Source organism: Aerosakkonema sp. BLCC-F183 (assembly GCF_041929145.1).
Lineage (GTDB): Bacteria > Cyanobacteriota > Cyanobacteriia > Cyanobacteriales > Aerosakkonemataceae > Aerosakkonema.
Genome location: NZ_JBHFNU010000041.1, coordinates 57,672 through 114,698, shown reverse-complemented (window position 1 = coordinate 114,698; position 57,027 = coordinate 57,672). Strand labels below are relative to the sequence as shown.

Annotated in this window: 59 protein-coding genes (2 of these 59 running past the window's edge); 36 read left to right on the top strand and 23 right to left on the bottom strand. The window is 45.6% G+C overall.

All coding sequences use genetic code 11. The features are described from left to right. Positions 1–386, bottom strand: the 5' portion of a protein-coding gene (locus tag ACE1CD_RS11025) for a DUF3177 family protein (RefSeq protein WP_374799556.1). It extends 217 nt beyond the left edge of the window; 386 of the gene's 603 nt are visible here — the first part of the coding sequence; its start codon is at positions 384–386; its stop codon lies off the left edge, out of view. 160 nt (positions 387–546) lie between these two features. Next, on the bottom strand, positions 547–768 hold the full coding sequence (locus ACE1CD_RS11020; protein ID WP_374799554.1) for a Calvin cycle protein CP12: 222 nt from the start codon (positions 766–768) through the stop codon (positions 547–549). 535 nt (positions 769–1,303) lie between these two features. On the opposite strand from ACE1CD_RS11020, the gene ACE1CD_RS11015 reads away from it, so the two are divergent. Then, complete coding sequence (locus tag ACE1CD_RS11015; RefSeq protein WP_374823920.1) at positions 1,304–2,548, top strand: FIST N-terminal domain-containing protein; 1,245 nt, start codon at positions 1,304–1,306, stop codon at positions 2,546–2,548. Between the two features lie 172 nt (positions 2,549–2,720). Beyond that, complete coding sequence (locus tag ACE1CD_RS11010) at positions 2,721–3,098, top strand: hypothetical protein (protein WP_374823917.1); 378 nt, start codon at positions 2,721–2,723, stop codon at positions 3,096–3,098. Between the two features lie 3 nt (positions 3,099–3,101). Here ACE1CD_RS11010 and ACE1CD_RS11005 read toward each other — a convergent pair whose 3' ends face one another. Continuing rightward, on the bottom strand, positions 3,102–4,208 hold the full coding sequence (locus ACE1CD_RS11005) for a metallophosphoesterase family protein (RefSeq protein WP_374799548.1): 1,107 nt from the start codon (positions 4,206–4,208) through the stop codon (positions 3,102–3,104). Positions 4,209–4,305: 97 nt separating this feature from the next. On the opposite strand from ACE1CD_RS11005, the gene trmB reads away from it, so the two are divergent. Continuing rightward, positions 4,306–4,938 (top strand): tRNA (guanosine(46)-N7)-methyltransferase TrmB, encoded by a 633-nt coding sequence (gene trmB, locus ACE1CD_RS11000; protein WP_374799546.1) that lies wholly within the window; start codon positions 4,306–4,308, stop codon positions 4,936–4,938. 177 nt (positions 4,939–5,115) lie between these two features. Here trmB and ACE1CD_RS10995 read toward each other — a convergent pair whose 3' ends face one another. The 3 genes from ACE1CD_RS10995 to ACE1CD_RS10985 form a co-directional block, all read right to left on the bottom strand. Then, positions 5,116–7,092 carry an ArnT family glycosyltransferase gene (locus ACE1CD_RS10995; RefSeq protein ID WP_374823915.1) on the bottom strand — a complete coding sequence of 659 codons (1,977 nt, stop codon included), beginning with the start codon at positions 7,090–7,092 and terminating at the stop codon, positions 5,116–5,118. A 27-nt stretch (positions 7,093–7,119) separates the two neighbouring features. Next, positions 7,120–7,791 (bottom strand): phosphatase PAP2 family protein, encoded by a 672-nt coding sequence (locus ACE1CD_RS10990; RefSeq protein ID WP_374799542.1) that lies wholly within the window; start codon positions 7,789–7,791, stop codon positions 7,120–7,122. A 305-nt stretch (positions 7,792–8,096) separates the two neighbouring features. Further along, complete coding sequence (locus ACE1CD_RS10985; protein ID WP_374799540.1) at positions 8,097–8,693, bottom strand: hypothetical protein; 597 nt, start codon at positions 8,691–8,693, stop codon at positions 8,097–8,099. Positions 8,694–8,950: 257 nt separating this feature from the next. Between ACE1CD_RS10985 and ACE1CD_RS10980 the strand changes: the two genes are divergently transcribed. The 4 genes from ACE1CD_RS10980 to ACE1CD_RS10965 are packed head-to-tail and all read left to right on the top strand — an operon-like array spanning position 8,951 to position 11,129. Then, positions 8,951–9,286, top strand: coding sequence for a DUF565 domain-containing protein (locus ACE1CD_RS10980; RefSeq protein WP_374799538.1), 336 nt, complete (start codon positions 8,951–8,953; stop codon positions 9,284–9,286). Positions 9,287–9,290: 4 nt separating this feature from the next. Beyond that, positions 9,291–10,367 (top strand): glycerate kinase, encoded by a 1,077-nt coding sequence (locus ACE1CD_RS10975; RefSeq protein ID WP_374799536.1) that lies wholly within the window; start codon positions 9,291–9,293, stop codon positions 10,365–10,367. A 55-nt stretch (positions 10,368–10,422) separates the two neighbouring features. Continuing rightward, entirely contained in the window at positions 10,423–10,965 is a 543-nt protein-coding gene (locus ACE1CD_RS10970; RefSeq protein ID WP_374799534.1) for a DUF2062 domain-containing protein, read from the top strand. Between the two features lie 29 nt (positions 10,966–10,994). Further along, a complete protein-coding gene (locus ACE1CD_RS10965) occupies positions 10,995–11,129 on the top strand; it encodes a tetratricopeptide repeat protein (RefSeq protein ID WP_374823913.1) in 135 nt (44 codons plus the stop codon). An 11-nt stretch (positions 11,130–11,140) separates the two neighbouring features. Here ACE1CD_RS10965 and ACE1CD_RS10960 read toward each other — a convergent pair whose 3' ends face one another. From ACE1CD_RS10960 to ACE1CD_RS10950, 3 genes are all read right to left on the bottom strand, one after another. Further along, positions 11,141–11,659, bottom strand: a complete 519-nt coding sequence (locus ACE1CD_RS10960) for a DUF29 family protein (RefSeq protein WP_374823911.1) — start codon at positions 11,657–11,659, stop codon at positions 11,141–11,143. Positions 11,660–11,851: 192 nt separating this feature from the next. Beyond that, a complete protein-coding gene (locus tag ACE1CD_RS10955) occupies positions 11,852–13,309 on the bottom strand; it encodes a YdiU family protein (protein WP_374823908.1) in 1,458 nt (485 codons plus the stop codon). A gap of 123 nt (positions 13,310–13,432) precedes the next feature. Next, entirely contained in the window at positions 13,433–13,894 is a 462-nt protein-coding gene (locus tag ACE1CD_RS10950; protein WP_374823905.1) for a Spy/CpxP family protein refolding chaperone, read from the bottom strand. Between the two features lie 81 nt (positions 13,895–13,975). On the opposite strand from ACE1CD_RS10950, the gene ACE1CD_RS10945 reads away from it, so the two are divergent. Continuing rightward, positions 13,976–14,122 (top strand): hypothetical protein, encoded by a 147-nt coding sequence (locus ACE1CD_RS10945; protein WP_374823902.1) that lies wholly within the window; start codon positions 13,976–13,978, stop codon positions 14,120–14,122. Positions 14,123–14,182: 60 nt separating this feature from the next. Here ACE1CD_RS10945 and ACE1CD_RS10940 read toward each other — a convergent pair whose 3' ends face one another. Further along, positions 14,183–16,492, bottom strand: a complete 2,310-nt coding sequence (locus ACE1CD_RS10940; protein ID WP_374823899.1) for a RelA/SpoT family protein — start codon at positions 16,490–16,492, stop codon at positions 14,183–14,185. Between the two features lie 485 nt (positions 16,493–16,977). On the opposite strand from ACE1CD_RS10940, the gene patD reads away from it, so the two are divergent. Beyond that, positions 16,978–17,373, top strand: coding sequence for a heterocyst frequency control protein PatD (gene patD, locus ACE1CD_RS10935; RefSeq protein WP_374799524.1), 396 nt, complete (start codon positions 16,978–16,980; stop codon positions 17,371–17,373). Positions 17,374–17,443: 70 nt separating this feature from the next. After that, entirely contained in the window at positions 17,444–18,004 is a 561-nt protein-coding gene (locus ACE1CD_RS10930) for a zf-TFIIB domain-containing protein (protein ID WP_374799522.1), read from the top strand. 66 nt (positions 18,005–18,070) lie between these two features. Here ACE1CD_RS10930 and ACE1CD_RS10925 read toward each other — a convergent pair whose 3' ends face one another. Beyond that, the gene (locus tag ACE1CD_RS10925) at positions 18,071–19,483 is read right to left on the bottom strand and encodes an RNA-guided endonuclease InsQ/TnpB family protein (RefSeq protein WP_374823896.1); all 1,413 of its coding nucleotides are present in this window, start codon (positions 19,481–19,483) and stop codon (positions 18,071–18,073) included. Positions 19,484–19,542: 59 nt separating this feature from the next. On the opposite strand from ACE1CD_RS10925, the gene ACE1CD_RS10920 reads away from it, so the two are divergent. Continuing rightward, complete coding sequence (locus ACE1CD_RS10920) at positions 19,543–21,252, top strand: dipeptide ABC transporter ATP-binding protein (RefSeq protein WP_374799694.1); 1,710 nt, start codon at positions 19,543–19,545, stop codon at positions 21,250–21,252. 66 nt (positions 21,253–21,318) lie between these two features. Here the strand turns inward: ACE1CD_RS10920 and ACE1CD_RS10915 are convergent, their stop codons facing one another. Beyond that, on the bottom strand, positions 21,319–22,332 hold the full coding sequence (locus tag ACE1CD_RS10915) for a type I glyceraldehyde-3-phosphate dehydrogenase (protein WP_374799518.1): 1,014 nt from the start codon (positions 22,330–22,332) through the stop codon (positions 21,319–21,321). Positions 22,333–22,481: 149 nt separating this feature from the next. Then, positions 22,482–23,129: a nicotinate (nicotinamide) nucleotide adenylyltransferase gene (gene nadD / locus ACE1CD_RS10910; protein WP_374799516.1), complete on the bottom strand. Its 648-nt coding sequence runs from the start codon at positions 23,127–23,129 to the stop codon at positions 22,482–22,484. A 363-nt stretch (positions 23,130–23,492) separates the two neighbouring features. Between nadD and murC the strand changes: the two genes are divergently transcribed. The 3 genes from murC (at position 23,493) to ACE1CD_RS10895 (ending at position 26,542) form a co-directional block, all read left to right on the top strand. Next, entirely contained in the window at positions 23,493–25,052 is a 1,560-nt protein-coding gene (gene murC / locus ACE1CD_RS10905; RefSeq protein WP_374799512.1) for a UDP-N-acetylmuramate--L-alanine ligase, read from the top strand. A gap of 54 nt (positions 25,053–25,106) precedes the next feature. Further along, positions 25,107–26,099 carry a UDP-N-acetylmuramate dehydrogenase gene (gene murB / locus ACE1CD_RS10900; RefSeq protein ID WP_374799510.1) on the top strand — a complete coding sequence of 331 codons (993 nt, stop codon included), beginning with the start codon at positions 25,107–25,109 and terminating at the stop codon, positions 26,097–26,099. Positions 26,100–26,197: 98 nt separating this feature from the next. Beyond that, complete coding sequence (locus tag ACE1CD_RS10895; protein WP_374799508.1) at positions 26,198–26,542, top strand: YbaB/EbfC family nucleoid-associated protein; 345 nt, start codon at positions 26,198–26,200, stop codon at positions 26,540–26,542. A 77-nt stretch (positions 26,543–26,619) separates the two neighbouring features. Here the strand turns inward: ACE1CD_RS10895 and ACE1CD_RS10890 are convergent, their stop codons facing one another. After that, on the bottom strand, positions 26,620–27,150 hold the full coding sequence (locus tag ACE1CD_RS10890; RefSeq protein WP_374823893.1) for an orange carotenoid protein N-terminal domain-containing protein: 531 nt from the start codon (positions 27,148–27,150) through the stop codon (positions 26,620–26,622). Between the two features lie 263 nt (positions 27,151–27,413). On the opposite strand from ACE1CD_RS10890, the gene ACE1CD_RS10885 reads away from it, so the two are divergent. Together ACE1CD_RS10885 and ACE1CD_RS10880 are read left to right on the top strand one after the other, a co-directional pair. Further along, a complete protein-coding gene (locus ACE1CD_RS10885) occupies positions 27,414–27,785 on the top strand; it encodes a hypothetical protein (protein WP_374799504.1) in 372 nt (123 codons plus the stop codon). A gap of 257 nt (positions 27,786–28,042) precedes the next feature. Beyond that, positions 28,043–28,723 carry a glutathione S-transferase family protein gene (locus ACE1CD_RS10880; protein WP_374799502.1) on the top strand — a complete coding sequence of 227 codons (681 nt, stop codon included), beginning with the start codon at positions 28,043–28,045 and terminating at the stop codon, positions 28,721–28,723. 161 nt (positions 28,724–28,884) lie between these two features. On the opposite strand, the gene crtB is transcribed toward ACE1CD_RS10880, so the two are convergent. From crtB to ACE1CD_RS10855, 5 genes are all read right to left on the bottom strand, one after another. After that, a complete protein-coding gene (gene crtB / locus ACE1CD_RS10875; protein ID WP_374799500.1) occupies positions 28,885–29,814 on the bottom strand; it encodes a 15-cis-phytoene synthase CrtB in 930 nt (309 codons plus the stop codon). Next, positions 29,798–31,240, bottom strand: a complete 1,443-nt coding sequence (gene pds, locus ACE1CD_RS10870) for a 15-cis-phytoene desaturase (RefSeq protein WP_374823890.1) — start codon at positions 31,238–31,240, stop codon at positions 29,798–29,800. The genes crtB and pds overlap by 17 nt, the downstream gene beginning before the upstream one ends. Before the next feature lie 298 nt (positions 31,241–31,538). Then, positions 31,539–31,979: a DUF29 family protein gene (locus ACE1CD_RS10865; protein WP_374823887.1), complete on the bottom strand. Its 441-nt coding sequence runs from the start codon at positions 31,977–31,979 to the stop codon at positions 31,539–31,541. Between the two features lie 93 nt (positions 31,980–32,072). Continuing rightward, positions 32,073–32,228, bottom strand: a complete 156-nt coding sequence (locus ACE1CD_RS10860) for a hypothetical protein (RefSeq protein WP_374823884.1) — start codon at positions 32,226–32,228, stop codon at positions 32,073–32,075. A gap of 185 nt (positions 32,229–32,413) precedes the next feature. Further along, entirely contained in the window at positions 32,414–33,346 is a 933-nt protein-coding gene (locus ACE1CD_RS10855) for an Rpn family recombination-promoting nuclease/putative transposase (protein WP_374823881.1), read from the bottom strand. 172 nt (positions 33,347–33,518) lie between these two features. Between ACE1CD_RS10855 and dnaK the strand changes: the two genes are divergently transcribed. The 5 genes from dnaK to ACE1CD_RS10830 all read left to right on the top strand — a co-directional run bounded on the left by dnaK (position 33,519) and on the right by ACE1CD_RS10830 (position 38,492). Beyond that, positions 33,519–35,618: a molecular chaperone DnaK gene (gene dnaK / locus ACE1CD_RS10850; RefSeq protein ID WP_374823878.1), complete on the top strand. Its 2,100-nt coding sequence runs from the start codon at positions 33,519–33,521 to the stop codon at positions 35,616–35,618. 148 nt (positions 35,619–35,766) lie between these two features. Then, positions 35,767–36,774, top strand: coding sequence for a DnaJ C-terminal domain-containing protein (locus tag ACE1CD_RS10845; protein ID WP_374823875.1), 1,008 nt, complete (start codon positions 35,767–35,769; stop codon positions 36,772–36,774). Positions 36,775–36,841: 67 nt separating this feature from the next. Next, positions 36,842–37,030 (top strand): hypothetical protein, encoded by a 189-nt coding sequence (locus tag ACE1CD_RS10840; protein ID WP_374823872.1) that lies wholly within the window; start codon positions 36,842–36,844, stop codon positions 37,028–37,030. Positions 37,031–37,097: 67 nt separating this feature from the next. After that, the gene (locus ACE1CD_RS10835) at positions 37,098–37,586 is read left to right on the top strand and encodes a DUF29 domain-containing protein (protein ID WP_374823869.1); all 489 of its coding nucleotides are present in this window, start codon (positions 37,098–37,100) and stop codon (positions 37,584–37,586) included. A gap of 216 nt (positions 37,587–37,802) precedes the next feature. Then, the gene (locus ACE1CD_RS10830) at positions 37,803–38,492 is read left to right on the top strand and encodes a hypothetical protein (RefSeq protein ID WP_374823866.1); all 690 of its coding nucleotides are present in this window, start codon (positions 37,803–37,805) and stop codon (positions 38,490–38,492) included. Here the strand turns inward: ACE1CD_RS10830 and ACE1CD_RS10825 are convergent. Beyond that, positions 38,464–39,855, bottom strand: coding sequence for an NB-ARC domain-containing protein (locus tag ACE1CD_RS10825; protein ID WP_374823863.1), 1,392 nt, complete (start codon positions 39,853–39,855; stop codon positions 38,464–38,466). The genes ACE1CD_RS10830 and ACE1CD_RS10825 overlap by 29 nt on opposite strands. A 188-nt stretch (positions 39,856–40,043) precedes the next feature. Here ACE1CD_RS10825 and ACE1CD_RS10820 point away from each other — a divergent pair, with 188 nt between their 5' ends. After that, a complete protein-coding gene (locus ACE1CD_RS10820) occupies positions 40,044–40,679 on the top strand; it encodes a hypothetical protein (protein WP_374823860.1) in 636 nt (211 codons plus the stop codon). A 260-nt stretch (positions 40,680–40,939) separates the two neighbouring features. Here ACE1CD_RS10820 and ACE1CD_RS10815 read toward each other — a convergent pair whose 3' ends face one another. Continuing rightward, positions 40,940–41,305, bottom strand: coding sequence for a XisI protein (locus tag ACE1CD_RS10815; RefSeq protein WP_374823857.1), 366 nt, complete (start codon positions 41,303–41,305; stop codon positions 40,940–40,942). After that, complete coding sequence (locus ACE1CD_RS10810; protein WP_374823854.1) at positions 41,293–41,712, bottom strand: element excision factor XisH family protein; 420 nt, start codon at positions 41,710–41,712, stop codon at positions 41,293–41,295. Before ACE1CD_RS10810 ends, ACE1CD_RS10815 begins: the two co-directional genes overlap by 13 nt. 105 nt (positions 41,713–41,817) lie before the next feature. Between ACE1CD_RS10810 and ACE1CD_RS10805 the strand changes: the two genes are divergently transcribed. The 14 genes from ACE1CD_RS10805 (at position 41,818) to ACE1CD_RS10740 (ending at position 56,881) form a co-directional block, all read left to right on the top strand. Then, positions 41,818–42,018, top strand: a complete 201-nt coding sequence (locus ACE1CD_RS10805; protein WP_374823851.1) for a hypothetical protein — start codon at positions 41,818–41,820, stop codon at positions 42,016–42,018. Positions 42,019–42,175: 157 nt separating this feature from the next. After that, the gene (locus tag ACE1CD_RS10800) at positions 42,176–42,499 is read left to right on the top strand and encodes a hypothetical protein (protein WP_374823848.1); all 324 of its coding nucleotides are present in this window, start codon (positions 42,176–42,178) and stop codon (positions 42,497–42,499) included. A gap of 143 nt (positions 42,500–42,642) precedes the next feature. Next, positions 42,643–43,119, top strand: coding sequence for a Fe-S cluster assembly sulfur transfer protein SufU (gene sufU / locus ACE1CD_RS10795; protein ID WP_374823845.1), 477 nt, complete (start codon positions 42,643–42,645; stop codon positions 43,117–43,119). Between the two features lie 12 nt (positions 43,120–43,131). Next, positions 43,132–43,662 (top strand): Ycf51 family protein, encoded by a 531-nt coding sequence (locus tag ACE1CD_RS10790; RefSeq protein WP_374823842.1) that lies wholly within the window; start codon positions 43,132–43,134, stop codon positions 43,660–43,662. A 110-nt stretch (positions 43,663–43,772) separates the two neighbouring features. Continuing rightward, on the top strand, positions 43,773–44,726 hold the full coding sequence (locus ACE1CD_RS10785; protein ID WP_374823840.1) for a branched-chain amino acid transaminase: 954 nt from the start codon (positions 43,773–43,775) through the stop codon (positions 44,724–44,726). A 66-nt stretch (positions 44,727–44,792) separates the two neighbouring features. Beyond that, entirely contained in the window at positions 44,793–45,911 is a 1,119-nt protein-coding gene (locus ACE1CD_RS10780; protein WP_374823837.1) for an iron-containing alcohol dehydrogenase family protein, read from the top strand. 85 nt (positions 45,912–45,996) lie between these two features. Next, complete coding sequence (locus tag ACE1CD_RS10775; RefSeq protein WP_374823835.1) at positions 45,997–47,178, top strand: aspartate aminotransferase; 1,182 nt, start codon at positions 45,997–45,999, stop codon at positions 47,176–47,178. 26 nt (positions 47,179–47,204) lie between these two features. Continuing rightward, positions 47,205–48,509 (top strand): serpin family protein, encoded by a 1,305-nt coding sequence (locus tag ACE1CD_RS10770; protein ID WP_374823832.1) that lies wholly within the window; start codon positions 47,205–47,207, stop codon positions 48,507–48,509. A 270-nt stretch (positions 48,510–48,779) separates the two neighbouring features. After that, a complete protein-coding gene (locus ACE1CD_RS10765; RefSeq protein WP_374823829.1) occupies positions 48,780–49,082 on the top strand; it encodes a ferredoxin in 303 nt (100 codons plus the stop codon). 320 nt (positions 49,083–49,402) lie between these two features. Then, positions 49,403–53,350, top strand: coding sequence for a PAS domain S-box protein (locus ACE1CD_RS10760; RefSeq protein WP_374823826.1), 3,948 nt, complete (start codon positions 49,403–49,405; stop codon positions 53,348–53,350). A gap of 153 nt (positions 53,351–53,503) precedes the next feature. Then, the gene (locus tag ACE1CD_RS10755; protein WP_374823823.1) at positions 53,504–54,514 is read left to right on the top strand and encodes a 1-acyl-sn-glycerol-3-phosphate acyltransferase; all 1,011 of its coding nucleotides are present in this window, start codon (positions 53,504–53,506) and stop codon (positions 54,512–54,514) included. Between the two features lie 68 nt (positions 54,515–54,582). Then, entirely contained in the window at positions 54,583–55,782 is a 1,200-nt protein-coding gene (locus ACE1CD_RS10750; RefSeq protein ID WP_374823820.1) for a WD40 repeat domain-containing protein, read from the top strand. A gap of 150 nt (positions 55,783–55,932) precedes the next feature. Then, positions 55,933–56,232, top strand: coding sequence for a hypothetical protein (locus ACE1CD_RS10745; protein ID WP_374823818.1), 300 nt, complete (start codon positions 55,933–55,935; stop codon positions 56,230–56,232). A gap of 10 nt (positions 56,233–56,242) precedes the next feature. After that, entirely contained in the window at positions 56,243–56,881 is a 639-nt protein-coding gene (locus tag ACE1CD_RS10740) for a Shedu immune nuclease family protein (RefSeq protein ID WP_374823815.1), read from the top strand. 59 nt (positions 56,882–56,940) lie between these two features. Here the strand turns inward: ACE1CD_RS10740 and ACE1CD_RS10735 are convergent, their stop codons facing one another. Further along, positions 56,941–57,027 carry the end of an alpha/beta hydrolase gene (locus ACE1CD_RS10735; RefSeq protein ID WP_374799439.1) on the bottom strand. Its footprint extends 1,074 nt past the window's final position, so only the last 87 of its 1,161 coding nucleotides appear in the window; its start codon lies off the right edge, out of view; the stop codon is at positions 56,941–56,943.

Here is a 57,027-nt window from a genome sequence, read left to right as displayed (position 1 = left end):
GTGAGGAAAGGACTTCCGAGAATTGCTCCCAGCAGACTGTAAACTGTTATCCCCCAACGCCATGATGTAATAGCTAACTTTAATTCTCGTTGGGGTAAGTCGTTAATTTCTTCATTGATATCCGCCCAAAACCACAATGATACGGGAATGAGCAGACGCGCTACGATACCAGTTACAAAGCTAATCGGTATGGCGTTAATCATTAGGTAAACTGTGATTGCGAGAAGGCTAGCAACTCGCCAGTAAATAATTAAAAGCCTTTGAATAGCTTCGTTTTTTTGGACAAAAGCCCAAATTAGCAGAATCAAAGGCACAATAACAGTAAATAATACCGCCAGTCGGTAGTCCATCCAGACTAGCGGTGCAAACCAAGGGTTATTTTGCATAGTTTTTCTATTGCTGGGATCATACAGAAGTTCTTTTCCAAACATGAAAAAATAAGCAATCCGAACTTCTACTTGGAAGTTCGGTTGCTCAAAATTGCGAGCGTTTCTGTGAAAAACTTAGGGTTCTCACAGCCAGAATCATCTCTACGACTAAGGGATTTTAGTCTTCGTACAAACGACACTCAGCCGCATCGGGATTGTCATCGCAATATCGCTCAAGGGAATTCTTCTTTTTGCTTTGGCGCTGATGAGAAGCTTCTGCTTGCAGTTCTTCTACAGCATCCCAAGCAGCAGCACACTCTTTAGAGTTGCTACCGCTGACATCGCAGACTTGACGAGCTTGGTCGCGCTCTTGGTCGATTTTTTCTTGGATGTTGCTCATACGCTGTTATTTTCTGAGATCGTTTTTGTCAATCAGGACTGTCAATCTTTCAGATTGAGCCTTCTGATAAATCTTACCTGGGAGGACGGTTCTTAGCAGAGGCTTTATTCCATTCATACCTTCAACCGGTTGATGAAATTGGTATTGCGGTTTTTTTCTTAAGATTTAACCGTTGATTGCTCCCCAGGCGGGCTTTACACGCAATTGCTTGTTGTTGTTATAGCTTAACACTTCTTAACGAGCGATCGCCAGGTATGGCTAAGTAATTTTGCTGTGGCTGGGGGAAAAAAGGGAAGACAGAGGACTAAACCGAAGTAGCTTTACCCATGTGAAAAGCTCTCCAGAAACACACTAGGGACGATTTTAGGCTCAAAATTAGTTTGTGGGAATTCTGGGAGCGCTAATATGGCGATATACCAGGGTTAAGCTGCAATTTATAGATAAGCGTAAACCTTATCGCTCCAAAAAGTAAAAGCTTAAGCCGAAAGTCCCTAGACTAAAAACAACATTAAACTTTAGGACGATGGTAAAACCCATGACCAACCAGATAAAGTGGGCAAACGCTCTGTCAACCCGTCCTTCTTTGGAAGCGGCTGTAGAGGAAGTTGCAGAACGTGCCAATCAATTGTTGCAGGCGTCAGCAGATCTGGCTGTGGTGTTTATTTCGTCTGCTTTTGCCAGCGAGTATACCAGGCTGATGCCCTTATTCCGTGAGGTGCTATCGGTGCCGGCCATAATTGGTTGCGGTGGCGGTGGTGTGATCGGAGTTAATCGACAAGGAGAGGTGCAGGAAATAGAAGGAGAACCAGGCTTGAGTCTGAGTTTAATGTCCTTACCTGGGGTAAACGTCCGCACTTTTCACGTACTTCCCGAATCATTGCCGGATTTGGATAGTTCGCCAGATACGTGGGTGGATTTAATCGGTGTGTTACCACAAGCCGAACCTCAGTTTGTTTTGTTAGCCGATCCGTTTACATCCGGCATTAACGATTTAATTCAAGGTTTGGATTTTGCTTATCCGGGATCGATCAAGGTGGGTGGATTGGCAAGCGGTAGTGCTGTCGGCGGCAGTTCTGGCTTGTTTTGCAATTATCGGCTTTACCGAGAAGGAACGGTTGGTGTTGCTCTCAGCGGTAATCTTGTTCTGGAAACGATCGTGGCGCAGGGATGCCGTCCGATCGGCGAACCGTACACGGTGATAGCGGGAGAGCGCAATGTTGTGATGGAATTGGAGGTGCCTGTAACTGCTCAAGTGGGGGGTAGCGGCAAACCCCGCAAACCTTTGGATGTGTTGCGGGATTTGATCCAAACTCTCAACGAGGAGGATCGAATGCTGGCGCAGAATTCCCTGTTTGTGGGGGTGGCGCGGGATGAGTTCAAGCAGGATTTGGAACACGGAGATTTTTTGATCCGCAATCTGCTGGGGGTCGATCCCAGAGTTGGGGCGATCGCAATTGGCGATCGCGTCCGTCCGGGTCAGCGTATCCAATTTCACTTGCGCGACGCTCACACTTCTGCTGACGATTTGGAAATGTTGCTACAGCGCTATCAGCAACAAACACCTGATTCAAATAAAGGAGCCGGTGCTTTGATGTTCTCCTGTCTGGGACGGGGAGAGGGACTTTACGGGTCTCCTAATTTTGACTCCCGGATGTTCCGCCGTTACCTGAAAAATGTTCCGATCGGTGGTTTCTTCTGTAATGGCGAAATCGGCCCGGTAGCAGGTAACACTTTTCTGCACGGTTACACTTCCGTGTTTGGGATTTGCCGCCAACCGTAATTTTGGTAATTTCAGATTTCAGATTTTAGATTTTAGATTTAAAACAAATTTAAATTTGAAATTTAAAATCTGAAATTATCTACTACCAAGATTTGTCATGGCGAGTCAATATCAATTTGAGTTATCTAGGTTAATTTATTTGATTTGATTGACCGAGTTACGGATGGCAAAAATGTTGTCAAAGAATGCGAGCGTAGTCTCTACATCGTTCCTGATATTTGTTATCCTATTGAGCGGATTGCTGAATCATCACCAACTTACAGCTTACTTTTATTTTATGCGCTTTCAATGGGCGCAGGCTGACAATGTGAAATGTCAGAATCTTTTACAAGTTTTAAAATTTAGTCGCGATGTCGATCTCAACTCAGTCATCCAAACAGTTTACTCCTCAAAACAATACGAGTTAAGGCGTGGCGTTCTTCTGTTTGGTGAATATGCTGTTGCTGAAATTAGCGAAATTGAGCGATCTGACTTGCACATAGCATTGTTTAAAAAAGTCTGGCGGAGAGAGTTTCAAAAGATTTATTCTTGCAGTAAAAATATGGGTTAGAAGTTAACTCTCAAGCAAAAGCGTGGTGTGATTATCGATCGGCGTAGGTGTACCGTTACTGCTAATCGCACCAAAACTCTCGAAAAAGCGTCGCGCTTGGGGTGGAAAATGTGCGAAATCAAATATGGCATCCCCACCAGCAATATCTGCCCAAAAATACCGCAAACTGGGGGCGAGTTCCTCTGCTGTGGCGCGAGGTAAACTTAAGGGTGGTTCGGTGAGCAGTCTGAGCATGAAGGGAAAACTGCGATCGGCTATCCATTTTCGCGATATCTGCGGTAAAGTTGGCCAATCTGGTACCGATTCGATCCGATGCGTCTTTACTTGTAAGGATTTTCTACCCAGTTCATCGGTACGGAAATCTAAAATGCGATAAGGATGAGGATAACTGACTAAGGAACCTGTGGTAATGTCGTATATGCCTTGGCTGTGGGCGATATCCTGAACGTGCAAGTGTCCTGTAAACACGAGTTGGACTCCAGCCGATCGCAATATGGAAAGTAACTCCGGTGCATTTTCCAACATATATCGCCGTCCCAGCGAGTGGCGAGATTGACCGGGGAGATGTTCCACTACGTTATGATGCACCATCACCAGCACCAGTTCGTCGGACACCTCAGCCAGAACTTGCTTGAGCCATTCTATCTGACGATCGCCCAAACGTCCGATTTGTTTGCCTTCGTCGTCAAACTGGTTGGAATTGAGTCCGATTAAACGTACTCCTGGCAGTACTTGACAACTGTAATAGAATTGTGCTGGATTGTCGTAGCCAAACTTGCGATAGTAGTGAGGGAAATCTGCAAATGCGATCGCCTTTTCGGTAGCGTGCAAACTGGGGACATCGTGATTCCCCGGCACAACGTAAACTGGAAAAGGCAGTTGAGACAAACGTTCCTGCAACCAAGTATGATTATCCGGTTCGCCGTGTTGGGTTAAATCTCCCGGTAGAAGCAGAAAATCCAAATCGAGTTGTTCTAAATGCTTCAGAACAATCTCCAGCGCTGGAATACTGACTTCCACCAGATGAAATCGACTCGGATTATCCCATATGGTGTGAGGCAGGGCGATGTGTAAGTCGCTTACTATAGCAAATCGAAAGTTTAGACCCATATAGCCCAAAAAAGCGATCCCCGTCGAGTATAGCTAATGCTTGGCTAATGCGACCTCAACTAGAAGTAGTTAATTTTGATGATAAGGAGTATTAATTTTGGCATCGGTTCGAGTTCGCCAGCACGTCAATCCCCTCAGCAGTAAGTATCAGACACCGACTCCTCCCCCCGATTGGACGAAGATTTATGCGGATATGACCCTGCCGTTGCATTTGGATATTGGCTGTGCTAGAGGAAGGTTTGTTTTAAGCATGGCACAGTTGCAGCCGGATTGGAATTATTTGGGGTTGGAAATTCGAGATTCTTTGGTGGAGGAAGCAAATAGACTGCGAGACGAACTGAGTTTGGGGAATTTACACTATTTGTTTTGCAATGTCAATAACTCCCTGCGTCCCTTGTTAAGTTCTTTACCATCGGGAATGTTGCAGCGAGTCACGATTCAATTTCCCGATCCCTGGTTTAAAAAGCGACACCAGAAGCGGCGCATGGTGCAAGCGGATACGGTAACGGATTTGGCAGATTATCTCGCGCCTGGGGGATCGGTATTTATCCAGTCTGATGTGGAGGAAGTGGCGATCGAAATGTGCGATCGTTTCCATTCTCACCCAGCTTTCCAAAGAACTTCCTCCCAATGGCTTCCCACCAATCCGCTTCCAGTTTCCACCGAACGGGAACGCGCCACCCAAGCAAAAGGTGAATCAGTTTATCGCGCTCTTTTTGAACGAATCTAGAATAGTCAAAAGTCAAGAGAAAGAAGAGAATTTAACACTGGCGATCGAGATATTTTTACCTGCCTGTGAAAATGATAAACTGACAAGCTATTTTTAGAGCGTCGTATTAGCGGATTTAACATTCCCGATTCAGCCACAAAAATTAATTTTTGACTTTTGACTTTTGACTTTTGACTTTTACATTTTAACTTTTGCCTTTTTTGATATTCGCAGCAGTTTGTAAGCACCAGACGATCCTAATTGTTGATATTGATAACGCTTGAGGAAATTTGGCTTGAGGTTATCCGGCTTGGTGAGGATTAGGTGCGTAGGTTTAGTCGCAGCAGTTTTTTCAATGTAGGATATTGCTTCGTCAGATGTTTTGATGTAATTCACCGTTTGCCTTGTGTAAAACGTCATACTAGGTCTGATGAAACCAATCAGAATTAAATCTTCCTCTGGTTGTCGTACCTGGTTAATAAGTACCGAAATTTCTCGTAAAGGTAGCTGGCGCTCTCGATCTAGTAGCAAAGCGGCGGGTGGTGCAACAAAAATCATAAATGCCATAAACCCTGCTAGGTTTGTACTCCACAACCAACGCCATTGTTGTTTTCGCAATACTAAAAATACGCTGGCAATTGCAGTTACTAACCATACGATTCCGCTTAGGGTTGGTAAACCAGATTGTGACAACGCCTGACGCATTTGTGGTACAGCAGGATCGTATCCGATTAACTTGGGACTGAAGAAAGTTCCAGCTGCAAGAACTAACAAGAATACAATATTAAAAATTGCAGTAACAAACAGTCCGATATTTTTTTTGTTTTTCTTATCCTCTGCACCTCTGCTCTCCCGCTCGCTCATCAATTCGCTCCAAAAAAGCGTTACCATGATGGCGCAAGCTGGCATTAAAGGAAGTACGTAACTGGGTAATTTGGTAACTGCAATGCTGAAGAAACCAAAGACGCCAATAAACCAAAATAGGGCGAATAAACCGAGTTGAGTGGAACGGGGAGATTGTTGCCATTTTTCTCTTTGCCAAAAGCGCAAACGAGCGATCGCAACTGGCAAATATATCGACCAAGGCGCAAAACCAACTAGGACTACTGGGATATAAAAATACCAGGGGCCACGGTGACTGCTGACTACGCTGGTGAAGCGTTGAACGTTGTGATATCCAAAAAATGTATCGATGTAGGCTTTGCCATTTGCTAATGTTACTAACACAAACCAAGGTATTGCGATCGCGATCGTAATTAAAACGCCCCGCACCAGTCGCATTTCCCGCACAACTTCCCTAAATTTGCCCAGATACAGCAGGAATGCGCCAATAATCAGCCCTGGCAATACCGCACCCACAGGCCCTTTTGCCAGGACAGCTAAGGCAACGAATACGTAGAAAGCGATATACCAAATTGAAGAACGCTGAGGGAAAACCCCACCCCCAACCCCTCCCCGTCGCACGGGGAGGGGAGTATCTTCGATGGCATATGCAATGAAAAATGTCAAGAGTGCCATGCTGATGTTACTAGCCAGCAGCATATCGGAAACACCTGTTCTTCCCCAAGCGATCCAGGCAGGATTTAAGGCGAGGATGGCAGCACCGATCCAAGCAGATATCCACACTTCGCGTTCTGGATTGTGGATTTTTTCTGCCTCAGAAGATTGTCGATCGTTTTCCTCCCCTTGCGCCTCTCTGCTCTTGCTCCCCTCCCCGTGGACGGGGAGGGGTTGGGGGTGGGGTTTGCCCTCTGCATCTTTTGGATGAAAAGGGAGCGATCGAACCATAGCGGGACGGGAAAAGCCGAAATATCGCAGTGTATAAAATCCTAATACCACAAGTGCGATCGCCGCCAGTGCAGAAGGCAATCTCGCCGCCCATTCGTTCACACCCACGATTTTAAATGCGATCGCCATTAACCAATAAACCAAAGGTGGTTTATCAAAACGAGTTTCCCCATTCCAATACGGCGTTATCCAATCACCAGTCACCGACATCTGACGTGCTGCTTCCACAAACATCGGTTCTGTCTTATCCACCAAACCGATGCTGCCCAAATTAAACAAAAAAGCTACACAACTAAGTATTAACAACCATATAACCGATAATTTCCAATTTATCCTTGGATATTTTTCCAAGTATTTCCACCAACTTTTTACCTTGTTAATCTTCATTGTTTCTTGCTCCCCCAGAGATTAAACTTATCTAATATTTTTTTCTTTCGGCCCTGAGAAGTTTAGTATTGCCAAGCAGATAGTCAGCCAAATGTACCCAAACGCATAACCAGCAACGATATCGGAAGGCCAGTGTACTCTCAGGTACATACTACTCAAACCCATTAATATGAGAAATAAAGTTGTTGCTCCATAAATATAAATACTGAGTTTAGGATATCTAGCTGCCAGGAGATAAGCTAAATAAAAATACAGTACAACATTGCCTGTGGCGTGACCGCTTGGGAAACTATAACCTCCCGCAGATTTGTCCAAACGTTCGGGCGGACGACGACGAGCAAAAAATGGTTTCAACACTTCATCAACAAGTAACAAAACACTCAGAGTGGCAAATCCTAAAGTTGTGGCTTGTCGCCAATACCGTTTCCAGCAGAGTACTCCTAAACTGATGACAACTACCAGGGCGGCAAAGTGGGTATCGCCGATCAAATAAAACACAGATAAAACCGCACCTGCTATAGGAGGAATAACCTGGTGCAGCCATTGCAAAAAATTTACTTCACCTGCAAAAACTTTTGTCTTTTGGATTTCTTGACAAAGCAAAATTAAAGGAACTATGATAACCAAACAAATGTATAATCTGACCCGACCTGTTGCAGCAACCAAAGAATTCAACCAGGTATTAAGTTTAAATTTCATTTTGAATTTGGGGGTACAAAAATATTTTTTGCTGCCTTGAGAAGGCAGTTTTTTTGAAGGCGATCCAATTTAGTTTCGCCTTTAAACTATAACTTTGTTTGGTTCAATCATCGATCGTTTGTTATGTACGGTCAGGCTATGCCATCCCGATAGGGCTGATTTGGCTGGATGTCACCAAAACGACAAGTTAGCAAAAAACACGACAAATTGGAAGGGCTCAAGAAACTCGGTTTTTCTCAAAAACCGGGTTTCTGGCCTACTGAAGCGATGAAGAAACCCGGTTTTTCTCAAAAACCGGATTTCTGTCAAGGTTGCAAAATCAGTTGCCACTCCAAAGTTTTTCGATCCCAAATCGGCATCGCTGTTACGCCCACAACATATGGCCCCCAGTACCGACGAGTGCCATCTTGGGCAAAGGCAATCAGAATATCGCCCTCCTCCAGCTTCACAAAGCCTGTAGGCAGGGAGAGAATCAGACCCTTCTCGGCTCCTTCTTCAGGGGCAAAATCCCAGTGTGCCGGTTCGCCGTAGGCAGACTGCTTGCCAGATTTGCTTGCTTTCTGTCGAGCTAGAAATGCGATCCGGATGGGATGCTCTGTTTGATTGCTCAACCGCAATACTCCTGGAGGAGCCGCCACCGCGCCACGAGCAGAGCTAGGTGCTTGTGTGGGCTTGTTTTTTAAGGGAGCTATTAAAGTGGCTGTCGGTTTGGGATTACTCTCTGTAGAGACAGTTGCGGTGGTAACAGACGCTTTATCTGGGGAAGGCTCGACAAGCAAATTTTCTTCTGATGGAAGTGAATCAATAGTAATAGTAATCTGCCACCGTTGCAGTGCCAAAAACAAGATTAAGAAAAGAACAGCGATACTAGCAGCAGGATATAATAGCAATTTTAGATTCATAGTGTTTAGCGATAATCTGTTTTAGGCTTTAAAGGCTGTTATTTTTGATATAACAGATCCCCATATTTATGGGAACGGGTTTGAGGAAGACAATAATATATCCATAGGATTTATGCAAAGAAACCGGGTTTCTACGAAAAATGGTATGTTTCACCGTGAACGATCGACGAAGAAACCCGGTTTCTAGCCCCAGCTTGCGTAAGTCCTAATTCATTCAAACAAAAATTTGGCAGTTCTGAATTTATTAATACCCAGCAATGCAAAACACTCGTCTGAGCAACCTGGTAAACATTCTGGCATCTCAGCTTAGTAGCTGGGTTGGCAACCCCTGGCGGCGGCTATCCTTAATGACGATTAGCTTGCTGTTTGGGATTTTTTTGGGAACGGCGATTCCGACTACCGCCGGACAAGCTGCGGACTGGGATATTATTGGCGCTGGACTTTTAGTGATATTTACCGAGTTAGCCAGTCGTATTTTTTACGGGACTAACCGACAGGGAGGTTCGCGCTCTTTGTTAGCCCAGATGTTGAATGCTCTCAAAATAGGTTTAATCTACAGCCTGTTTATCGAAGCTTTCAAGCTCGGATCGTAATGTTATGGTGCAAGATAACTCATATGCGGGCAATATTTTCAAATATTTGACTTCAGAAGAATGTATGTTGGGATATTTTCCCGAAAAGCTGGCAATTTCGCTAATCGAGGATGAGTTACGGGCAAAAGCATTTGGCATTACACCAGAAAATACGGTTGAAGAAGTCAGGTTGCGATCGCATCTTTTCCAATCCGTCTGCTCAGATGTTACCGAATTTTGCCAAAACAAAGGGTTTAAGAGCGAAAGTGTCATCCAGGAAACTCTTTGGAACCTATGGCTTCCCTTAGCAATGCAGCTGGCCGAATATCGCCAACATTTGGGACGTCCTCTCATCCAAGGTATTTTAGGCGGACAGGGTACCGGCAAAACTACATTAGCAGCAATTCTCAAAATAATCCTCGCTCATTTGGGTTATCGCACTCTTGGCCTTTCCCTAGACGACCTTTACAAAACTTATGCAGAACGACTACGCCTGCAAGAAGAAGACCCCCGCTTAATTTGGCGCGGGCCACCGGGAACCCACGATGTCGAGTTGGGTATTGCGGTTTTGGATAAATTGCGCCAACAGCAGGGTGAGATCGAAATACCCCGCTTTGATAAATCTGCTTGGGGTGGATCTGGCGATCGCACGCAACCCGAAACAGTAGAAAATGTGGATATTGTACTGTTTGAAGGTTGGTTTGTCGGGGTGCGACCGATCGATCCTGCTGCTTTTGACACAGCACCACCGCCGATTGTGACAGAAGCCGATCGCCGTTTTGCCCGCGATATGAATGCTAAGTTAGAAGAATATTTACCTTTGTGGGAGCGGTTGGATCGCTTAATGGTTCTGTATCCAACAGATTATCGCCTCTCCCAGCAGTGGCGGCGTCAAGCAGAACAACTTGCTAAAGCCAGCGGAAAATCCGGAATGACAGATGAAATTGTGGATCGATTTGTTGAGTACTTTTGGCGAAGCCTCCACCCGGATCTTTTCATCAAGCCTTTGGCAAGAAACCCAAACTGGGTAAATTTAGTCATAGAAATCAATCAAGATCGTTCGCTGGGTGCTGTCTATCGACCGAGCGATCGTTTAACTTAAAAAATAATATTCTTGCATCTTTGTTGACACCAAATTTGCTACCTTTTTTGCACCGATGTCTAAACAATCTGAGCAAAGTTTACTCACCTTACCAACAAAATCAATATCTATTCGACACCGAAAATCGAAACGCTTGGCTTCCCGTTGGCGACGCAGCTTGCATTACTTTTACTTGCGCTTTCTTCGCCTGCGAGGAAGTCCAGAATCTATCGCGAGAGGTTTAGCTGCGGGAGTTTTTGCGGGTTTATTTCCGCTAATTGCTACACAAATGGCGGTGGCGATTCTCATCGCCGCTTTGATACGCGGCAATAAAATAGTGGCGGCGGCAGCAACTTGGATCAGTAACCCCTTTACCGCAGTACCGCTTTATACATTTGCTTTTCAAGTTGGTCGATCGCTATTAGGCTCTGACTTATCTTTTGCTAGTGAGAGTCTAGATTCATGGCACGATATGATGCAATTGGGGACTGAGTTTGTCACCGATCTGCTGGTGGGTTGCTTCGTGGTGGCGTCCGTGTCTGCTGTTGCTAGCTATTTTCTCGGTTTGTGGCTAATTCGGCGCGTGCGTACCAAAAGGAAATCGCGGCAGTTGAGTTAAGCTTAATTTAAATAAAAATATCTCTGGCAATGGAGCAAGAATTTTACAATCGAGGTATAGACAAGTTTCGTCAGGGCGACATCTCCGGAGCAATTCACGAATTTAATCGAGTTTTGCGAATAAATCCTCAGTTTGGTGACGCCTACTATCAACGGGGTTACTAATTAATTTGGACTTATCTCCTACCCTCTTTCCAATCCTCTCCCCCTGGTAATAAGAATAAATAATTATCGATTTCTGACAATAACCTTTCGCCAGAATAGTTATAAGTTAGGTCGATAAGCTCTTTTGCGCTCGCGATTATTTGCTCTCTATCTATCATTTGTGAAATCTGAAATGGTGTATAAATTCCCTCTCTAACTTCAGCACTCGCCGGACGAATTGCATCTGCTAGTGATTCTTCCAGAAAAAGTTGCCATTCATCAAGTTTAATGTAGTAAGATGTTTTGTTTTCTTTGATATTCAGGTCTTGAATTTGTCGGATTGAATCAGAAATAGAAGCTACCCAAGAATTTGTTAATCGTTGCTCAATTTGGTTTTTAATCAAGTGAATCAGCATTCTCTTAAGAAAGGATTTAATATTCCGCAGAACTGCTTGTTTGCTCATTCCTTCTAGCTCATCCACAATTGACAAAGCATCATCGTAGCGTCCTTCTAAGATGCTGTTTCTTAAATCTATAAGTTCCTGAGTCATAAATGTTGGTATCACAAATTATCGTACTAAGCCAAATATAACACTTAAAATCAATAGCGATCGCGCCAAGCTTAACCGCATTTGTAAATATCTATTCTTCTTTGCGTCCCTCTGCGAAAAACTTGGCGAACCTTTGCGTTAAAAAATAATTAGAGTAAGGTAGGCAATGCCCACCCTACACAAGTTACATTCCTAATTTTTAGATTGAATTCGCCTCAACAAATCATCAAAAGGTTCCCAATTATCTTCTTGTACAATTGGCTCCCAAATCGACTCTATCACCGGACGAAGTATCACAGTGATAGGATTGCGATCGCACAACATCCGCTCAACCTTATCCATCTCCTCTAAAGGCAAACTATTCAATAATAAATGATATAAATTTCGCCATTTATCGAACAAATTTGACTGCTCAAAAGATTGTACAATAGCAGCACCATTGAAAATTTTATTGACATCTTTTCGCCACTTACTAGAAAACTTCTGCCTTAATTCGGCAAAGAACTCGTGATAACCCACCTCAGTATCATTCAAAAGCTGAATAGTAAGGAAAAACAACTCATCTGCTGCTGCGCTTTGCATTCGCTCAAAACCCAACTTATTGAGCATCAACTGCTTATACGTTGATAGATAATGCTCCTCAAACTGTGTCAAACCAACTTCCATATCATCTGGGGGAATTACCGCCGCCAATGGTTGCTGAAGCATTTCCAAATTCAAATGACAAATACTTGCTTGATTGCTGTAACTGTAACGCCCGTAATAATCAAAATAAGCCGCCGTAAATTGGGGATTGTAAGTAGGGATAAAAGCATAAGGCCCATAATCGAAACTTTCCCCCGTAATTGACATATTATCTGTATTCAAGACAGCATGACAAAAGCCAGCCGCCATCCATTGCGCGACTAATTCTGCCACCCGTTGCACTAATTGTGCGTAGAATTGTGCGTACTTGTCAGGTGTTGCTTGTAAAGCTGGATAATACTGTTCGATTACATGGTCTAAGAGCTTTTGGATTAAATCCTTGCGACCGATATATTGCAAACGCTCAAACGTACCAAACCTAATATGCGAACGATTAAAACGCACCATCACCGATGACCGAGTAGGCGAAGGTTCATCTCCCCGCCATAAAGATTCGCCAGTTTCAATCATGCTCAAACAGCGAGATGTTCGCACACCCATTTGGTACAGCATTTCAGCTGCAAGAACTTCCCGCACGCCACCTTTGAGGGTTAATCGTCCATCGCCGCCGCGAGAGTAAGGCGTTCTACCGGAACCTTTCGTACCGAAGTCGTACAGTTCCCCATCAGTTCCGCGAACTTGTCCGTAAAGAAAACCTCTGCCATCGCCCAAAAATGGGTTGTATTCGCCAAATTGATAACCGTGATAGCGCAACGCTAAAAAAGGCGTTCGGCCATCAAACTTACCAAAGGCTTCGATGAAATGATAATCTGTTACTTGTTGAGGATCTAGTCCCAGTAGAGGAAGCAGTCGATCGTTCCGAAACCGTAGTATATGTCTGGGAAATTCAGCTGCTGCGACTTCATCGAAATAATCCTCTCCCAAACCTTCCAGCGCCGGTTCATAATTGAGTGTCAGCAAAGGATTGGAGGAATTTGTATTTGTTCCGGTTGTAGCTGAGTTCATTTAAATTAAAATTGACTATTGCTTAAATTTTGCCAGTTATTTACAGAAATTAGACGGCTATGCTAAAAGGGAGGCTATCTCAAAAATAACCCCCCTGCCATAGATTTGTGAGTTGAGAATAATCTACCTTTGACCGCTGGGACGATTTGGTTGCACTTGCTGTTGCAGTCTTTGCAGTTGTTCTTCTGTCAAAACTCCTCGAATTTGCTGATTAGAAGTTTCCACAATTGAGCGAATACGATTGATTTTCTCTTGTTCCAAATTAAGAGAACGTAGTGCTGTCCCGGGATTTTGACCGGATTGAACCGCTTGGGCAAATCTATTGCGCTGGTCTGGAGTTAGTACCGACTCAATTTGCTGCTGTCTGTTGACAAGGATATCCCGTATTTGTTGTACCTGCCCAGGAGTAAGACCCAATACTTCCTCTACTGTAGCTGGACGATTAGAAGGGTTTGTGGGTTGCGCGGGTTGTGCGGGACGAGTATTGGGACTGGAATTTTGTGAAAAGGCAATACCGGGTACAAGAGTAGCTAGGGCTACTGCGGTGGCGGCGAAGGAGATGCGCTGGGCGAGATTAAAAGCCATTCAAGAAAATCCTAAAAAACTGATAAGGATGAGTTTGGGCAGTTAGCTTCTGCTAGATTTAACAGACTCAAAGCGGACGCGGTGAGAACCGATAAGGCTTTGACGTTGACTTGCTGCTACCCTGTTCCCCACGAACAGGGAAGGCTTCCCCAAAAGCAGGCTTCTACGATGCGGGCGATCGCAGATTCTCCTATACTAATCTTTGCAACTTATGCTGTGGCTCAATAGGTCGGGAGAATTTAGGATTTTTACAAAAGCAGAACCAACCCGATCCCAACTGTCAAGCACTTAGAGCTTTTGTTCTTCAACCTGACTGATGCGACGCAAATTCAAAACATCGCTCATTTTCTTAATTTGGACGAAAACACGCTCCAGTTGCTGATAGTTCTCGATATCAATGCCCAAATCGATTAAAGCAGGGCGTCCTTCAAAGGTTTTCACCTGCGCGTTGCGGACATTGACATTATTATCGGTCAGGCGAGAGAGGATATCCTTGAGAACTCCCACGCGATCGAGTACTTCAATTTGAATATTAACCGGATATGTCTGGGGACGAGTACGATCCGAGTCGGCGGCATTCCACTTCACAGGTACGAGGCGATCGCCCTGCACGTTTTCCACATTGTTACATCCCTGCCTGTGGATAGAAATACCGCGACTGCTGCGCGTCACCACACCGATAATCGCTTCGCCGGGAATCGGATTGCAACACCCAGCCAGATAATAAAGCAATCCTTCCACGCCTGCGATCGGCGAGCTAGTACGAGATTGTACCCCACCCTTACTGCCGTTAGCAGATGCAGTGGAACGCTGCGTTGTAGGAAGTGGCAGTAACACTTCCGGAGCGGGGGCAATAGGTTGCTGAGACTTCACAGCTTCTCGGATACGATTTACCACTAAGTTGAGCGTTACTTCCCCGTAACCCAAAGCAGCCAGTAAATCTTCGACACTATGGTAATTACATCGTTCCGCCACCGCCTGCATCGGTTCCGACTTCAGCAAAGCTTCAAAACCGCTTTTACCCAATTCCTTTTCTAACAGTTCCCGACCGCGAGCCACATTTTCGTCGCGATGACTGCGCTTATACCATTGCCGAATCCTATTTCTAGCAGAAGGAGTCACCACAAAATTCAGCCAATCCAAGCTGGGGTGGCTGTTTTTGAGCGTGATAATTTCCACAATATCTCCATTCTTGAGCGGTGTACCCAGCGGCACCATCCGCCCATTCACCTTAGCACCCGCGCAGTGATGACCCACCTCTGTGTGGATGCGATAGGCAAAATCGACTGGGGTTGCTTTCTGACTCAGGGAGATCACATCGCCTTTAGGCGTGAAGACGTACACATCGTCTTCAAATAAATTATCTTTGACGCTCTCAATATATTCCTGAGCATCTTTCAAATCGTTTTGCCATTCCAACAACTGCCGCAACCAGGTAAACTTCTCATCCGATGCGGTCAGCTGAGTGTTAGAACGACCGGTTTCCTTGTATTTCCAATGCGCGGCAATACCGTATTCCGCAATGCGGTGCATTTCCTGGGTACGGATTTGCACCTCGATCGGACGCCCCGTTGGGCCAATAACTACCGTATGCAGCGACTGATAGCGGTTGGGTTTCGGCAAACCGATGTAATCTTTAAATCTGCCAGGAACCGGTCGGAAGGCATCGTGAACAACTGCCAAAGAGCGATAGCATTCATCTTTGCTCTCGACAATAATGCGAATTGCCGCCAGATCGTAAATTTCATGAAATTCTTTTTGCTGGCGCTGCATTTTCAGGAAAATACTGTAAAGGTGCTTGGGACGACCGCTCAGCTCCTGGCAACGAATTCCCGTTTCTTCCAGACGCTCGCGCAGAATTTTCGTGACATTTGTGAGTCTTTCCTCTCTATCTGTGCGCTTCTCGGCAACTAACTCCTGTATTTGGCGATATGATTCGGTTTCCAGATATTTAAAGGCCAAATCTTCCAGTTCCCACTTAAAGCGCCCGATCCCCAAACGATTGGCCAAAGGAGCAAAAATTTCTCGCGTTTCCTGGGCAATGCGCCGACGCTTTTCGTCAGACAGGTGTTCTAGCGTTCGCATATTATGGAGGCGATCGGCCAGTTTCACTACAATTACGCGAATATCTTGAGCCATTGCCAGAAACATTCGGCGAAAGTTTTCCGCTTGTCGCTCGGTTTTGCTGGAGAAATTTTCCGAAAACTTAGACAATTTGGTCACACCTTCCACCAATCGGCGCACTTCTGGGCCAAACCGCTGCTCGATTTCTTCCACGGTGACATCGGTATCTTCAACGACATCGTGCAGGAATCCAGCTGCGATCATCGCCCCCGATCCGCCCAAGTCTCGCAACAAACCTGCCACTGCAACGGGGTGACAGATATAAGGTTCTCCGGATTTGCGATACTGTCCGTCGTGGAGTTTATAAGCAAATTCAAAGGCTCGACAAATTAACCCTGTGTCTGCGGGATCGCAGGCGTCTGGCCCAGCACACAAACATTCTTGTAGCCAGTCAGGGATTACACAATGAATAGTGGAAGTAGTGGAATTAGTCGAGGTAGTGGAATTAGTCGAAGTTGTAGCTGCTGCGTTCATAATTTTGAGCTTAATCCTTAAAAATAGAAGGTTGTCAGCAGTCTTGCCCTCAAAGCGGCGATGTCTTTACCCCAGTTTGTCGCTTTTATTGGGTCTGCGCGTTGCCCTTGTGACTGAGGCAAATTATCAAGGGTATATTTAACAATATTCTCAATGGGGAATGCGATCGCTCCCTAAAATCTAAAACTTGCTGTAAGCTTTCACCTTCTTGCCTACTGGGTAAAGGGTAACAAGTATCAAATGGGGATACTGCATTTAAAACCAGAAATTTTGCTTTTAAACTGAAGACTGGGGCCTAATGCCAAAAAGCCTGCCTTCAAGAAAAAACTATATAGCGCTTAAGTCAAAAAGTGCTTCTGCTGCGCCCAAACACTCAGCCACAAGGAATGGCTCAGCACCATCCAACTGGCTTTTAGTTTGCTCTTGTCTTAAGTTAAAAGACAAAATTCTTTACATAGATTCTATCTTAAGGATGGATTTGCTGAATGTTGCCGCAAGATATTAGCGATCGCTATCAAAAATTTCAGCTAGCCTTAGAAAGGCTAGAACAGATAGCTACTGAAGACAACACCGACTCAGCGCAACTGAGAGATAGTTTTGGCGCAGTCCAACAAATTTTTCAGAGTCAAATAGCTTCTTTAAGCGGGGATCGTCCAGATTCAGCTATCTTGCCTCGCGTGCAGTCTTACTTAACCGAAATCGATAAGCAAATGCGCCTGCTCTTAATGGACGTAATGTTTTTGCAAGCAGCACGGCGAAGCGAAACAGCACAAGCTAGGTTGGCGCAGATACGCGATCGGCTTCATACTTTGATGGAGTACTGTCAGGCACTCCGGCAAATCGAGAACAGCGACTCAACTGGTAGCGGCAAACCTGCTTAAATATGATGACGGGTTTTACCGCTCCCGTAAGATCTATAGGGGATAGAGTTTAGGCAAGGATCGAGAAACTGTGCAATGTCCAAAAGATAAGAACGTAACGCTAGTTGATGGCACGTTATCTAATAAATTATCTGTAAAGTGCTGCCCGGAGTGTCAAGGTAATTGGATTCCCGGTGAAGAATATCAAACTTGGCAAACTCGTCAAGCCCAACAGGAAGCGAAGCCGGAGATGCTAGCGAAAACCCTAAAAGTGAATTTTGTCCAGCCTCCCTTAGATAACAAAGCCGCCTTGTGTCCGGAGTGTCAGCACTACCTATCGCGAGCCAAAGTTCACTACAAAACTCCGTTTTACGTAGAGCGCTGCACCTATTGTGGGGGCGTTTGGTGCGACAAGGGGGAGTGGGAGGTCTTGGAAAAACTGGGACTGCATACTACCATTGAACAAATGTTTTCCCCGGAATGGCAAATGCGGGCACGCGAGCAGGAATACGCAGAAAAAGAGCGACAGGCCACAATTGACAAACTAGGGCCAGAAGTAGCGACAATGGTCTTTGCACTAGCAGAAGTTTTGGAACAACATCCCAACGGAGAGTTTGGCGTCACCTACCTGATGCGACGATTTGATAAGTAAGTCAAGTTCGCGGTTCACAGTTCATAGTTCATCGCCACGAACCATGAGCTTTGACCCTCCCCTGGCTTAAAGCACAGGGGATTCTAAGAGGATGTTCCGCAACGGGTCAAAACCACGTTGCTCCACATTTCTCTCTAGTTTCAGAAGATTAATCCTTCTTGGGGCAGTCAAAGACCCCCTAGACACTCGGCCAAAGCCTTCGTGCTTACTTTTCCTACCAATATTTAATGAACCATTCAAGTCGCTGTTAACCAAATGTCCATCCTTCGTCCGATACAATCCCCGCTGAATGCGCTGACCAGAGAACTGGTAAGCCTTGGGATTGTCGGCATTGTAAACAGGGATATAATCACCATCAACAGCACTTGCCTTGCTGGTGTACGACTCTTCCTGTTCGGTGTAAATCAATCCGTATCGTTCACACAGCGATCTCAATTTAGAGCGCAAACTGTCAAATGGGATTTGGACAAAGTTTTGGTTATTGCGCTTACCGAGGTTGATTTCCCGTTTAATTCCAGGGTTGTAACCAACTATCATCCGTGCAATCTGGTTATCAATACAGTGGTTGACGATAAATCTGGCTGTCTTGTTCAGGTAATCTCTCACCTGATTGTGGCGCTTTACCGTCAACTTCACTTGTTGGTGGGTAAAGCCCTTGATGCCTTGCTTGTCCTGAATGGATTGCAAGCGAGCATTGCGCTTGTTGAACCCTTGGTTAATCGATTTAATTGGTTTACCATCCACGAGAAAGGATGCCCCATTGGTGTCAATACAAGCAGCAAGATTATCTACTCCCAAGTCAATGCTAATTGCACTGTTGGGATTAACTTCTACGGGTTGAGGGTCTACTTCGGTGATAAATTCTACCTCGAAGTATCGGGCGTTGTATTTGGGGTGAATGCGAATCTCTTTGAGGGATTCGTAGTCAATGCGGTCTGGAAAGTTAATCCAGACTTCTCCAAACTGTTTCCTAAACTGCGTAGACATTGGTATCCGAAACTTACCATCCTTGATGACCAGCCTCGGTGTTTTTGTCTTATCCCTCCGAGTAGACCACCCTCCGGGAATTATCAGCAAAAAGTAGCCTTCTTTGGGCAGATAATGAGGGAGTTTTACCTTTTGTTGATAGCTCCCTTCTTTAACTGCACTAATCAACCCGTAGAAGCTTTTGAATGTTCGGTCTACCACTTTCAGCGTTTGTTGAGCAATATCGGTGTTAAGCAACGGATAGTTCTCGTTAACTTTGCATTGGTGGTAGTTCGATTCGTAGCGCAAGTGCTTCCGTTCCCCAAAGAAGTATTGCCGAACAGTGTAAAGCCCTACGTTGTAGAGATTTTTGCTCAGTCGGCACAACTCTCGCAGAGCCAAAAACTCAGACTTATTCAGTTCTCGTACTTGGTTCTTTTGAGTCAGGTACACAACCATTACTTCGCTACCGCTGTAATTATACAGCGAAACGGCAGCGATATTTCCTGCCACCCGTTTTCCTCCCTTGGCTCTCATCGCAAGGGTTTCCCACGAGGTTTTTTATGAAAAATATGAGTAAAGCTTTATTTTCTGTCGAAAATCTGCGTGTAGCTTATTCCAGCAGTCAGCTTGTCGGTAAAAACGGCGAAATCTTTCCTCAGCGTTGGGCAGTGGATGGCGTTTCTTTTACTCTACAACCGGGCGAACGTTTGGGATTGGTAGGAGAATCTGGCTGCGGCAAATCAACTCTGGGACGTGCTGCTATGCGGTTGCTTCCCCCATCGACGCTGGTGGAAGGGGGTGTTTATTTTGAAGGTCAATCTGTTTTCGATCTAAATCCTTCGGAGTTGCGGCGATTTCGAGGGGAAGCGGTGGCGCTAATTTTTCAAGACCCGATGACGCGCCTCGATCCCCTGATGACAATAGGAGAACATTGTATTGAAACGCTAAAATCCCATCAACCGCATTTGTCCAGGCGTCAAGCTAGGGAAAAAGCGATCGAAACTCTGGCAGCTGTAAAGATTCCGTCAAATCGTTGGTCGCAATATCCCCACGAGTTTAGCGGTGGAATGCGACAGAGGGTGGCGATCGCCCTTGCCCTACTCCTCAATCCTAAACTCATTGTCGCCGATGAACCGACCACCAGTTTAGATGTTACCGTTTCGGCACAGATTTTGGCAGAACTAACCCGTTTGTGTCGAGAACGGGATATGGCTTTACTACTAATTTCCCACGATCTGGCAATGGTAGGAGAATACTGCGATCGCATGGCTGTGATGTATGCCGGACAAATCGTCGAAACTGGTTCCACCGACGCAGTTCTCCAACATCCCCAACACAAATATACGCGATCGCTCTTACAAGCAGCTCTCCACATTCAAGCCGTCAGCGATGAGGTTGCGGGGGAGAGTGGGGGAGTGGGGGAGAAAATCGCACTTACCTCTGTGCAAGCAAGTACTTCCCCATCCCCTATTCTGCGGGTTAAAGATTTAAAGCAGCACTATACCTTAGAAGGAAATTTTCTCGCCCAGTTCTTTGCCAAAAATATCCCAGTTATCAAAGCCGTAGATGATGTCAGCTTGGAGCTTTACCCAGGTGAAATCCTGGGATTGGTGGGAGAATCGGGTTGTGGGAAGAGTACTCTATCGAGAACCATTTTGCAGCTGAAAAAGCCGACTTCTGGAAATGTAGAATTTCTCGGACAGGATCTCACGAAGTTGTCTGCCGAATCTATGCGACTGACGCGGCGACAAATCCAAATGGTATTTCAAGACCCTCACGCTTGCCTCAATCCGCGCATGACGATCGGACAGAGTATCGCCGATCCCCTCTATATTCACAAACTCGCCAGCCAACATGAAGCAAAAGAACGAGTCATACAGATGTTAGAGCGGGTTGGTTTAACACCGTCATCTGAATATTACCACCGCTACCCCTCCGATCTATCTGGGGGACAGCAGCAACGGGTGGCGATCGCACGCGCCTTGATTACCCGTCCCAAACTGATTATCTGCGATGAACCGGTCAGTATGCTCGACGCTCACGTCCAGACGCAGGTACTGGAATTAATGTTGGAACTAAAGGCAGAATTCGATCTGACCTATTTGTTTATTACTCACGACCTTTGGGTGGCCAGATTTTTCTGCGATCGCATCGCCGTTATGAATGCCGGTCGCATCGTCGAACTCGGTAAAACCGACGACATTTTTACCAATCCCCAGCATCCTTACACCCAAACTTTGCTTAATGCCGCTCCTCTGCTAGCTAGAGCCACCGGTTGAGGTTGGCGGCAAGTAGCAAGTAGGGTGGGCAGTGCCCACCCTACTGACTGAGCGATGGACACTAAGCTATTTAACCCACTTCTGAGCTACCAGTTCTGCCAAATCCACAACACGTTGGCTGTAACCCCACTCGTTGTCGTACCAAGCTACTACTTTGACCATATCGTTGCCCATTACCATTGTCAGGCTAGCATCGACGATCGAAGAAGCATCGGTACCGCGATAGTCAGAAGAAACCAGCTCCAGGTCGCTGTATTCCAGAATGCCTTTCAGATGGCCTTCTGCGGCTTCCTTCAGAACTTGGTTTACTTCTTCTGCAAACGTATTTTTCTCGACTTGCACCACCAAATCCACCACAGAAACGTTAGGAGTTGGTACGCGCAAAGCGATGCCGTTCAGTTTGCCTTTCAGGGCCGGTACTACCAGAGCCACCGCTTTAGCAGCGCCGGTCGAAGTTGGTACAATATTCATTGCTGCTGCCCGTGCCCGACGCAAATCCCGGTGAGAAGCATCCAGCAAGCGTTGGTCGCCAGTGTAGCTGTGGGTTGTGGTCATCGTGCCTTTGATGATGCCGAATTTTTCGTGCAGCACCTTGGCGATGGGTGCCAGACAGTTGGTCGTACAGCTAGCATTGCTGATGATCCAGTGCTTTTCGTGGTCGTATTGGTCTTGATTGACACCTACGACAAAAGTGCCGTCATCATTTTTACCGGGAGCAGTAATCAGAACTTTCTTCGCGCCAGCATTTAAGTGCTTAGTAGCGCCTTCCTTGCTGACAAACACACCTGTCGATTCAATGATCAGGTCAATTTCCCATTCTTTCCAGGGCAAGTTTTCCGGATTGCGATCGGATACGCATTTCACCGTCTTGCCATTTACAGTGATGGAGTTGTCATCATAACTAATATCGGCATTCAACTTCCCCAGCATCGTGTCATACCTTAGCAGGTGGGAGTTGGTTTTTGGGTCAGAGGTGTCGTTAATAGCAACTAGATCGATTTGGCTATTTTCTCTGCCCAGCCAGCAGCGCATAAAGTTACGCCCGATGCGTCCAAAACCGTTGATCGCTACTCTAATCACTGCGTCTTGCCCTCTATCTACTCGATTAATCAATCCCTAGTGATGAACCACATCATATCGCAAAGGGTGGACAAATCGAACGACAAATCGAACTGTATTTAGGGGTAGGGGATCGTACTGTTTGGGATCGTCAGGAGATGAATGAGTGCCTACACAATGGGGCGGATGCCTTGTTCTGCCTGCAAGTAAGTTCTTACGGCTTCAGGAACCAGATAGCGAATCGATCTCGACTGGCGGCAGTACTGACGAATCAGACTGGATGATACTTCCACACTGGGCATTTGCAGAACCTGCCAGCGAATTTCTATGCACTGAGAATTAAGCTGTTGAACTACCTGCTGGCAGAGGAAATCAACAGAGGCAGATCGATCGCCCACAAAGTCGGTCAAACATCGCGGGCGCGGGGCTACCAGCCAATCGCAGGCGGGTACGAGTTCCTGACGCCGATACCATTTGGGTAAAGTTTGAAAGGCGTCTGAGCCAATAATCCAGTACCACTGGGTATTCGGGTAAAGCGAGCGCAGATCTTCTAGCGTCTCGATCGCATAAGAAGAACCGATAAGTTGTTTTTCCTTTGGTAAGAGGAGAAAATCTGGGCGATCGTAAGTAGCTAATTGCACTAATTCCCAACGTAGATCGAAATCCAACCAACAAGACTGCAATTTGTGAGGAGGGCAGCGAGCTGGTACCCAAATGACCAGATCTAACCCGACCTGACACAAAGCTGTCTCTGCCATTAACAGATGTCCCCAGTGTACGGGATCGAAGGTACCACCGAAGATTGCCACTTTCCGCATAACTGAATAGTAGCTTTTTGTCGCTCAGCATCCGGGTTCAATTTTAAACTCGGGCAGATCGCTTCCAGATCGTTTTTCCATCTCGTGCCCAGGAGCCGATATACTATCCTGGTAAGTCTGTGGTGCCAAAATTTTCCGGAGCAGGCATATACTTGGCGCTTAAAGATGAAAATACAGTACCTTTAGAAAAACTGTCAAAAAATGCTTTAACCTCTAGCGTAACTGCATCTATTCTCAGGAGATAGATATTTGAGCTAGGAAGGTGAATCAGCATTAAACCTGTATCGTGAAAAAATAATTCCTGCTATGATATCGCCTGTTATGGGTGCAGTGCGGTGTTTGTGTGGTGTGTAAGGAGCTAAGATGCTAAATTCTGTAGATTTTAGCGGGAGACCATTTCATTTCATCGGTATTGGTGGGATCGGAATGTCAGCTCTCGCCTACGTGATAGCGAAACGGAAACTGCCTGTATCCGGATCGGATATTCGCCCAAATCACATTACTCAGCGTTTACAGGCAATAGGGGCTCATATCTTTGGCAGTCAAGACGCCACAAATTTGGAGTTCTTTCGGCTGACCGCAGATTCAGCTCGTGCATCCGAGGCGACCGCTACGGTTACTGTGGGCTCACCTACTCTCAGAATGACGGAGCAAGCCTCATTCCACGAAGGTCGCGCTCTAGTCTCGCTCCCAACAGCTGTTTTGCCTCAAGTTATTTGTTCAACAGCAATTAATCCAGCTAATGCCGAGTATCGAGCTGCGCTTGAGTTAGGTTGTCCCATTTTCCACAGATCGGATTTGCTGGCTGCCCTGATACAGGATTACCGCAGCATAGCGGTAGCAGGTACCCACGGCAAAACTACCACCAGCAGTATGATCGGATATTTGTTGCTGGTGGCCGGTTTAGACCCGACGATTGTAGTTGGAGGCGAGGTGGCCGCATGGGAAGGTAATGCCCGCGTGGGAGAAGCTGAATATCTAGTAGCCGAAGCAGACGAATCTGATGGCTCTCTGGTCAAGCTAGCCGCCCAAATGGGGGTGGTGACCAACATCGAACTCGATCATCCAGACCACTACGAAAACTTGGAAGAGGTGATTGCCACATTCCAAGTATTTGCACAACGATGCCAAACCACAGTTGGCTGCATTGACTGCGCTACTGTACGAGATAGGTTAAAACCGACAATTAGCTACAGCCTACAACCGGATTCTGGGGCTGACTACACCGCAGATTGTGCGCTGTATCGTGCTGATGGCACTACGGCAAGGGTTTGGGAGCGAGGAAAAGTCCTGGGGCAGTTGAATTTGAAGTTGCTGGGCCGACACAATCTCAGTAACGCATTGGCAGCGGTAGCTGTCGGTCGCCACTTAGGCTTGGAATTTGCGACGATCGCTCAAGCGCTCGCCACCTTTGAAGGAGCTCGCCGTCGCTTTGAAAATCGCGGTGAAGTCAATGGCATCCGGTTTATCGATGACTATGCCCATCACCCCAGCGAAATTAGCGCTACGCTAGCAGCCGCACGCATTCAAGCGAAGGAATTGAGGCACTCTTCATCAGGAAGGGTTGTAGCTATCTTCCAACCTCACCGTTACAGTCGCACGCTGACGTTTTTATCGGAATTCGGTCAGTGCTTCCAAAATGCTGACCTGGCGATCGTTACGGATATCTACAGCGCAGGGGAACAAAACCCAGGCCAAATCAGCGGCGAGCTGGTCGCAGAAGAGATTGCCAAACATCACCCTCAAGTGACGTACCAACCTTCTCTTCAGTCGGTGTATGACTTTCTGACTCAAAATCTCCGCCCTGGCGATCTAGTCCTGTTTCTGGGAGCTGGAAACCTCAATCAGGCAATCCCGGAAGTGATCGCCTTTTATCAAAAGGTCGGTCGAGATGTACATCAAGAATGTCGCCGCAGCGCCTAAGAAAGTGCCAAAAAATATGTTTGCCCCCAGGTTTTAGGGCATATGCAATCAGCTATGACTGTCTCCAATCACTTCTCCCAAGCACTCAAAGTGGCTAGCTCCCAAGCCCCTCACATCAAAATCAATCAGCCAAAAGAAACGTCTCTTTATCTTCCCGGTACGGAGTGTGCGATCAAGTCTCACGTTTCTCTGGCCAGTCTGACTTCGTTTAAAGTAGGTGGCCCAGCCGAGTGGTATGTCGCTCCCAGGCAATTGAGCGAGTTAGAAGCCAGTTTTGAATGGGCAATATCCAAAGATCTACCGATTACTCTGCTGGGCGCAGGCTCAAACTTGCTGGTGAGCGATCGCGGTCTGTCCGGTCTTGTCATCTGCACTCGCCATCTTCGTTCCACTCACTTCGACCCACAAACCGGTCAAGTGACTGCCGCTGCTGGAGAACCCCTAGTGCGTCTGGCATGGCAAGCAGCTGAGCGCGGTTGGCAAGGTCTGGAATGGGCAGTTGGCATTCCTGGCACTGTTGGCGGTGCTGCGGTTATGAATGCAGGCGCTCACAACAGCTGTGCTGCGGATATTTTGGTAAACGCTCACGTACTTTGCCCGGACGGTAGTATTCAAGTTCTCACTCGCGAAGACCTGGGTTACAGCTACCGCACCTCTATACTCCAAGGTGACAAACGTTTGGTAACGCAGGTTACTTTCCAACTCGAAACGGGAGCAGACCCAGCAACGGTGATGGCATCAACTGCCCAACATCTCAGGCAGCGTCACAGTACCCAGCCTTATAACAAGCCTAGCTGCGGTAGTGTGTTTCGCAATCCAAAACCCCACGCAGCTGGGTGGTTAATTGAGCAAATCGGTCTCAAAGGTCATCGGATCGGCGGTGCTACCGTCGCAGAACGCCACGCTAATTTTATTCTCAATAGCGGCGGGGCAACGGCTAACGATATCTTTCAACTGATTCGCTATGTGCAGTATAAAGTCGAGGAACATTGGTCTTTGCGGTTAGAACCGGAGGTGAAAATTCTCGGAGACTTTCAACCTGTTTAGAGGTTATGGGTAATTGGCGAGCTGTATTAGCCGTAACTCTTCGCCTATTATCGATCGCCTGTGTCAAAATCAGGTAGGTATACGCAGTCAATCAAGCTATGTCACAGAAACAGGGATTCGGCTTCGGTCTGGGAAAAATGAAAGAACTGGCCGAAGCTTTTAAGAAAGCTCAGCAGGTTCAAGAAGGTGCAAAAAGGCTTCAAGAAGAATTGGAGCAAATGGAAATTGAAGGAAAGTCTGAAGACGGTTTGGTCAAGGTCGTTCTCAACGGTAACCAAGAACCCCGTAGCGTCGTAATTTCTCCAGACGCTATCGGACAAGGAGCAGAAACCCTTTCTGCAACTGTTGCGGAGGCAATGAAAGATGCTTATGAAAAATCTACTGCCACGATGCGGAGTCGTATGGAAGAGTTGACCAGCGGCCTCGAGCTTCCGGGACTCTAAATTACCATTTAACACCGATCGGGGCAGGGCTATCTAGCTTCGCTAGATAGCCCTGCTGTTATTTTGTACTGGGCAATCTACAAACTGGGCGTTTTACCTGTTTCCGCTTGACTGGGAATTGGTTTAACGTCGCTGTAGCCCATGTTAGCGGCTAGTGTACGCAAAACCGAGATTTGGCCTTCAAATTCCAGTTTTTCAATTTGGGAAAGGGCATCGTCGATCGCTTTTGTTGGTTGATAACCTTGGGGCAAGTCTACTACTGTTTCACCCATAGCCTGCGCCCAAGCATACCAAACCATTAACTGATTGTTTTCTTTTAAAGCACCGTAGGCACGGGAATATTCTGTGTCTTCTCGATTCACAATTTGGCGCATTACTGCTAGCTGCTCGTCATTTGATAATTCGTAAAAGTCTCCCAGCAATTTAGGTGCCAGTCCGGGATCGGTTGCTGTTGGGGCTGCTGGCGTGATTGAGTCTCCCATTTTTTCATAAATAAAATAAAGCAGCGCTAACTTAGCGTCGGTATTGAGCGCTTCAAAGCCACCCACAACTTTTTGTGTTTCTTCCGAAAGAGCTTGAGACTTGATGGTGTTTTCGCCTGCAATCATGAACTTTTCCCATGAAATTTAACTATTTACTTTTAGAAATATCAGATTTATTTTCTAATAATCGCCCACCAAGAGAAATAGTTTCCTCCCTTCATTTTGGTAGATAAAATATTTAAAAAACTGAGATAGCATATCTATCCTAAGAGAGTCGAAAAGAGCGATGAGGTTTAGTTAGTATGAATTGCACAAATAGAAAAATACCAACAACTCGTGGGGCAGCAATTTTTTTAAGCAAACTCGCGAGCTAAAAATAGGAGAAAATTATGGCTGAAAAAGTGAATCCCAAACCAAACGAAGCACCAACCCATGACGCTCAGCTAGCGGCTGAAAATATAGTTGCAGGTGCAGAGAAAGCTCCAGAAGTTGATGTAAATGCTGATTACGAAGCATCAAAAGCTTTCAGCGTTAGCGAGATCGATCGCACAGGCGCAGGTACGCAAGCAGCAGCAGCGGCGACAGCTCCTCAATTTGAAGTACGCCAACCGCAAGAAACGACATTTAAAGCAGAACCGACCGGCAACCCAGATGATTACATAGATATGGCAAGGGATGTTAACCCCGCATCTGAAAGCATCGGCAACGTTTCTGACGATCTGGTAAAAAAAGCTTTGGAAAAAGGGAAAGCCGCCCAGTAAGCCGATCGATATTGAGCTAAAGAATAAAGGTTGCGATCGCGCAGCTTGTTCGCTCAACCAGCTAGAGGTTGGGCGTTAATATATTTTGTGCAATTTATTGCCGTGTATTGCTAATCTGGACAATTCTTAATATTGAGAGAGAAAATCTGCAATTTTGAGTCTGGTAAAATATGTCAAGACGATAGTCATGACTTTTGTGCTAATCCTGCTAGCAATGCTGGCAAAATCTTAAAAATTCTTGAGTTTTAAGCATCGAAATGGATATTCTCTACTTCTACAGTCCCGGAGCGTGTTCTCTGTCAGGCCAGATTGTGCTGGAGTGGCTGGGCGAGCCATATCAACTGTGCCGTGTAGACCCAGCAGTGCGTGCGGGAGAAACTTTTCGTCGCGTCAATCCCCAAGGTAAAGTGCCTGCTTTACGGACAGGCAGCAGATTTGTGGCAGAAAATAGTGCTGTTTTGCTGCATTTAGCCGAACGGCAGCCAGATAAAGGGCTTGTGCCACCGATCGGTTCAGCCGATCGGGATTCGCTGCACCAATGGCTTTCTTACTTGGGAAGTGGCTTTCACGTCGCCTTTTACCCCTACTTTGTTGCCTTCCGCTACGTAAAAGACGAAGCATCCTATCCCTCAGTCAAAGAGGCGGCAGTAGAGCAAATTAAGAAGCAGTTCGCCTTCGTGAACGATAATTTGGAAGGGCACGAGTATCTACTCAACGGCACGCGCAGCGTACTCGATCCCTACCTTTATGCTATGTCCCGCTGGGGAAAACGCTTGTTCGACGTAGCGAGCGAGTTTCCCAATGTGGCACGCCATCAGGAAATGATGGAACAAGAACCAGCAGTACAATTTGCGCTCTCCACGGAAAAGGGTGAGGCCGCAACTTCGCCTAGCGGTGCTTTCCAAGGACACGTCAATCTTGACGAAGCGGCAAATTGAGGCGGAAAAGTCAAAAGTCACTCAGTCAAAAGTCAAATAACTGACCTCCCAACTTTACTTGCTGGTAATTTTTGACAAATAGGCGCGGTTGTGGTATTGAAACAACCGCGCCTATTGTTTGAGATCGGACACAAAATATGCTGTCACATTGGCAGGGGAAGCTAAAGCACTTTTGCTCGCATAGCAGCGATCGGCAAACACAGCATCTTGCGGGGGGTAGAAACATAAGCTCTTTGCCCGAAGACATCGTACTGATTGCGTTCGATCGCATCTAAAATCTGCTGATAGAGCATCATTGCCGCCCAAACTGGCCAACGCGCATCCGGGCTGAGTGCCTTGATACCTTTTTCTGAGATGGCAAAGTACTTGCGTGCCCGTTGAATTTGGAAACGCATCAATTCGCGCCAACGATCGTCAATTACACCTTTGAAGAGGTCTGACTCGGTGTAGTTAAACAAAGCTAATTCTTCTAAGGGAATGTAGATGCGACCCCGACGGGCATCTTCGCCAACATCGCGGAGAATATTGGTCAGCTGTTTGGCAACTCCCAATGCGATCGCCTCTTCTGTGGGAATGTAAATTCGATCGTCTTTGTGCCAAGGCGCTGTGCGATTGGACGCATCCACCCCCAGCACGGCTGTGGACATCAACCCAACTGTCCCTGCCACTCGGTAACAGTAGAGGTTCAATTCCTCAAATGTCTGATACCGACTACGGTATAAGTCCATTCGTTGCCCTTCGATCATGTCCCGAAATGGCTGAATATCGATCGGGAAATGTTGCACCGTATCGACTAAAGCCACATCTTGATCGTCCACGGGATGACCGGCAAACACGGATTCTAACTGGCGTTCCCAGCTATCCAGAGTTTCTTGCGTTGTCGTACTGGCCTGGGGGCCATCCACCAGTTCATCGGTGCGACGGCACCATGCGTAAATTGCCCAGATGGCGCGACGCTTATCTTCTGGCATCAATAAGGTGCCCAAATAAAATGTCTTGCCGTATTTGGCAGTAATCTGACGACAGAGTTCGTAAGCGTTCTCCAAAGAGGCCAGCGTTCTCATACGAGGGGTATTAGACAGTTGCAGCATTTGTCGCAGGCTGGGAGATTGTCGGGATTTTGGTTGCTTGTGACTCGGTTTGGAGGTGAGCTTCAGCGATCGCCTGCGCTGTCAGCTTACCAGAAAGTGTTGCTCCTTCCATACTGGCTAGATAACGTTGCATAGTGAAATCACCAGCTAGATAAAAATTTGCTATGGGTGTTTTCTGGGACGGACGGTGTGCCTGTCGGCCTGGAGTTGCCTTGTAGACTGAGCGCGGCGTTTTTACGACGTGATATTTAAGTAATTTGGCTGGGTTATCTGTGGCGAAGTGGTCGGGGAAGAGTTTTTTGAGTTCTTCCATTGTTGCGGCCACAATTTCTGTATCGGATTTGGAGATCCAATCTTGTGCCGGTGCTAAGACTAATTCCAGCATGGAGCGATCGGGATTGGCGTATTCCCGACAGGTGTTGCTCATATCAGCGTAAACGCTCAGCAGGTGCGAACGGGAGAATAGCAGGTGGTCGATATCTGTCAGTTTGCGATCGAACCACAAATGGAGGTTGATCACCGGCACGCCTTCTAACCCGTCTAGCTTTTGGAAGAATTCCATTTGCTTCCACCGATCGGGTAGCATCACCTTGAGCGGGTCAACTGGCATGGCCGAAACGTAAATATCGGCGGTTAAAATTTCATCTGCTGCACCATCTAAAGCGCGTATGAGGAAACCTTTGACAGTTCCATCCTCATTGAGCAAAAACTCTTTGACTGGCGCATTTAACCGCACTTCGCCGCCCCGTGCCGTGATGTAATCTACGATCGGCTGACACAGGCGCTCAGTTGGAGAACCATCCAGGAATGCCATCTTGGAACCGTTCTTTTCCTGGAGGAAGCGATTGAGAGCGGTGAGCAGTACTGTAGAAGAAATTTCATTGGGGTTAATAAAGTTCAGCGCCTTGGACATAGCGATGAATACTTCTTTTTCTACCCGCAAAGGGATGTTATGGTTCTTTAACCAATCCGACCATGAATATTTGTCCATTTCCTCGACATACTTCTGCCCCTTAATCATGGCAGGAATGAGTCCCAGCCCAAACTGGATCTTTTCTGGCCAGGTGAGCATATCGTTGTTGCCGAGAATAGCTGCTACTCCGTTAAACGGTGCCGGGATATCGGGAAAGTCAAAGCGAGAGTAGGTACCGGGGACGTCTGGTTGGTTAAAGATCATTGTGTGTTCTTTCCACTGCAACCGATCTTCGATGCCCAGTTCTTGGAAGAGCTGCAACATATTGGGGTATGCCCCGAAAAATATATGCAGTCCGGTTTCGTACCAGTCGCCGTCTGCGTCTTTCCATGCGGCAACTTTACCGCCCAGTACATCTCGGCGTTCCAATACTATCGGGGTGTAACCCGCATCCGTGAGATATTTGGCGCAGGAAAGTCCTGCTAGACCCGCTCCAGCGATCGCAACTCGCATTCGATGGTTCTACCCTTACTCGTGCTTGCGTCTTTGTCGTTCTCATTATAAGTTACAGTCCGTTACATTTTATCGCTCTTGCGGAATTGGCAAAAAAGATTTGTACGGCAAGGGACATATGAGTAAAGGGAAAAGCTGCCTTAAGTCGCTCGTAAATTTAGCTTGACAAAAGTAGCTTTATGTGTATTTTGTTGGATGCGATCGCCCCAGTTCATTTTTGTTCAGTTTGTCGAACGAGAAACCCGGTTTCCGCAAGAAACCGAGTTTTTCTCCTCATATTGCATAAGTTCTGTTCGTTTTAGTTGGAATTCGATTGTCTTTCCCATATCAAATCCATTGCCTTTTTAATTATTGCTTCTCGATTCACTAATTTCCCCAATTCCTCAGTTTCGTATTGTCCTTCAAATGCTTCTAATGCTGCTTTTTCTAATGCTAAATCGTAAGCATCTTGTAACGTTTCCACCAGATCGTCTTCAGTCATATATGTTCCTTTCGCTTTTTCGCGGCGATTTGTGCGTTGAATTTGCTTGACTGAATTGCGAATGGAAAGAGTCCACGACCTAGTAGTGCGATTTTCGGCTGCTTGCTTTATCAAGTGAAAAAGTAGAATCATGCCATAGCTAAATATTTTATTTAGTTTATCCGATTTGCTCATTTCTTCGAGTTCTTCTACAATTAACAGAGCTTCTGTTATATTGCCTTGGTGGAGTAGTTCCTTGAGGGCAAGTAGTTCTTCCATTGGGTTAATTTCTCCAGCGGATATGGTAATTAATTATAGGCTAAAATAGAAAGGGATGATTTGTGAGATCGATTGGATGCGATCGCCTTGGATTTATCTAGACAGACGAATCACTCGAATCAATTTTCCTTGCAAGCTTTCCTCAGCAGAAATCGCTTCATTAATGCGTGCTGCCAGCCGATTCCTGTCCTTATCGTCGGTACAAACAATGATACCAGCATGGTGTTCATCTGCATAAAGACGCGCCATCTTCAAGCTTCCTCATTCTTTCTGATTGCTTCTTCAATTTCATCTTGATGTGCATATGCTTCTTTGAGGGTCATAGTTAAGAGTCGGTTTTGAGAGTTAGCTGATATTTAGTGTATGTTTTAGCGATCGCAGGCAAAACGATCGCTAAGATGGTGGGCAAGAGCGAATGCGATCGCTCTCAACCTCTACGAAGTTGTTACCTCTCTATCCAACCAATTAACCAAATCGGCAACATTGGAAAAATCCAACAACGCCTCACCCAATTCCTCCAATTTATCAACAGATAAATCGCTAATTTTTGCCTCTAGATCGGGAGCAATTCCACCAAGACGACGGTTAAGTTGACGCCGAATTAAGGACAAAGCTTCTCGCTGGCGTCCTTGCTGCAATCCTTGCTGCAATCCTTGCTGCGTCCAACTGGTAACTATCTCCATAACTACCTCCCGTGCAGATGGTTCAATTGTACTAATTTCGGCTTGGAGAAGTCGCTCCTCCTCAGCAGTTAAGCGCAGATAAGTGTCAACAAATCCGGAAATCAAACGCATTCGCGCTCGATCGAGCTTTAAAGTAGCCATCAAGCGCAGACATTCTAATTTCACTCTCGGTCGATCTTCTGGCGCTATCTTCATTTTGGCCATTAACGCGCTGGCGGCGGGATTTTGGTAACGCAGAAAATCGCGCCAATTGAGGCGATTTAACTGAATTACCCGATAATTAAACTCCAAAACCTTTAAATCGGGGAAATCAACCCGATGGAAAGTTGGCTCTGGACGTTGCGGCACATCATAGGAAAATAAGGCAATGGGATAAACTGGTAAATCGTGTTTCTCGTACAAACGGGCAAAATAGCGAAACATCCGTTTGCTGAAGTTCCCTCGCGCTTCGGATTGGTGTTCGGTGTGAATCAAGAAAAATGACTCTTGACCCTGAAACCTCGCCTTGGCAACTAAATCGGCTTCGTATTCTTCCCCAGCAGTCACATCGGTAAAAATTTCCTTGTCCAGAAAAGTCACCGAGTCGCGTTCCAGATAAGCCGCCACATCTGGGAAAAATAAGTCTATGAAGTCCGGAAAGAAAGTAGTAAGCAGTTCCTTGAAAAGTCGATCGTGGTCTATCATCGGCAGATGCCATACCCAGATACCAGAATCTTACTCCCACTCCCCCACTCCCCCACTCTCCCACTCCCCCACTCCCCAGTCACAATCCCCCGTGCATTGTCCGATCGCGAGATAGAATAAATCCAGCAACAGTTCTCAATATATTTAAGGCACGAGAGGAGAACACAGACGCATGGGCAAAATAGTCGGCATTGACTTGGGTACAACCAACTCAGTAGTAGCCGTCATGGAGGGTGGCAAGCCGGTTGTCATTGCCAATGCCGAAGGTATGCGGATAACTCCCTCTGTGGTAGGGTTCAACAAAGAAGGAGAACGCATCGTCGGACAAATGGCGCGGCGGCAAGCAGTTCTCGATCCGCAGAATACTTTTTATGGCGTTAAGCGAATGATCGGGCGCAATTATGCGGAACTGAGTCCGGACTCGAAGCGAGTGCCATATAACATTCGCAAGGATGAAACCGGTAATATTAAAATTAAATGTCCCCGCCTGAATAAGGAATTTGCTCCCGAAGAAATCTCGGCAATGGTGCTGCGGAAGTTGGCAGATGAGGCGAGTCGCTATCTGGGCGAAAAGGTGACGGGGGCGGTAATTACCGTACCGGCTTATTTCAACGATTCCCAGCGACAAGCGACGCGAGATGCGGGACAAATTGCGGGATTAGAAGTAAAACGGATTCTGAATGAGCCAACGGCGGCAGCTTTGGCATACGGACTCGATCGCCGCGAAAGTCAGACAATCTTGGTGTTCGACTTGGGCGGCGGCACTTTTGACGTTTCCATCCTGGAAGTGGGCGATGGAGTGTTTGAAGTCAAGGCTACCAGCGGCGATACTCAGTTGGGCGGTAACGATTTTGATAAGAAAATAGTTGACTGGTTGGCAGAAGGCTTTCTGGAAAAAGAAGGTGTGGATTTAAGGCGAGATCGCCAAGCTCTGCAACGTCTGATGGAAGCATCGGAAAAAGCGAAAATCGAACTTTCCGGCGTTACCGTCACCGATATTAACTTACCATTTATCACGGCTACGGAAAACGGGCCGGTACACTTGGAAACGACGCTGACTCGTTCCCAGTTTGAAAGTCTTTGCTCTGACTTGGTAAGCAGAATCCGCAAACCTGTCAAACGCGCTCTCTCGGATGCTAGCTTAACTCCCGCCCAAATAGATGAAGTGGTATTAGTCGGCGGTGCGACGCGAATGCCAATGGTGCAGGATTTGGTTCGCACTTTAATCGACAAACAGCCAAATCAAAATATCAACGCCGATGAAGTCGTCGCGGTGGGTGCGGCAATTCAGGCGGGCATTTTGGGTGGAGAACTCAAAGATGTGCTGCTGTTGGATGTGACTCCCCTATCTTTGGGACTGGAAACGATCGGCGGTGTGATGAAGAAAATTATTCCCCGCAACACTACTATCCCAGTAAGGCGATCGGATACTTTTTCTACCGGCGAAAATAACCAAACTATGGTAGAAATTCACGTCCTCCAAGGCGAACGGGAAATGGGGGCGGATAATAAATCTTTGGGACGGTTTAAACTATTCGGAATTCCGCCGGCACCGCGAGGAATACCCCAAATTCAGGTATCTTTTGATATTGATGCCAATGGCATTTTGCAAGTGGCAGCTCTGGATAGAAGTACCGGTCGGGAACAGAGTATCACGATCCAAGGAGCCTCTACTTTAACTCAGGAAGAGGTAAGCCGGATGCTACAGGATGCAGAAGAATATGCTGAGGCAGATCGGTTGAAGCGAGAAAAAATCGAGAAGCGCAATCGCGCTGAATCTCTGGCTACTCAAGCAGAAAGGCAGCTGCGAGAAGTGGCGTTAGATTTTGGTATGCAGTTTGCCAACGAATACCGCTATCGCATTGAAAGTCTGATCAAGGAATTGCGCGACTGTCTGGCTAAAAATGACGATCGCGGTATCGATCGCGCCCAAGCAGATTTGCAAGATGCTCTTTACGAGTTGCAACGGGAAGTCCGCCTGCGCTTTAGCGAAGAGGAAGATGACTTTTTTGGGTCAATTCGTCGCGCCTTCTCCGGAGACGATAGCGAAGACGAACGTCCATACTACCCCAGTCGGGATAACGATCGCCCGTACTACCCCAGTCGGGATAACGATCGGCCCTACTATCCCAGTCGGGATAACGATCGGTCATACTACGGCGGGGGAACAAGTCAGCCTTATCGCAATACTTCTGAAAGTATAGGATATGGTAAGTCTCGGAAAGCTGCCAATAATAATGATGATTGGGATGATGATGATGATTGGCTCTAATTGGTCAAAATGTCATCGGTCATGGAGAAATTTCAAATTTTAAATGGCAGATTGCAAATTTATTTGCATCTGAAATTTAAAATTTGAAATCTCAAATTCTCATAACAGAAGACTGTTGACGAATGGCTATTGACAAATAACGAATATTATGCAAAATTTTCGGGATTACTACGAAATTCTGGGCGTTGCCAGAGATGCTTCGGTAGAGGAAATAAAGAAAGTATATCGGCGCTTAGCCAGACAGTATCACCCGGATTTGAATCCGGGAAACAAAGAAGCTGAAGAGAAATTTAAAGACATTAGTGAGGCTTACGAAGTTCTCTCCGATGTGAGTAAGCGATCGGAGTACGATCAATACAGCCGCTTCTGGAACAAGCGAGGCTTCCAGGGTAGAAACTTCGGCCAATATAAAAGTTGGTTCAACCGCAATAATAGTAATAGCGATCGCGCTACTGCGACGGAAGAAAAAGATTACAGTAACGATACTGACTTCAATAAATTTATTGATGACTTGTTGGGACGTCGCCGAGAAAAGCGCGTGGTCACAACTGTACAGGAAGAACCTCCGAAACAAACTCCTTTAGAAGATATTTTCCGTCCCAAAACTACAAAGACTACATATACAATTCCCGCTCGTCCTAATCGCAAGGATATCGAAGCGCGACTGACATTGCCATTAGAAAAAGCTTACACCGGAGGCTTGGAAAGAATTCGTTTGGAAGATGGGCGATCGCTGGAAATAAATATGCCACCAGCAATGGTAACAGATCAGCGCATCCGCCTCAAAGGTCAAGGCGTTGATGGTGGCGACCTTTACCTGATCATTACCGTCGCTCCTCATCCCTACTTTACATTAGAAGGTATCGATATTGTTTGCCAATTGCCCATTACTCCCAGCGAAGCAGTCTTGGGAGAACAAGTGCAAGTACCGACTTTGGACGGTCGAGTGAAAATTACTATTCCACCGGGAGTTAAGTCGGGACAAAGATTGCGCCTTGCCAATAAAGGTTATCCCGGAGATGATGGAGAAAGAGGCGATCAGTTAGTCGAAATTCAAATTGTCGTTCCCAAAAATCCCAGTTTGCGAGAACGGGAACTGTACGAAAAATTGCGCGGCATCGAAACATTTAATCCTCGTGCCGATTTACCAGTGTAAAGATAAAAGTATGTGTAGGGGCTATCGCATACCGCAACGGGCGACTGCTACTCCTTCGGAGAACGCTATGCGCTTACACGCAGGCTACGCCAACGCGAACGCTTCAGCGGGTGACAATTTATCACCTATAACCCAAGATTTTATATCCGTAGGCGATAGCCTTGCCGAAGGCTATGCTTCGCTTTTCCCTTACGCAACCGATGCAAGCGGACACGATATTATACCCAAAACTTTGTGTAAAAACCCGGTTTCTTGACCCTATATAGTGATAGATTATGGAATCTGTTAGACTTATGTATAGAAGAAAAAGGAAGTAAAATAAAATGACAAATATTCAATCAATAACAACTGCAATCACATCCCTTTACGAACAAGATTTTTATATGTGGTTACAAACAAATATAAACTTTTTAAAAGAGGGAAGGTTTGCAGAAATAGATTTAGAAAACTTACTAGAGGAACTGGAAAGTATGGGGAGAAGCGAGAAAAATGCCCTAACCAGTAATCTGAGGGTACTTCTCATGCACTTACTTAAGTATAAATATCAGCCGGAAAAACGAACAAATAGTTGGCTTTACACCATTCGAGAACATCGTAAACGCCTGCGAGAAACCTTCAAAGCCAGTCCGAGCTTATATCGTTTTTTTGAAGATATTTTTAATGAATCTTATCAAGATGCTAGGGAACTAGCCGCAGATGAAACAGGTTTATCTATTAAGATATTTCCCCCTGAGCCTCCCTTTACTGTAGAAGAAGTTCTTAATGCTGATTTTTTACCTCCTGAGAACGATCGTCCCGAAAATATTGAATAATTGAAAGAGAGATCGTTGTATGCGAGCGCTTTTTTTGATGTTTTAGGACTTACGCACTGCGGTTTTAGCCTACCAGGGAATAAATTCCCTGGCGGACTAAAACGTCTCGCTCGATCGTCCTGACTTTGATGCTAAAATCCAAGTAACTATTCTGCGGAAAATGCAACCGACAGATAACAACGGTGAGGCGGTAGTATAACAAAAAGAGATAAAACAATGGGGTTGACAATTAATTACCAATTTAAGCTAGACTCTGCCAGTCCGGATGAAGCCAGAGAAAAAATTATCGCCTTGCGGAAAGTGGCTCTTGAATTACCTTTTATTGAAGTAGGAGAATTGGTAGAAATCCAGGGGGAAGAGTGTAAATTTGATAAAGAAAACGTTGACGACCCAAATATTTTTTTAAAGATTCGAGGTCTCAAACCTATTGAAATTGCGATAGATACTTTTTCTGCGATCGAACCCACCTACTTGATTGCCTTCGACACCATAGTCGGCAAAGGTTGCGAAACGGCTGCCTTTGGTTTAGCTATTCATTCAACTCCTGATGAAGTAAATGATTGGATATGGACGGGTTTTTGCAAAACTCAGTACGCCAGCAATCCTGATTACGGCGGTATAGAAAACTTTATCGAGTGTCATTTAACGATAGTTAAAATGCTGGAAGCATCTGAGCATTTGGGTATAGTTTCGCAAGTGATGGATGAGGGGGATTACTGGGAAACTAGAAACCTTGATGTGCTAGTTTCAAAAGTAAAACAAATGAATATGTTAGTGGCAGCAGTTACGGGAAAACTTAGCGATTATTTCAGAGAAAAAGAGCAGAAAAAAAGCTATTCCCCTATTTTTGAATATCCTAATTTTGAGTATTTGGAGGCTAAAGGCGATCGGGATATAACCCTTTGATATACTCCCGCAGTACAGGTGACAGGGTGTAAAAACTTCCTTGCTGTTCTATCAAACACCGCCGCGATAAAGATTGCAGCGCGTTCAGTAAATCGGTCGATCGCATTCTGCCATTTTCTAGTAATTTTGCCAGATTGACTGGTTCGCTTTCTTTCGCCAACAAGGAGAGAATTTGTTTTTCCAATTCGGATAGGCGATCGAACTGCTCCTCTAAAACATCTTGCAAATCTTCTGGTAATAATATGGTATCATCTAATAATAACTTTGTCACGCATCCCCCCAACTCTTTAATCAAAGTCGCCACGCTTTTTATCCATAACGGATTGCCTTCGTAACGATGAATCAGTTCTTCCCCATTGTCGATTTCTGCTAACCCGTAATCTCTCAGTATTTCCCGTGCGGCTGCGATATCTAAACCAGTGAGTTGTAAGGTACGAACGCACATATTTTGGTTTTCAATTTGCGTCACTTGTTTCGGTTGTTCCCAACCTATTAACAAAAAGCAACTTTGATGGTATAATTTTTCTATCTGTTTGAACAACGAGCGATATTCTTCGTATCCCCGTTTAAACTTTCCTGCCAATTCAACTTTACTGAAAAGGTTGTGAACGTCATCTAAGACTATTAAACAGCGATATTTTTGTAAATATTTAATTAGCGGTAAAGGTTTTTGGTTAGTTGCAGGGGAATCTAGCTTTTCCGACTGCAAGAAAAACTCGATGAGTTTGTGTTGAAATTCATCTAGGGTAGGGGATGATTCTAGACTGCACCAAATGACATACTCAAACTCATCTTTTATTTGTTGTACGAGTTGGACTGCTAATGTGGTTTTGCCAATTCCGCTGATACCTGTAAGCGCGATTAGACGACAGCGTTGTTGTAAAATCCAGGTGGTAAGAGTGGCGAGTTCGGGAGTGCGATCGTAAAAAGCACCCAAATCCGGCATTTCGCTTAAATTTTGATGCGATATGTTAGTTTGTTTTGTGTTAGATGTTTCTTGATTAGGTGGATGTAAGTTTGGTATATCTGGGGGGTGTCTACTTTCTCCACAAATGTTGAAACTACCAATTTTGTTGTGATGCTGTTCTAAATGTGAAATTACGGAGATTTGCAACCTCTCCATTGTCGAGCGAAAATTCGATTTACTAACTTTTTCCCCCAACTCTTGTGAAAGAATCTGCCATAATTCCATTCCTACTTCTCTAACACGATCCTCAGAACGATGAACCCCATTAGCAATTTCTTTATAGTCCTCATCATCCCACGTCCCCCGCAGAATCATCTCTTGCAAATCACTAAGATGCTTACCCGTTCTAGCAAATACTAGCTCGTCTGCCAGTTTTATCACTTCCTTAAGATTCATACAGTTGGGTAGATGTCGAAGTTGGTGGTATTATACCCAACATTTCCCCACATTTCCCAATTTTTCCCCACATTTCCCAATATTCGAGCGGGTCATCAGGTGGAAAAGTCCCGATACTGACCAGATTTTTTCCAATTTAAAAAAGAAAAAGTGATTGCTAGCCTGGATCAAGAGCAAATTTACTATCAATGATTACTAGAAAGATTAAGTTCAAGCAACTTTCAGGTATTTTTGCGACCGGGTTGACTTTAGTAACAACCATGTTTACTGTTTGTGCCAACAGCTTACCCAATGCTCAAGCACAAAGTACGATCGATGTAACACGCGCAGCAGGCACATTTCGTGTTGAGCCAAACCGTCAAATCTTCTTCTATCCTGCAAACGGGGGCAATCCTGTACGAGTTTATGATGGTACACAACGGGCTTTGGCTATAGTTTCATACAACGGCGCAATCTACACAGCATTTGAAAATGGTGGAATTTATCGCAGTCGAGATGGTCAAAACCTTGGTGGCGGAGGAAGCACTACAAGGCTCTACTTAGGACAAAAGGTGGTAGCAATGCTAGCGTGCAGGGGAGGACTTTACACAGCATTTGACGGTGCGGGAATTTACTACAGTCCAGATGGTCAAAATCCTGGTGGTGGTGGCAGCACTAGAAAAGTGTATGGCGGGACTCAGCTTGTCACAAAAATGTTGTGCGATCGAGGTTCCGGCATCAATGGCACAGACAGTGTGATTACAACTTTTAGCGGAGGAAGAGTATACAAAAGTTCAGACGGCAATAATTTAGGGGGAGGTGGCAATACAATACCACTCAACTGATATTCAAGACAGTGCGATCGCGTAAGCGATGCGTAGCATTATCGCTAACATTGTAGATTAGGTTGACGTATGTTAACCAACATTTTTTTATACTCACAATCTTATTCATTTCTATCATTGAAATGTGATGATTGGACGGAGAGCGATCGCCTACAGCACTCTGCGCGATAATGCTCCGCATCGCTATCGCGATCGCACTACCAAAAAAAGAGCGATCGCCTTACGAAAAAAATAAATATCTTTATCTCTCCAAAAGTAATTTAACTAACTTTCAAAGATTTTTGCTGCTTATGAGGCAATCCATAGGCTGTAAATTCTCTTAGTTCGGGTGGTTGAAGTCCCAATACAATTGATTCTGGAGAGACTCCCGCAGCTATTAATTCCTGAGCGATAAGGCGATCGGTATTATTTGCCTGAATCCACACTCGCTCGTCAATAATGTCAATGTGCATAATGCAATAGTGAATGCGTCGCCCCTGCGACCACCCTATAGACAATAGCATATATCGATCGTTTTCTAAATCAAAAATTGTTTCATTTTCTATCCCACTATCAAAGGTTGAAAAACTGGCATATTCACTCATTAATTGCTTGACAAGCTGGCGGTAATTTTCTAAGGCAGCCATTTGACAATCTCCTCTAATTTTGGATTAAAAATTATAAGTTTTAAACGTTTATTATCCAAAAGTATTTCAGCAAACTTATCTCCTTCAAACAACTCTTCAAAAATAACTGTGGGCAAGGCAAGATATAACTCTCTTTCTGGTTCAGTTCGTTGTAAAATATCGTTATATAGAATATATTGGCCCAATGCCTGCTCTAAGTCTACAATTCTAGATTCACTTAAAAAACTTTTAATCTCAACAGCTATTTTCCGTTCTTGTTTTTCAGCCGCAATTAACTGTTTAGCACCCAGATCCACAAACAAATTGCGCTTAGCCCAACTTAACGGGAATGGATCGTGGGTTATTTTCCAGTTAGCTTTAATTAGTGCCTGTTTAACATTGTAATGATAGAAGTCTTTAGCTGGCACTTTTACTCCTTTTAAATCCCCTATTCTTTAGGATAGCAGAAATTTCAGCGATCGCGCTCTTGTGGCAAGCTATAATTTGCTCAGAGTTAAGACGATACAACCCCAATGCTAACACTTGAGCAAATCGAGTCTGCTATTCTTCAGCTACCCCCAGATGAGTATAGAAAACTCATCGAGTGGTTTGCCAATTTAGATTATCAACGCTGGGATGAGCAATTAGAGAAAGACATTGCCAATGGAAAACTAGAAGAACTAGCAAAAGAGGCGATCGCTGAATTTGAGGCGGGGAACTGTCGAAGCATTTGATGAATTACACAATTCGTCGATTTTGGGAAGGATAATGTAATGATTGTAAAGATAGCGATCGCACCTCTACCCAACAAAAGCGCCATCTCGCTCTAACCAAACATATTTTTATACTCACAATCTTATCTATTTCTATCATGGCAATGGAACCCCTTTGATGACTCCGATCGAGACTCGTTATACTCGAAGTACCAATCTTCCAAAAGATGCCGCGATGACCATCAAAGAACTACTCCTCCAAGAAATCGATAGCACCCCTGACGAACTGCTCACAGATCTTCTGGGCTTGGTGCGATCGCTCAAATCCTCTTCACAGCCCCAACTCAATATCTACGAACAACTACTAGAGCGAATCCACTACCTCGAAGCCATCATCGGTATTCGCAAAGGACTCGAAAGCTTCGATCGAGGTGAAGGCATCCCAGCAGATCGAGCTATGGCGGCGCTACAGCAGCAGTTCAACATTCCTCCCCGTCTATGAGCTATAAAGAGCGATCGCCCTTCTGTATAAATTAACTTGAAACAAAGAAAAGTTCGATCGAACATTGCTGCATCAGGGACAATTGGTAAGCAGAAACTTGCTCTAATATTAAGAAAGATAAATAACATTTTACCCGTCCCATCATGACTCTGGGCAATCTGCGCGACCTGTATCAGCAGGTCATTCTGGAACACTACAAGAAGCCAAAGCACAAAGGCAAAACCAATCCGGTGCATCGGTATCAGAAGGGACATAACCCTTCCTGCGGCGATACGATCGAGCTAACCTTGCAGCTCGACGAAGCCGGGGATACCATACTAGATGCCAAATTTGAAGGCGAAGGCTGTGCGATCTCAATGGCATCTGCGGATTTGATGGCAGAAGCTTTGCGGGGTAAAACCGTAAAAGAAGCGCTAGAGATGGTGGAACGCTTCCAAAACATGATGAAGGGAAGCGCAGAGTTTCCCAAAGAACAGCGAAAATTAAACGTCATGCAAGGCGTCGCCCAGTTCCCCGTGCGGATTAAATGTGCTAACCTAACCTGGCACGCCCTCAAAGCTGCCCTGGAGTCGGTCAACGATAAGCAGGCAGATGGGTTTGTCACCAACGAAAAAGAATAAGCTTGCGTCGCTATGATTACTACAGCTCAGTTTATCCAAGCCGCCGGGTGGGCAGGTATCGCCACTCTAGCTTTTGCTGCCTTGGCAATAATCGCATTTATCTTTAAATGGGGTATCCGCTTTCGCTTGGTGGGTGTGACCGGTTTTACGGGAGTTCTCACAGGTGGTTTATTTGCCTTGGGATTGGGACTTTTCACCCACACGACCGTTCCGGGTGCGGTTCGCTATTCCCTCATCTACGATAATGGGGCGACACTAGCGGGGATCGCACTACCCCCTCAAATTACCGAATCCGAATTGGAAGCTACCCTGCGTCAAGCTGGTGCCGATTTGTTTTCCTACGGTCGCTTGGGTAGCGGAGATGGTAAGCTGACTATCCGCGCTCGCACTATTATCCATCCCGAAGCGGGAGTTTCGCAACCGCTATACCTGGGCGAAGTGACGCGATCGCTTGCCAATCAGGATCAACAGCTGAGAGTGGAAATCTATCGAGACAACTTAGCCCGATTGCCAAAATCAACCACTGGGCAGGAAAATAGTTAAATAGTCATCCGTCAAAAGGTCATCGGTCATCGGTCAAAAGGAAAGTTTGATGATAAAGTCGATCGACTTGTCTAACTGACAACTAACAAATGACTAATGACTAATGACTGGTGACAAGTAAATTCAAGTCATGGGGAAATTTTGAAATGTACAGTTTTCTGCCAATAGCTTTCTTTAAAAACGAATTTGTACCATTTGAAGAAGCTAGAATATCGATCGCCACCCATGCCTTGCACTACGGAACAGGTGCATTTGGAGGACTGCGCGGTATCCCCGATCCGCAAAACTCCAAACAAATTTTGCTGTTCAGATTAGACCGCCACTGCCAAAGGTTAAGTCAAAGCGCTAAGTTTTTACACTACGATTTGCCAGCTAAAAAAATAGAAGAAACTATAGTTACATTCGTCAAAAAAAATCAACCCAATAAATCTTTTTACATCAGACCGTTTGTTTACACATCAGATTTAGGAATAGCCCCCAGACTTCACAATATAGAAAAAGACTTCTTTGTTTATGGATTAGAACTGGGAGATTACCTTTCTGCCGATGGAGTAAACTGCCGAATCAGCTCTTGGTATCGACAAGAAGACCGCAGTTTTCCATTAAGAGGTAAGATTAGCGCCGCCTACATCACATCTTCTTTGGCTAAAACCGAAGCAGTAGAATCCGGTTTTGACGAAGCGATTTTAATGAACTCCCAAGGGAAAGTCTGCGAAGCTTCTGGGATGAACATATTCTTGGTGAGAAACGGGCAATTGATTACGCCAGGATTTGACCAAGATATCTTAGAAGGAATCACCAGAGATAGCATCGTCAAAATCGCCAAAGACTTGGGGATTGAAACGATCGAAAGATCCGTAGATAAATCCGAGTTGTTTATCGCTGACGAAGTTTTCCTCAGCGGGACAGCGGCGAAGATAACGCCAGTGAACAGAATTGAAAATTACCAATTGCCCGAAACCAGGCCATTAACTGAAAAACTGAAAGAAAAACTCACTGCAATTACAGAAAACCGAGACCCAAATTACCAAAACTGGGTATACGCGATTTCCTTGGAAGGATAAGCATTCCGGAACGATCTAAGGTAATAATGTTAACTAGATCACACGATTTTGCTGTATCCCCAATCCTTGTCCTACGTGTCTACTCCAACTGCTACTGCGTTGACTCCTATTGTTGTTGCCCCAGCCCAAGTAATACGTGGCAACCTGGTGCTTTGCGGCGAAGCAATTGCACGCTTGGGTCGTCGTCCTTTGGTTGTCGGCGGCGAAACTACCATAGCGGCGCTTCAGGGTGAATTGCCAAAAATTCTGGAACAGCAACAGCTTTCTGCGGCTAGTGCGTCCTACAGTCCAGATTGTACCGAAGCGAGTCTGGCATTCCTGCGAAGCAAAGTACATGAACATCAAGCTGATGTAATTATCGGTGTTGGTGGTGGAAAGGCTTTAGACACCGCCAAATTACTGGCCCATCAGTGCCAGTTGCCGATCTCTACCGTACCGACCTCAGCTGCCACTTGCGCCGCTTGGACAGCACTTGCCAATGTCTACTCATCAGAGGGAGCATTTCTATACGATGTGCCGCTCGATCGCTGTCCGGATTTGTTGATTTTAGATTACACTCTCATCCAAACAGCTCCCCAGCGAACCCTGGTGGCAGGAATTGGAGACGCCTTGGCTAAGTGGTACGAAGCATCCGTCAGCAGCGCCAGTTCCCAAGCGACCTTCATTATTGCCGCCGTACAACAAGCCAGAGTTTTGCGAGATATCTTATTCCAAAAATCAGCAGCCGCCCTCAAAGAACCTGGGGGCGAGGAATGGCGATCGGTGGTAGACGCCACAGTTATGCTGGCTGGCGTCATCGGCGGACTGGGAGGGGCCCAATGTCGCACAGTCGCCGCCCACGCCGTTCACAACGGTTTGACGCACATATCTGCAAGTCACGGTTCCCTGCATGGCGAAAAAGTAGCTTATGGCATTTTGGTACAGCTGCGCTTGGAAGAAATGGTACAGGGAAATCAGCTCGCAGCCACAGCACGACAGCAACTGCTGAAGTTTTACGATGAGATTGGATTGCCGCAAAGCTTAGAGGATTTGGGTTTGGGAAACATCGCGCTTTCCGATCTGCGGCGATCGGCTGAGATTGCTTGCGCCGCTAATTCCGATATTCATCGGCTACCCTTTAAAGTTGCACCAGACCACCTGATGGCAGCTATGGTTTCCACAACTACTTCGGCAATTAAAAATTAAAAATTAGTCATCGGTCTTGGTCGTTAATTTTGACTTTTGACTTTTGACTTTTGACAGATCGCGACTGACAACTGACAATCGACAAATGACATTATCTTGGATTAGTCCCGCCCAGCGGCTGCAAGCGCTGCCGCCTTACGTATTTGCCCGCTTGGATGAATTGAAAGCCCGCGCCCGCGAACAGGGTCTGGATTTGATCGATTTGGGGATGGGGAATCCGGATGGGGCGACGCCCCAGCCGGTGGTAGAAGCGGCGATCGCCGCCTTGCAAAATCCCGCCAATCACGGATATCCGCCTTTTGAAGGTACTGCTAGCTTTCGCCGCACGATCGTCAGTTGGTACAAACGGCGCTATGATGTTGAGTTAGCTCCCGATAGCGAAGTTTTGCCTTTGTTGGGTTCCAAAGAAGGTCTCACCCACTTGGCGATCGCTTACATCAATCCAGGGGATTTGGTATTGGTGCCTTCTCCAGCTTACCCAGCCCATTTTCGCGGCCCGGTAATTGCTGGCGGTAAGGTTCACAGTATAATTTTGAAACCGGAAAATGACTGGCTAATTGATGTCACCACCATTCCCGATGATGTCGCCAGACAAGCAAAAATTCTCTACTTCAACTATCCCAGCAATCCCACCGCCGCGACTGCGCCTCGCGAACTGTTTGAAGAAATTGTCGAATTTGCCCGCAAGTACGAAATTTTGCTGGTGCATGACCTTTGTTATGCGGAATTAGCCTTTGATGGTTATCAGCCTACCAGTTTGTTAGAAATTCCAGGTGGGAAGGAAATCGGTGTCGAGTTTCACACCATGTCCAAAACCTACAATATGGCCGGTTGGCGGGTGGGTTTTGTCGTGGGTAACGGCCATATTATTCAAGGCTTAAGAACCTTAAAAACCAATCTGGACTACGGTATCTTTGCTGCCTTACAATCAGCAGCAGAAACCGCACTGCAACTGCCAGATGAATATTTACAGGAGGTGCAACAACGGTATCGTCGCCGCCGGGATTTTCTGATCGAAGGTTTGGCTGCGTTGGGTTGGAATATCCCGAAAACGAAGGCTACGATGTATTTGTGGGTGCCATGTCCTCCGGGAGTTACCTCAACAGATTTTGCTCTTTCTGTATTGCAGCAGACTGGCGTTGTCGTTACACCTGGAAATGCTTTTGGTATTGCGGGTGAGGGCTATGTGCGGATAAGTTTGATTGCAGAGTGCGATCGCCTTGCAGAAGCCTTGCACCGATTCAAACAGGCAAATATTCACTATTAGTCAGCGGCGCTAGTCGCCAGTTCAGAGTGAAAATCCGATATGGGATAATTTTGGCAGCATCTCTATGCCTAGTCCTACTGGGCGAAACTGGGATGTTGCGTGCAAAGGGGACTGGGTACTGGGGCAGAGGGGCAGAGGAACTTTTTAACTCCACACTTTCCCAGTCTCCCATCGTAACTCCCCATGTCCCAAATGAGGTGAATCCCAAGCTGATTGCGGCTTACACCAAGTTTAGCTTCAAGTTATTCTCCCAAATCCAAAAGAAACAGCCTGACGAAAATATTTTTATCTCTCCTGCCAGCATTGCGATCGCTCTAGCGATTACCTACAATGGGGCAAGCGGCAAAACCCAGGAAGCGATCGCGCAAACCTTAGAATTACAAGGGATCGCTATCCAGGAACTAAATCAAGCAAATGCCGCACTGAAAGATACTTTGACGAATGCAGATTCCCAAGTTGAGTTATCAATTGCTAATTCCTTCTGGGGTAAAGATAACCAACCTTTTAAGCCTGAATTTATTCAAAAAATCCAGAAATTTTACGGTGTAGAACTGAAAAATGCTGACTTTACCGATGCTAGGACTATCTCTAGTATAAACGGTTGGGTAAAGCAAAGTACCAACGGAAACATAGATAAAATAGTCGATGGTATCGAACCGGATACTGTTTTTATGCTGTTCAATGCTATTTACTTTTTTGGCAATTGGACTTATCCATTTCCTAAGCAAGCAACTCAAGAACGATTATTCACTTTATTGGACGGAACTCAAAAGGCTCACCCGCTCATGTTCCGGCAACTTTACCAAGCTAAGTATTACGAAAATGAAACGTTTCAGGCAGTTAGTTTACCCTATGGTGAAAAACGTTTAAGTCTGTACGTCTTCTTACCAAGAAAAGGAATTAATCTGAGAAAATTTTATGAAACTCTCAATGCTGAAACTTGGGAAGTATGGATAAATAATATTAACGCTGAGCAAAATTATGAAGAACAAATACCACTTTTAATTGGACTGCCGCGATGGCAATTAGAGTACGAAATTGATTTAGAAGATGTGTTGAAAAACATGGGTATGGAAATTGCTTTTCGGAAAGATGCTGACTTTTCAGCGATGACAAACCCACCTTTATGGATTAGCTTTATTAAACACAAAACTTTTGTAGAAGTCAACGAAGAAGGTACTAAAGCATCAGCAGTCACGACAGTAGGAAGTACCAGAGGAGGGGCGGTAACAATGATTGTCGATCGCCCCTTTTTCTGTGCCATTAGAGACGAGCGAACGGGAACAATCCTGTTCATGGGTTCCATTGTAGATCCCATGTCCGCTAATTGAAAATTTTCAATAGTAAATAGAATCCAAAAAATTTAGGGTTTGCAAAATTTAATTAAGAATATTTACTTACTTGGCTCGCATTGAAATCGCATATTGTCAGGGGCGTCAGTTATTTAAGGGTTTCTTAGAATTTTAAGCTGTCTGGAGAATACAGCGATCGTTAGCACTTGCAATGCTAAATAGCGTAACCGTATCTCTACTAGCATAAAAGTAGCGATCTAGTTCACAATAAAAAAGGTGTGCGTTACTACTGGCGGATATTGGGAGTTTATGGCAGAACCTCGTTGCGTATTGATTTGTCAGAACCGTTCTTGCCTGAATAACAGCTCGGCAGAGGTGCTAACAGCTTTTCAGGCGGCAGAAGTTTCGGGAGTGAGGGTGGAAAGTAGCGGTTGTATGGGGCAGTGTAGCTCTGGCCCTACCGTGCGGATAGTCCCTGACGAGACGTGGTATTGCCGGGTAAAAACCAGCGATGTACCTGAAATTGTGGAACGACATTTGATCGGCGGGAAACTTGTGGAAGCTAAGCTGAACCCGCGAATTCATCTACGTATGGAAATGTTTTCTTCTTAACAAGAAGATCTGGCAACTCCGGAACTTAGTTGCGGATTGCTCGATCTCTATTGGCACTGCACTTTCCATAGAAGCATCTTCGATCGGATTCGCCGTCAGCTAATTTTTCTCAAGAGCGCTAAAGTGAAATTTGTTTTTTTGGATGAGGTATGGAAAAAAACATAAAGTAAAACTAAGTATGAGGTAGCTGTGCTGAGCCAACACAAAGTTAAATAGACCTGTGCAAAGCGGAGCGATCGCAACCGCACAGCTTTTAAGCTGGAATTAGGCTAGATCGGAACGATGGCAGTCCAAATATCAGAAGCTGAGTGTATCAAATCATGTCGCCACTTACATCAACCATAAAGCCGCTTTTTCCCAAAGGCTGCACTCAGAGACCTCGATTGTGGCGTTACAGCATCGCTGTATTCGCGGCGGCGATCTCCCTATCGATCGCACTATGGCTAAAACCAGCACTACAGCATACCAATACACCCCTGTTTTTTGCTGCTGTCGCGTTTGGCTACGGTAATTTTGGGTATGGTTTAACAGCCACCGTCTTGTCTGCGTTTTCGATCGATTTCTTGTTTAAGAAACTGGGGGATTCCCTGCAATTTAACTTTGGTAGCGATATCTTGTGGCTGAGCGTATTCGCTGTCGTGGCGCTGTCGATCGGATCGCTAACTTCTGCCCGTCAAAGGGCTCGAGACAAGCTCCGAAGCAGCGAGGATAGTTTCCGTATGCTGGTAGAGGGAGTCAAAGACTACGCAATTTATATGCTTGACCAGAACGGATGCGTAGTCAGTTGGAACGAAGGGGCAGAAAGCATCAAGGGTTATCAGGCAAAAGAAATTATCGGTGAACATTTTTCCCGCTTTTACACTCCCGAAGATATCGCACAGGATAAACCCAAACAGATACTGCAATTAGCAGCAACAGAAGGTCGCTATGAAGAAGAAGGTTGGCGCGTGCGAAAGGACGGTTCCCGCTTCTGGGCAGATATCGTCATTACTGCTTTACGAGACGAAGTTGGCGATTTGAGAGGCTTCTCAAAAGTAACCCGCTTCGTTGGCGATCGCAAACCTTCAGACGAAAGCTCGCTCAAAGAACTTTCAGATATCAAATTTGCGTTAGATCGAGCTGCCATAGTAGCCAGAACCGACAAAAAAGGCATAATTAACTACGTAAACGATAAATTTTGCGAAATATCCAAATATTCCAGAGAAGAACTGCTCGGACAAGACCATCGCATTCTCAATTCCGGTTATCATTCCAAAGAATTCTTTGTTAACCTTTGGGCAACAATTGGTAGCGGCAAAGTTTGGAAAGGAGAAATTAAGAATAAAGCCAAAGACGGAACGTATTACTGGGTTGATACAGTAATAGTTCCTTTTCTCGATCGCACGGGTAAACCATTTCAATATTTAGCAATCAGATCCGATATCACCGATCGCAAACAGGTAGAAGAAGAGTTGAGAGTGCGGAATCGGGAACAACAAGCGATCGCCCAAATCGGTCAACGGGCGCTAGCTGGAAGCAACCTCGACACTTTAATGGAGGAAGCCGTTAACGTCATTGCCCAAACTCTAGAAGTTGAATATTGCAAAGTGTTAGAACTGCTTCCAGAAGGTGACGCTTTACTGCTGCGGGCAGGTGTAGGTTGGCAACCCGGACTTGTAGGCAATGCGACAGTAGAAACAGAGAAAGATTCTCAGGCGGATTATACTTTGCTTTCCCAAGAGCCGATCGTGGTTCGAGATCTCCGCACCGAAACGCGATTTAGTGGCCCATCACTGCTGCACAACCACGGTGCAGTCAGCGGTATGAGCGTCACGATCGCCGGAAAAAATGGACATTGGGGCGTTCTGGGGGTACACAGCAAGCGCAGCCGCACATTTACACAAGATGATATTTACTTTTTGCAAGCTGCTGCCAACATCCTGGCAGAAGCAATCCAACGCAAGCTTGCGGAAGCCGAACGCACGCAGCTATTAGAGCGGGAGCAAACCGCACGCACCCAAGCGGAGGCAAATGAATACCGCTATCGCTTTCTGGCTGAATCGATACCCCAGATGGTATGGACAGCAGAACCGAATGGGAAGGTAGATTACTACAGCCAGCGCTGGTGCGATTACACCGGTATGACACTGGAGGAAATTCAAACACAGGGATGGCGAGCGATCGTACATCCTGACGATTTGCAGCAGTGTATGGATACCTGGAGCAACGCTCTGCAAACCAGCTCTACTTACCAAATTCAAGCCCGTATGAAGGGAAAGGACGGAAAATATCGCTGGTTTTTGGGTCAAGCTTTGCCAATGCGCGACAAAGAAGGTGAAATTGTCAAGTGGTTCGGCACTAATACAGACATCGACGATCGAGTGCGAGCAGAGCAAGAACGAACAAGGCTGCTAGCCCGGGAACAAGCAGCACGCGCTTTAGCCGAAGCTGCCGCCGAGAGGGTTCAACGTTTGCAAGCAGTTACGGATGCCGCGATCGCACCTTTATCCCTGGAAGATCTGCTGGATGGGCTGCTGGGGCGGATCGGAGAAATTCTTCAGGCGGATACGGCGGCTATTTTGCTGACGGATACTCAAAGCAACACTCTTGTGGTGAGAGCAGCCAAGGGACTTGATGAGGAAGCTCGCAACCAAGTTCGCATTCCCATCGGTGAAGGATTCGCCGGACACATTGCCGCACTGCGTCAGCCGTTATTTGTCGAGCGCGATGCTTATCGGCAAGTTTACAGCCCCTTGCTGCGGGAAAAACACATTCAGTCGCTCATCGGTGTGCCGCTGATAATTGACGATCGAGTTTTGGGAGTTGTCCACGTCGGTACTATTGAAAGCCGCCATTTCACTCAAGACGATATTTATCTGCTACAACTGGTAGCCGAGCGCTTTGCTGTGGCAATCGATCGCGCTAATCTGTACGAGGCAGAACAAAAAGCACGGGCATCGGCGGAAGCGGCAAACCGACTCAAGGATGAATTTCTGGCCATAGTTTCCCACGAACTTCGCACGCCATTGAACTCAATTTTGGGCTGGTCGCAAATGCTACGCAGCCGCAAGTTGAGCGAAGAAATTGTCAATAAGGCGCTGGAAACAATAGAGCGCAATGCCAAACAACAGGTAACGCTGATTAACGATATTTTGGATGTTTCCCGCATTATTCGCGGCAAGATTCGTCTGAGTATGCAGCCGGTCAAGCTGGAAGCAATTATTGAGGAGGCGATCGAAACTATCAAGCCAGCAGCTCAAGCAAAAGCTATTCAACTGGAGTCGAGTCTCGATCCTCTGCTGGGCAAAGTTATAGGCGATGTCGATCGTTTGCAGCAAGTTATCGGCAATTTGCTTTCCAATGCTGTTAAGTTTACCCCAGAAGGAGGACAAGTCAAGGTGACGCTGGCTGAATTGCCGATTTCCGAAAAAGTTGACTCGTTTGGAGTCACTTCTGGAGCAAATTTAAATATTGCCGCCCCAGAAGCAGACTCAGAAAGTAATATTTTTCAACCAACCCAAAAGCGGATTTTAGGATTGCAAGTTGAAACGGAAAAAGTTCAACCTGAAATTTTCCATCTCAAATCTGCAATCTCCTATGTTCAAATTACGGTAAGCGATACCGGCAAAGGTATCGGTGCTGATTTTCTGCCTCATGTGTTTGACGGTTTTCGCCAAGAAGATGGCACAATTACAAGAGTTCAGGGCGGACTCGGATTGGGACTGACAATTGTGCGCCGCTTGGTGGAATTGCACGGCGGCAGCGTTCAGGCGTTGAGCGAAGGGGAAGGTATGGGCGCAACATTTACTGTGAAGTTGCCAGTGCTTGCACAAAGTAAGGGATCGGGGGATCTCTCCAGCGGGGGAGAACAAAATTATTCGGCTGTACCTCTGAGTCCCTCAGCTGTTCAGCCTCTTAATGGTTTGCAGGTTCTTGTTGTTGATGATGATGTAGATAGCTGTGATTTGATTGCTACGGTACTTAAACAATACGGTGCCCAAGTGAGGACGGCGAGTTCGGTAAGGGAAGCAATGGAAGCGATCGAACATATCAAACCGGATGTGTTGCTAAGCGACATCGGAATGCCACAAGAAGACGGCTACGACTTGATCCGCAAAGTGCGACAGCTTCAGTCACAGCGAGGCGAACAAATTCGTGCGATCGCTCTCACAGCTTTTGCTAGAGAGGAGGATCGTTGGAAGGCAATTGAGGCAGGTTTCCAAATGCACGTATCTAAGCCAGTCGAACCAGCTAAATTAGCTACAGCGGTCGCGAAGCTGGTGCGCTGAAGTCAAAAGTCAAAAGTCAAAAGTCAAAAGTCAAAAGCCAAAAGTCAAAAGGAAGATAGAGAGAGGTGAAGATGGAAAAAGGAAAAATATTAATTTTGTCACTTCCCAGTTGGAAAAATCGGCATACTACAAACTAAAGAAAGATAATTTGATATGAGAGAAGAAGGTTTTACTTTTAGTTGGTTCGATTGGTTTTGTCTGTGGTATCCACCAGGTTGGCTAATTTTGTTCAATCGTCATTGGCAGCATTATCATGCCGATCCCGATGGTTGGAATTGGTTGGAATATATTTTATTTTTAATTCCCGGTGGATTTTATTTGGCGTTGCTAATTCGCTGGTTACGTCTTGGCTGTCGTTTACCGCGTCGAGAAAGTCCGACCTTCGATCCAAATTATCAAAAAGCTTTTCGCGATGAAATTCTCGCACCTATAGTCAAATATTACTTTCGTGGCGAGTTGCAACAAATCGAAAATTTACCCGAAACTGGGCCTGCGATCGTCGCGATGAACCATGCCGGAATGTGTTTCCCGTGGGATTTTTTGGTATTAGCTTATCTGTTAGGAGATACACGCGACTGGATTGTACAACCTCTTGCCGGTGTTTCTTTGTTTGAACATCTTTGGATGATTTGGTGGCTACCGCCGGGATGGTCTCAAGTTTTGGGCGGTGTGCGTGCAGAATACGATGAATTTGAAGCGGCGGTTGCCCATAAAACAATTTTACTTTATGCGCCGGAAGGTTTGCGCGGCCCTTGCAAAGGTTGGCCGTTACGTTTTCAGATTCAGACATTTCATCCCAGTTTTATTAGTTTGAGCGATCGCTATCAAATTCCCATTCTTCCAGTTGTGTGTTGGGGTAATGAATATTTACATCCTTTTGCTTTTAATTTTAAAAATATCGGCAAAATATTTGGCTTGCCTTTCTTGCCGATTTCTTTTTTGATAATTGTGTTTATTCTCTTCCCATCAATGGGAGTTTGGGCAATGAGAAGTCGATTGCAATATTATATTCAACCTCTCTATAGAAATACCGATAATCAAAATACAATTCCACCACAAATGGCATCAAACAACATCCGTTTAAATACGTATAAGCAGGCACAACTATTGCGAGAAAAGCTACAAAGTAAACTCAACTGTTTGCTGAATAGAAATGAATTATAGATATGGCGAAAAAAAATACGCGATCGCACTTATAATTAAAAAGCTGTTCGCTCGCGTACAATATTACAATGACAGAAAGTATTACTCAGCCTACAGGCTGGGATGCCGTCCTTGGCGGTCAAAATGCCGCTCCGACAAACGGTGTCGTTTTGGGAGGGATAGAAGGTGTCAAAAAACGCTTTGCAAGTGTTGTTATAGAACAGCGAATAGCGGCACTAAAAGAAGCGATAAAGTATGGAAAACCTGGGTTAGAAATAGTTAATAAAGCTTTGTACGATGAGTCGGATTTGGTACAGCGATCGGCTTATCTGATGCTGCGAGGAAGAACAACAGCAGAAGTGCGTAAAGCTTTACAAAGATTCAATTTTTATCGATTTTTTGAATGTCTGCGTACCCTAAAAGGCGGAACGCAAGTAGCGATTAGCTCTGATGGAGAAACAGCGGCTATTTTAAAAAGCAATAAGAGTATCAAAGTCTGGAACTTGCCAACAGAAGAATTACTTTACACTGTTCCTAATTTGCCAAAAGGTAAGCAAATTTATTATATCGGTTTAGACAAGCAAACATTGGTGAGGAGCGTGCAAGGTACAAGTAATTTTGTTGAGGTTTGGCAAGAGGGAGAATTGCAGCACACGCTTTACGGACATGAAGATGCGATCGGTGCGATCGCTATTAGTCCAGATGGCGAAAATATGGCTACTGGCAGTCAAGATAAAACTATCAAAATTTGGGATTTACAAACTGGTAAACTAATTTATAATATTAGTAATTCTCTCGTTTGGGGAACGCACACAGCAACAGTTTTTTACCTTTCCTATAGCCCAGATGGACAAACTCTCATCAGCGGCGGTGCAGATGGCACTGTTAAATTATGGAATTTGCGAAATAGAGATAAACCGCGCACTTTCAAAATCCCTTTAATGGGTGGTTTATCCATTGCCACCAGTCCAAACGGCGAAATTATCGCCGCTGCATCTTGGGATAAGAAAATTAGACTTTTGCATCTGGAAACAGGGGAAATAATCCGTATTTTAGAACTACATTCAGGCTGGGCAAATTGCCTAAACTTTAGCCCAGACGGTCAAACTTTGGTGAGTAGCGGTGCTGATGACAAGAGGATCGAATTTTGGGATATAAAAACCGCAGAAAATCTCCACACTTTGACAGGAAAGGATAAGTATGTGACTCGCCTCGCGTTTAGTGCGGATGGACAAACTTTGTATAGTGCTGCACAGGATAAAACGATCGAAGTGTGGGGAATCAAGTAGAATTTGAGTAAAATACATTAAAATAGTACCTAAAGTCGGGTGTGTCAGAGACAGAAAACCTCATGCGATCGATCTGTAATCAAAGTCTGACGCACCCGACAGTACATAGCGTTTTTTTCTGGCAACTTACTAACTGGAGTTTGTATTTTTATGACAGTTAACCAAAGTAGAATCAAAATTGATAGCAGCGTGCTTCCTGGACTCGATGTGCTGTCGGAGGAAGAAAGAGCAAACGTTTTGAAGTCGATCGATTCTCTGGAAAATTTTTCGATCGATCGACCGCTGGCGTCAAATATCAAAAAGCTGAACGAAGAGGAACAGCTTTATCTACTTCAGGTAGATGCTAGCCTCAGAATCATTTTTGATGTAACATCTGAGGATAGAATAGAAATTTTAGAACTGTTTAGGCGGAAAACGATAGAATATATGTTTAGAAAAAAAGCTCAGTAGTGAGGAGTCCGTGAAAAATTTTTCAAGAGTTGAGTTTGATGTCAGTGTTTGTCGTTCCCAACTTAGTGAAATGCAACAACTACTCCAAAGCCGTCGAGGTTTATCAGAACGCGACGACATAATACCGTTTTTCAGAGAACGTCAGCATTTATCTGCGTTTTTGGCTTCGTATCACCCAGATATTAGTAGATATGATAGAGTTGCGTTTGAATATGACATATTTGGGGATTTTGCTTGTGATTTAGCGATTGGAGATTCGGTAAACAGATCTTATTGTTTCGTAGAATTTGAAGAAGCAGCAACTAACAGCATTTTTATAACAAAACCAGGAAGAAGCACTCCAGAATGGTCGTCCAGATTTGAACGTGGATTGAGCCAAATTATAGATTGGTTTTGGAAACTAAATGATTTAGAGAGAACCGATGATTTCGAGAACAGGTTTAATGGCAGAACAATTGACTACATAGGATTACTCGTTGTCGGTAGAGATGAGAATCTAGAGCTTAGAGAAAGAAAAAGATTAGAGTGGCGTCGCCAGAATACAATAGTTAATTCTAAGCATAGTTACTTTGTAACTTATGATAAATTATATAATGATTTGTCATACCGTCTGGCTCGGTATCAATTCAGCGAAAGAATAGACCCATGAAAAGGCTATTGCAAAGGGCGATCGCCCACTTACAGATATAGAGCGATCGCACACAAAAACTAAACTGGCGGTACTTGCGGTAAATCCGCATTTTGCTCGACATTTGCCATATTGGCAGAATCGACTTCACCAGCAGTTAAGAAACG

Coding starts and splice junctions, on each gene's coding strand:
- ACE1CD_RS10880 (WP_374799502.1), top strand. CDS start 28,043: ATGGATATTCTCTACTTCTACAGTCCCGGAGCGTGTTCTCTGTCAGGC.
- ACE1CD_RS10790 (WP_374823842.1), top strand. CDS start 43,132: ATGATTACTACAGCTCAGTTTATCCAAGCCGCCGGGTGGGCAGGTATC.
- ACE1CD_RS10820 (WP_374823860.1), top strand. CDS start 40,044: ATGATTACTAGAAAGATTAAGTTCAAGCAACTTTCAGGTATTTTTGCG.
- ACE1CD_RS10990 (WP_374799542.1), bottom strand. CDS start 7,791: ATGAAATTTAAACTTAATACCTGGTTGAATTCTTTGGTTGCTGCAACA.
- ACE1CD_RS10845 (WP_374823875.1), top strand. CDS start 35,767: ATGCAAAATTTTCGGGATTACTACGAAATTCTGGGCGTTGCCAGAGAT.
- ACE1CD_RS10840 (WP_374823872.1), top strand. CDS start 36,842: ATGCGCTTACACGCAGGCTACGCCAACGCGAACGCTTCAGCGGGTGAC.
- ACE1CD_RS10760 (WP_374823826.1), top strand. CDS start 49,403: ATGTCGCCACTTACATCAACCATAAAGCCGCTTTTTCCCAAAGGCTGC.
- ACE1CD_RS10890 (WP_374823893.1), bottom strand. CDS start 27,150: ATGATTGCAGGCGAAAACACCATCAAGTCTCAAGCTCTTTCGGAAGAA.
- ACE1CD_RS10985 (WP_374799540.1), bottom strand. CDS start 8,693: ATGAATCTAAAATTGCTATTATATCCTGCTGCTAGTATCGCTGTTCTT.
- sufU (WP_374823845.1), top strand. CDS start 42,643: ATGACTCTGGGCAATCTGCGCGACCTGTATCAGCAGGTCATTCTGGAA.
- ACE1CD_RS10950 (WP_374823905.1), bottom strand. CDS start 13,894: ATGGCTTTTAATCTCGCCCAGCGCATCTCCTTCGCCGCCACCGCAGTA.
- ACE1CD_RS10825 (WP_374823863.1), bottom strand. CDS start 39,855: ATGAATCTTAAGGAAGTGATAAAACTGGCAGACGAGCTAGTATTTGCT.
- ACE1CD_RS10940 (WP_374823899.1), bottom strand. CDS start 16,492: ATGAACGCAGCAGCTACAACTTCGACTAATTCCACTACCTCGACTAAT.
- ACE1CD_RS10885 (WP_374799504.1), top strand. CDS start 27,414: ATGGCTGAAAAAGTGAATCCCAAACCAAACGAAGCACCAACCCATGAC.
- ACE1CD_RS10975 (WP_374799536.1), top strand. CDS start 9,291: ATGGTGCAAGATAACTCATATGCGGGCAATATTTTCAAATATTTGACT.
- ACE1CD_RS10955 (WP_374823908.1), bottom strand. CDS start 13,309: ATGAACTCAGCTACAACCGGAACAAATACAAATTCCTCCAATCCTTTG.
- pds (WP_374823890.1), bottom strand. CDS start 31,240: ATGCGAGTTGCGATCGCTGGAGCGGGTCTAGCAGGACTTTCCTGCGCC.
- ACE1CD_RS10765 (WP_374823829.1), top strand. CDS start 48,780: ATGGCAGAACCTCGTTGCGTATTGATTTGTCAGAACCGTTCTTGCCTG.
- ACE1CD_RS10775 (WP_374823835.1), top strand. CDS start 45,997: ATGACATTATCTTGGATTAGTCCCGCCCAGCGGCTGCAAGCGCTGCCG.
- ACE1CD_RS10830 (WP_374823866.1), top strand. CDS start 37,803: ATGGGGTTGACAATTAATTACCAATTTAAGCTAGACTCTGCCAGTCCG.
- ACE1CD_RS10965 (WP_374823913.1), top strand. CDS start 10,995: ATGGAGCAAGAATTTTACAATCGAGGTATAGACAAGTTTCGTCAGGGC.
- ACE1CD_RS10865 (WP_374823887.1), bottom strand. CDS start 31,979: ATGGAAGAACTACTTGCCCTCAAGGAACTACTCCACCAAGGCAATATA.
- ACE1CD_RS11020 (WP_374799554.1), bottom strand. CDS start 768: ATGAGCAACATCCAAGAAAAAATCGACCAAGAGCGCGACCAAGCTCGT.
- dnaK (WP_374823878.1), top strand. CDS start 33,519: ATGGGCAAAATAGTCGGCATTGACTTGGGTACAACCAACTCAGTAGTA.
- ACE1CD_RS10960 (WP_374823911.1), bottom strand. CDS start 11,659: ATGACTCAGGAACTTATAGATTTAAGAAACAGCATCTTAGAAGGACGC.
- patD (WP_374799524.1), top strand. CDS start 16,978: ATGTTGCCGCAAGATATTAGCGATCGCTATCAAAAATTTCAGCTAGCC.
- ACE1CD_RS10860 (WP_374823884.1), bottom strand. CDS start 32,228: ATGGCGCGTCTTTATGCAGATGAACACCATGCTGGTATCATTGTTTGT.
- ACE1CD_RS11005 (WP_374799548.1), bottom strand. CDS start 4,208: ATGGGTCTAAACTTTCGATTTGCTATAGTAAGCGACTTACACATCGCC.
- ACE1CD_RS10745 (WP_374823818.1), top strand. CDS start 55,933: ATGACAGTTAACCAAAGTAGAATCAAAATTGATAGCAGCGTGCTTCCT.
- ACE1CD_RS10755 (WP_374823823.1), top strand. CDS start 53,504: ATGAGAGAAGAAGGTTTTACTTTTAGTTGGTTCGATTGGTTTTGTCTG.
- crtB (WP_374799500.1), bottom strand. CDS start 29,814: ATGCTGCAACTGTCTAATACCCCTCGTATGAGAACGCTGGCCTCTTTG.
- ACE1CD_RS10800 (WP_374823848.1), top strand. CDS start 42,176: ATGACTCCGATCGAGACTCGTTATACTCGAAGTACCAATCTTCCAAAA.
- murC (WP_374799512.1), top strand. CDS start 23,493: ATGCTAAATTCTGTAGATTTTAGCGGGAGACCATTTCATTTCATCGGT.
- murB (WP_374799510.1), top strand. CDS start 25,107: ATGACTGTCTCCAATCACTTCTCCCAAGCACTCAAAGTGGCTAGCTCC.
- ACE1CD_RS11015 (WP_374823920.1), top strand. CDS start 1,304: ATGACCAACCAGATAAAGTGGGCAAACGCTCTGTCAACCCGTCCTTCT.
- ACE1CD_RS10815 (WP_374823857.1), bottom strand. CDS start 41,305: ATGGCTGCCTTAGAAAATTACCGCCAGCTTGTCAAGCAATTAATGAGT.
- ACE1CD_RS10855 (WP_374823881.1), bottom strand. CDS start 33,346: ATGATAGACCACGATCGACTTTTCAAGGAACTGCTTACTACTTTCTTT.
- ACE1CD_RS10805 (WP_374823851.1), top strand. CDS start 41,818: ATGCTAACACTTGAGCAAATCGAGTCTGCTATTCTTCAGCTACCCCCA.
- ACE1CD_RS10920 (WP_374799694.1), top strand. CDS start 19,543: ATGAGTAAAGCTTTATTTTCTGTCGAAAATCTGCGTGTAGCTTATTCC.
- ACE1CD_RS10980 (WP_374799538.1), top strand. CDS start 8,951: ATGCAAAACACTCGTCTGAGCAACCTGGTAAACATTCTGGCATCTCAG.
- ACE1CD_RS10895 (WP_374799508.1), top strand. CDS start 26,198: ATGTCACAGAAACAGGGATTCGGCTTCGGTCTGGGAAAAATGAAAGAA.
- ACE1CD_RS11010 (WP_374823917.1), top strand. CDS start 2,721: ATGTTGTCAAAGAATGCGAGCGTAGTCTCTACATCGTTCCTGATATTT.
- nadD (WP_374799516.1), bottom strand. CDS start 23,129: ATGCGGAAAGTGGCAATCTTCGGTGGTACCTTCGATCCCGTACACTGG.
- ACE1CD_RS10750 (WP_374823820.1), top strand. CDS start 54,583: ATGACAGAAAGTATTACTCAGCCTACAGGCTGGGATGCCGTCCTTGGC.
- ACE1CD_RS10995 (WP_374823915.1), bottom strand. CDS start 7,092: ATGAAGATTAACAAGGTAAAAAGTTGGTGGAAATACTTGGAAAAATAT.
- ACE1CD_RS10970 (WP_374799534.1), top strand. CDS start 10,423: ATGTCTAAACAATCTGAGCAAAGTTTACTCACCTTACCAACAAAATCA.
- ACE1CD_RS10835 (WP_374823869.1), top strand. CDS start 37,098: ATGACAAATATTCAATCAATAACAACTGCAATCACATCCCTTTACGAA.